62 protein-coding genes and 1 pseudogene are annotated in these 48525 nt (G+C 35.9%); 5 read left to right on the forward strand and 58 right to left on the reverse strand.

The window, feature by feature from the left end:
* Window positions 1-31: 31 nt before the first annotated feature.
* The 51 genes and pseudogenes from JCM6256_RS04010 to JCM6256_RS04270 form a co-directional block, all read right to left on the reverse strand.
* The gene (locus tag JCM6256_RS04010) at window positions 32-559 is read right to left on the reverse strand and encodes an adenine phosphoribosyltransferase (RefSeq protein WP_025080511.1); all 528 of its coding nucleotides are present in this window, start codon (window positions 557-559) and stop codon (window positions 32-34) included.
* A 98-nt stretch (window positions 560-657) separates the two neighbouring features.
* A pseudogene (recJ, locus tag JCM6256_RS09670) lies at window positions 658-2927 on the reverse strand (single-stranded-DNA-specific exonuclease RecJ).
* The gene (locus JCM6256_RS04020; RefSeq protein WP_025080512.1) at window positions 2927-3622 is read right to left on the reverse strand and encodes a class A sortase; all 696 of its coding nucleotides are present in this window, start codon (window positions 3620-3622) and stop codon (window positions 2927-2929) included. The pseudogene recJ and the gene JCM6256_RS04020 overlap by 1 nt, the downstream one beginning before the upstream one ends.
* A 254-nt stretch (window positions 3623-3876) precedes the next feature.
* Window positions 3877-4194 (reverse strand): SH3 domain-containing protein, encoded by a 318-nt coding sequence (locus tag JCM6256_RS10745; RefSeq protein ID WP_238318569.1) that lies wholly within the window; start codon window positions 4192-4194, stop codon window positions 3877-3879.
* Window positions 4158-4739: a GH25 family lysozyme gene (locus tag JCM6256_RS10750; protein WP_238318570.1), complete on the reverse strand. Its 582-nt coding sequence runs from the start codon at window positions 4737-4739 to the stop codon at window positions 4158-4160. The genes JCM6256_RS10745 and JCM6256_RS10750 overlap by 37 nt, the downstream gene beginning before the upstream one ends.
* On the reverse strand, window positions 4714-5157 hold the full coding sequence (locus tag JCM6256_RS04030; RefSeq protein WP_025080513.1) for a phage holin family protein: 444 nt from the start codon (window positions 5155-5157) through the stop codon (window positions 4714-4716). The genes JCM6256_RS10750 and JCM6256_RS04030 overlap by 26 nt, the downstream gene beginning before the upstream one ends.
* A gap of 13 nt (window positions 5158-5170) precedes the next feature.
* Window positions 5171-5737, reverse strand: a complete 567-nt coding sequence (locus JCM6256_RS04035) for a hypothetical protein (protein ID WP_025080514.1) — start codon at window positions 5735-5737, stop codon at window positions 5171-5173.
* 12 nt (window positions 5738-5749) lie between these two features.
* Window positions 5750-7330, reverse strand: a complete 1581-nt coding sequence (locus tag JCM6256_RS10335; protein ID WP_025080515.1) for a pyocin knob domain-containing protein — start codon at window positions 7328-7330, stop codon at window positions 5750-5752.
* Between the two features lie 12 nt (window positions 7331-7342).
* On the reverse strand, window positions 7343-8011 hold the full coding sequence (locus JCM6256_RS04045; protein ID WP_035438263.1) for a putative phage tail protein: 669 nt from the start codon (window positions 8009-8011) through the stop codon (window positions 7343-7345).
* Complete coding sequence (locus tag JCM6256_RS04050; protein WP_025080517.1) at window positions 8004-9152, reverse strand: baseplate J/gp47 family protein; 1149 nt, start codon at window positions 9150-9152, stop codon at window positions 8004-8006. The genes JCM6256_RS04045 and JCM6256_RS04050 overlap by 8 nt, the downstream gene beginning before the upstream one ends.
* Window positions 9142-9630: a DUF2634 domain-containing protein gene (locus JCM6256_RS04055; RefSeq protein WP_338035066.1), complete on the reverse strand. Its 489-nt coding sequence runs from the start codon at window positions 9628-9630 to the stop codon at window positions 9142-9144. The genes JCM6256_RS04050 and JCM6256_RS04055 overlap by 11 nt, the downstream gene beginning before the upstream one ends.
* 20 nt (window positions 9631-9650) lie before the next feature.
* Window positions 9651-10055 (reverse strand): DUF2577 family protein, encoded by a 405-nt coding sequence (locus JCM6256_RS04060; protein WP_025080519.1) that lies wholly within the window; start codon window positions 10053-10055, stop codon window positions 9651-9653.
* A complete protein-coding gene (locus JCM6256_RS04065; RefSeq protein ID WP_025080520.1) occupies window positions 10034-11107 on the reverse strand; it encodes an XkdQ/YqbQ family protein in 1074 nt (357 codons plus the stop codon). The genes JCM6256_RS04060 and JCM6256_RS04065 overlap by 22 nt, the downstream gene beginning before the upstream one ends.
* Window positions 11104-11793, reverse strand: coding sequence for a hypothetical protein (locus JCM6256_RS04070; protein ID WP_025080521.1), 690 nt, complete (start codon window positions 11791-11793; stop codon window positions 11104-11106). The genes JCM6256_RS04065 and JCM6256_RS04070 overlap by 4 nt, the downstream gene beginning before the upstream one ends.
* 18 nt (window positions 11794-11811) lie before the next feature.
* Window positions 11812-14811, reverse strand: a complete 3000-nt coding sequence (locus tag JCM6256_RS10685) for a tape measure protein (protein WP_201778990.1) — start codon at window positions 14809-14811, stop codon at window positions 11812-11814.
* Between the two features lie 250 nt (window positions 14812-15061).
* On the reverse strand, window positions 15062-15481 hold the full coding sequence (locus JCM6256_RS04085; protein ID WP_025080522.1) for a phage tail assembly chaperone: 420 nt from the start codon (window positions 15479-15481) through the stop codon (window positions 15062-15064).
* 17 nt (window positions 15482-15498) lie between these two features.
* Entirely contained in the window at window positions 15499-15999 is a 501-nt protein-coding gene (locus JCM6256_RS04090) for a phage tail tube protein (protein ID WP_025080523.1), read from the reverse strand.
* A 12-nt stretch (window positions 16000-16011) separates the two neighbouring features.
* The gene (locus tag JCM6256_RS04095) at window positions 16012-17352 is read right to left on the reverse strand and encodes a phage tail sheath family protein (RefSeq protein WP_236694732.1); all 1341 of its coding nucleotides are present in this window, start codon (window positions 17350-17352) and stop codon (window positions 16012-16014) included.
* Window positions 17352-17531, reverse strand: a complete 180-nt coding sequence (locus tag JCM6256_RS04100; RefSeq protein WP_025080525.1) for a hypothetical protein — start codon at window positions 17529-17531, stop codon at window positions 17352-17354. Before JCM6256_RS04100 ends, JCM6256_RS04095 begins: the two co-directional genes overlap by 1 nt.
* Window positions 17500-17925: a phage tail terminator family protein gene (locus JCM6256_RS04105; RefSeq protein WP_025080526.1), complete on the reverse strand. Its 426-nt coding sequence runs from the start codon at window positions 17923-17925 to the stop codon at window positions 17500-17502. The genes JCM6256_RS04100 and JCM6256_RS04105 overlap by 32 nt, the downstream gene beginning before the upstream one ends.
* Window positions 17925-18326, reverse strand: coding sequence for an HK97 gp10 family phage protein (locus tag JCM6256_RS04110; protein WP_025080527.1), 402 nt, complete (start codon window positions 18324-18326; stop codon window positions 17925-17927). The genes JCM6256_RS04105 and JCM6256_RS04110 overlap by 1 nt, the downstream gene beginning before the upstream one ends.
* A complete protein-coding gene (locus tag JCM6256_RS04115; RefSeq protein WP_025080528.1) occupies window positions 18326-18688 on the reverse strand; it encodes a hypothetical protein in 363 nt (120 codons plus the stop codon). Before JCM6256_RS04115 ends, JCM6256_RS04110 begins: the two co-directional genes overlap by 1 nt.
* Window positions 18685-19080: a head-tail connector protein gene (locus JCM6256_RS04120; RefSeq protein ID WP_025080529.1), complete on the reverse strand. Its 396-nt coding sequence runs from the start codon at window positions 19078-19080 to the stop codon at window positions 18685-18687. The genes JCM6256_RS04115 and JCM6256_RS04120 overlap by 4 nt, the downstream gene beginning before the upstream one ends.
* A gap of 15 nt (window positions 19081-19095) precedes the next feature.
* A complete protein-coding gene (locus tag JCM6256_RS09695; RefSeq protein ID WP_035438266.1) occupies window positions 19096-19302 on the reverse strand; it encodes a hypothetical protein in 207 nt (68 codons plus the stop codon).
* Window positions 19280-20284 carry a hypothetical protein gene (locus tag JCM6256_RS04130; RefSeq protein ID WP_025080530.1) on the reverse strand — a complete coding sequence of 335 codons (1005 nt, stop codon included), beginning with the start codon at window positions 20282-20284 and terminating at the stop codon, window positions 19280-19282. Before JCM6256_RS04130 ends, JCM6256_RS09695 begins: the two co-directional genes overlap by 23 nt.
* Window positions 20284-20832 (reverse strand): phage scaffolding protein, encoded by a 549-nt coding sequence (locus tag JCM6256_RS04135; RefSeq protein WP_025080531.1) that lies wholly within the window; start codon window positions 20830-20832, stop codon window positions 20284-20286. Before JCM6256_RS04135 ends, JCM6256_RS04130 begins: the two co-directional genes overlap by 1 nt.
* 120 nt (window positions 20833-20952) lie before the next feature.
* Window positions 20953-21117, reverse strand: a complete 165-nt coding sequence (locus JCM6256_RS10565; protein WP_155833153.1) for a hypothetical protein — start codon at window positions 21115-21117, stop codon at window positions 20953-20955.
* Entirely contained in the window at window positions 21104-22684 is a 1581-nt protein-coding gene (locus tag JCM6256_RS04145; protein ID WP_025080532.1) for a minor capsid protein, read from the reverse strand. Before JCM6256_RS04145 ends, JCM6256_RS10565 begins: the two co-directional genes overlap by 14 nt.
* The gene (locus tag JCM6256_RS04150) at window positions 22677-24119 is read right to left on the reverse strand and encodes a phage portal protein (RefSeq protein ID WP_025080533.1); all 1443 of its coding nucleotides are present in this window, start codon (window positions 24117-24119) and stop codon (window positions 22677-22679) included. Before JCM6256_RS04150 ends, JCM6256_RS04145 begins: the two co-directional genes overlap by 8 nt.
* On the reverse strand, window positions 24110-25339 hold the full coding sequence (locus JCM6256_RS04155) for a PBSX family phage terminase large subunit (RefSeq protein WP_025080534.1): 1230 nt from the start codon (window positions 25337-25339) through the stop codon (window positions 24110-24112). Before JCM6256_RS04155 ends, JCM6256_RS04150 begins: the two co-directional genes overlap by 10 nt.
* Window positions 25326-25844: a terminase small subunit gene (locus JCM6256_RS04160; protein ID WP_338035067.1), complete on the reverse strand. Its 519-nt coding sequence runs from the start codon at window positions 25842-25844 to the stop codon at window positions 25326-25328. The genes JCM6256_RS04155 and JCM6256_RS04160 overlap by 14 nt, the downstream gene beginning before the upstream one ends.
* A gap of 1066 nt (window positions 25845-26910) precedes the next feature.
* A complete protein-coding gene (locus JCM6256_RS04170; protein ID WP_025080537.1) occupies window positions 26911-27114 on the reverse strand; it encodes a hypothetical protein in 204 nt (67 codons plus the stop codon).
* Window positions 27104-27211 carry a hypothetical protein gene (locus JCM6256_RS10570; protein ID WP_155833154.1) on the reverse strand — a complete coding sequence of 36 codons (108 nt, stop codon included), beginning with the start codon at window positions 27209-27211 and terminating at the stop codon, window positions 27104-27106. Before JCM6256_RS10570 ends, JCM6256_RS04170 begins: the two co-directional genes overlap by 11 nt.
* The gene (locus tag JCM6256_RS10810; protein ID WP_155833155.1) at window positions 27208-27315 is read right to left on the reverse strand and encodes a RusA family crossover junction endodeoxyribonuclease; all 108 of its coding nucleotides are present in this window, start codon (window positions 27313-27315) and stop codon (window positions 27208-27210) included. Before JCM6256_RS10810 ends, JCM6256_RS10570 begins: the two co-directional genes overlap by 4 nt.
* The gene (locus JCM6256_RS09700) at window positions 27309-27656 is read right to left on the reverse strand and encodes a RusA family crossover junction endodeoxyribonuclease (RefSeq protein ID WP_051545870.1); all 348 of its coding nucleotides are present in this window, start codon (window positions 27654-27656) and stop codon (window positions 27309-27311) included. The genes JCM6256_RS10810 and JCM6256_RS09700 overlap by 7 nt, the downstream gene beginning before the upstream one ends.
* A 451-nt stretch (window positions 27657-28107) precedes the next feature.
* Window positions 28108-28551: an ArpU family phage packaging/lysis transcriptional regulator gene (locus tag JCM6256_RS04190; RefSeq protein WP_025080538.1), complete on the reverse strand. Its 444-nt coding sequence runs from the start codon at window positions 28549-28551 to the stop codon at window positions 28108-28110.
* Window positions 28552-28671: 120 nt separating this feature from the next.
* The gene (locus tag JCM6256_RS04200) at window positions 28672-29007 is read right to left on the reverse strand and encodes a hypothetical protein (protein ID WP_025080539.1); all 336 of its coding nucleotides are present in this window, start codon (window positions 29005-29007) and stop codon (window positions 28672-28674) included.
* A gap of 150 nt (window positions 29008-29157) precedes the next feature.
* Window positions 29158-29400: a hypothetical protein gene (locus JCM6256_RS04205; protein ID WP_025080540.1), complete on the reverse strand. Its 243-nt coding sequence runs from the start codon at window positions 29398-29400 to the stop codon at window positions 29158-29160.
* Window positions 29401-29409: 9 nt separating this feature from the next.
* The gene (ssb, locus tag JCM6256_RS04210; RefSeq protein ID WP_025080541.1) at window positions 29410-29853 is read right to left on the reverse strand and encodes a single-stranded DNA-binding protein; all 444 of its coding nucleotides are present in this window, start codon (window positions 29851-29853) and stop codon (window positions 29410-29412) included.
* 12 nt (window positions 29854-29865) lie between these two features.
* Window positions 29866-30348 (reverse strand): nucleotide modification associated domain-containing protein, encoded by a 483-nt coding sequence (locus JCM6256_RS10505; protein ID WP_025080542.1) that lies wholly within the window; start codon window positions 30346-30348, stop codon window positions 29866-29868.
* Entirely contained in the window at window positions 30349-30600 is a 252-nt protein-coding gene (locus tag JCM6256_RS04220) for a hypothetical protein (RefSeq protein WP_155833156.1), read from the reverse strand. It lies immediately after the preceding gene.
* Window positions 30587-30907 carry a hypothetical protein gene (locus JCM6256_RS04225; protein WP_025080544.1) on the reverse strand — a complete coding sequence of 107 codons (321 nt, stop codon included), beginning with the start codon at window positions 30905-30907 and terminating at the stop codon, window positions 30587-30589. Before JCM6256_RS04225 ends, JCM6256_RS04220 begins: the two co-directional genes overlap by 14 nt.
* A 12-nt stretch (window positions 30908-30919) precedes the next feature.
* Entirely contained in the window at window positions 30920-31540 is a 621-nt protein-coding gene (locus JCM6256_RS09710) for a DnaA ATPase domain-containing protein (protein WP_238318571.1), read from the reverse strand.
* Window positions 31541-31675: 135 nt separating this feature from the next.
* On the reverse strand, window positions 31676-32062 hold the full coding sequence (locus tag JCM6256_RS04235) for an ERF family protein (protein WP_025080545.1): 387 nt from the start codon (window positions 32060-32062) through the stop codon (window positions 31676-31678).
* Window positions 32063-32142: 80 nt separating this feature from the next.
* The gene (locus JCM6256_RS04240) at window positions 32143-32619 is read right to left on the reverse strand and encodes a siphovirus Gp157 family protein (RefSeq protein ID WP_025080546.1); all 477 of its coding nucleotides are present in this window, start codon (window positions 32617-32619) and stop codon (window positions 32143-32145) included.
* An 82-nt stretch (window positions 32620-32701) separates the two neighbouring features.
* Entirely contained in the window at window positions 32702-32857 is a 156-nt protein-coding gene (locus JCM6256_RS04245) for a hypothetical protein (RefSeq protein WP_155833157.1), read from the reverse strand.
* 50 nt (window positions 32858-32907) lie between these two features.
* The gene (locus JCM6256_RS10580) at window positions 32908-33084 is read right to left on the reverse strand and encodes a hypothetical protein (RefSeq protein ID WP_155833158.1); all 177 of its coding nucleotides are present in this window, start codon (window positions 33082-33084) and stop codon (window positions 32908-32910) included.
* The gene (locus JCM6256_RS10585; protein WP_155833159.1) at window positions 33081-33239 is read right to left on the reverse strand and encodes a hypothetical protein; all 159 of its coding nucleotides are present in this window, start codon (window positions 33237-33239) and stop codon (window positions 33081-33083) included. The genes JCM6256_RS10580 and JCM6256_RS10585 overlap by 4 nt, the downstream gene beginning before the upstream one ends.
* Before the next feature lie 2 nt (window positions 33240-33241).
* The gene (locus JCM6256_RS10640; protein ID WP_162149730.1) at window positions 33242-33433 is read right to left on the reverse strand and encodes a helix-turn-helix domain-containing protein; all 192 of its coding nucleotides are present in this window, start codon (window positions 33431-33433) and stop codon (window positions 33242-33244) included.
* A 261-nt stretch (window positions 33434-33694) separates the two neighbouring features.
* Window positions 33695-34489 carry a phage antirepressor gene (locus JCM6256_RS04265; protein ID WP_025080549.1) on the reverse strand — a complete coding sequence of 265 codons (795 nt, stop codon included), beginning with the start codon at window positions 34487-34489 and terminating at the stop codon, window positions 33695-33697.
* Window positions 34490-34578: 89 nt separating this feature from the next.
* Window positions 34579-34803 (reverse strand): helix-turn-helix transcriptional regulator, encoded by a 225-nt coding sequence (locus JCM6256_RS04270; RefSeq protein WP_025080550.1) that lies wholly within the window; start codon window positions 34801-34803, stop codon window positions 34579-34581.
* A gap of 141 nt (window positions 34804-34944) precedes the next feature.
* Between JCM6256_RS04270 and JCM6256_RS04275 the strand changes: the two genes are divergently transcribed.
* The 5 genes from JCM6256_RS04275 to JCM6256_RS04295 all read left to right on the forward strand — a co-directional run bounded on the left by JCM6256_RS04275 (window position 34945) and on the right by JCM6256_RS04295 (window position 38632).
* Window positions 34945-35289, forward strand: coding sequence for a helix-turn-helix domain-containing protein (locus tag JCM6256_RS04275; protein ID WP_025080551.1), 345 nt, complete (start codon window positions 34945-34947; stop codon window positions 35287-35289).
* Window position 35290: 1 nt separating this feature from the next.
* Window positions 35291-35713, forward strand: a complete 423-nt coding sequence (locus JCM6256_RS04280; RefSeq protein ID WP_025080552.1) for an ImmA/IrrE family metallo-endopeptidase — start codon at window positions 35291-35293, stop codon at window positions 35711-35713.
* Window positions 35714-35722: 9 nt separating this feature from the next.
* Window positions 35723-36421 carry a hypothetical protein gene (locus JCM6256_RS10340; RefSeq protein ID WP_025080553.1) on the forward strand — a complete coding sequence of 233 codons (699 nt, stop codon included), beginning with the start codon at window positions 35723-35725 and terminating at the stop codon, window positions 36419-36421.
* 70 nt (window positions 36422-36491) lie between these two features.
* Complete coding sequence (locus tag JCM6256_RS10345; protein ID WP_025080554.1) at window positions 36492-37298, forward strand: Ltp family lipoprotein; 807 nt, start codon at window positions 36492-36494, stop codon at window positions 37296-37298.
* A 131-nt stretch (window positions 37299-37429) separates the two neighbouring features.
* Window positions 37430-38632 carry a tyrosine-type recombinase/integrase gene (locus JCM6256_RS04295; protein WP_025080555.1) on the forward strand — a complete coding sequence of 401 codons (1203 nt, stop codon included), beginning with the start codon at window positions 37430-37432 and terminating at the stop codon, window positions 38630-38632.
* Between the two features lie 89 nt (window positions 38633-38721).
* Here JCM6256_RS04295 and lepA read toward each other — a convergent pair whose 3' ends face one another.
* The 7 genes from lepA to abc-f all read right to left on the reverse strand — a co-directional run bounded on the left by lepA (window position 38722) and on the right by abc-f (window position 48466).
* Window positions 38722-40560, reverse strand: coding sequence for a translation elongation factor 4 (lepA, locus tag JCM6256_RS04300; RefSeq protein ID WP_025080556.1), 1839 nt, complete (start codon window positions 40558-40560; stop codon window positions 38722-38724).
* Between the two features lie 103 nt (window positions 40561-40663).
* On the reverse strand, window positions 40664-41887 hold the full coding sequence (locus JCM6256_RS09725) for an ammonium transporter (protein WP_035438270.1): 1224 nt from the start codon (window positions 41885-41887) through the stop codon (window positions 40664-40666).
* A 197-nt stretch (window positions 41888-42084) separates the two neighbouring features.
* Entirely contained in the window at window positions 42085-43236 is a 1152-nt protein-coding gene (gene dnaJ, locus JCM6256_RS04310; RefSeq protein WP_025080557.1) for a molecular chaperone DnaJ, read from the reverse strand.
* 83 nt (window positions 43237-43319) lie between these two features.
* Window positions 43320-45173, reverse strand: a complete 1854-nt coding sequence (gene dnaK / locus JCM6256_RS04315) for a molecular chaperone DnaK (protein WP_025080558.1) — start codon at window positions 45171-45173, stop codon at window positions 43320-43322.
* Between the two features lie 25 nt (window positions 45174-45198).
* On the reverse strand, window positions 45199-45789 hold the full coding sequence (gene grpE, locus JCM6256_RS04320) for a nucleotide exchange factor GrpE (protein WP_025080559.1): 591 nt from the start codon (window positions 45787-45789) through the stop codon (window positions 45199-45201).
* 12 nt (window positions 45790-45801) lie between these two features.
* Window positions 45802-46848 (reverse strand): heat-inducible transcriptional repressor HrcA, encoded by a 1047-nt coding sequence (hrcA, locus tag JCM6256_RS04325; RefSeq protein ID WP_025080560.1) that lies wholly within the window; start codon window positions 46846-46848, stop codon window positions 45802-45804.
* 115 nt (window positions 46849-46963) lie between these two features.
* Window positions 46964-48466: a ribosomal protection-like ABC-F family protein gene (gene abc-f, locus JCM6256_RS09730; RefSeq protein ID WP_035438271.1), complete on the reverse strand. Its 1503-nt coding sequence runs from the start codon at window positions 48464-48466 to the stop codon at window positions 46964-46966.
* Between the last annotated feature and the right edge of the window lie 59 nt (window positions 48467-48525).

A 48525-nucleotide genomic window follows, 5' to 3' on the forward strand; every position in this document is an offset into this window, starting at 1 on the left:
TTTAATAATATGCTATTATTTAGCTTTTATATTAAGCACCATGGTACTTAACAAGTGAGTAAATATCAGTATCAGGGAATTGTTCACGGCCCTTTAAGTCAACCAATTCAATGTAAAATGCCGCACCAACAACAACGCCGCCAAGCTTTTCAATTAATTGCTTAGTAGCATGAAGAGTACCAGCAGTAGCCATCAAATCATCACAGATAACTACCTTTTGGCCTGGCTTAATTGCATCTTTATGCATTTCCAAAACATTTGAGCCGTATTCCAAATCGTAAGAAGCACTTTCAACTTCTCTTGGCAATTTATGAGGCTTACGAGCAGGAACAAAGCCGAGGCCAAGTTCAGTAGCAACAGGGCAACCTACGATAAATCCTCTGGCTTCTGGTCCCACAATAACTTCAGCACCACGACTCTTAGCATATTCTGCTAAGTCGTGAGTTGCTGCTCTGTATAAATCGCCATCTTGCAAAATTGGCGTAATATCTCTGAAGATAATGCCTTTATTAGGAAAATCCTTAACATTTGCAATATGCTTACTAAAATCAATTGCCATAAGAAGAAAAACCTCCATAAATATTGTGTGTCTATATATCGAACACTTGACTTGTCTATTTTAACAAAGTTTCGCTTCAAAAAACAGACATTTTACTTCTATTTCATGAGATTATTAACATATGTCAATAGTTTTTGAGATGACATATGACGCAATTGACTAACAAAGTCAATTTGAGATTTTGTCGCCATCAAGTACTTAGACGCCGATAATGGTTGCTTTTTAGGATTCTTTTCACCAACTAATTTTCCATTATCTAATTTTATAAAACCAAGCTCAAAGAAAACTCTCAAAATGAATAGTACACTATCATAATCCAGTCCTAAATATGGTGCAACCGTACGATAATCGTCAGGCGTTAAAGTTGGATGTTTATAGATATACTTTAATACATTGCTAAAATAATTTTTATTAGGCAAACTTTCAACTGGTAATTGATCAATCAAAAAACGTAAATAAAGTTGTTGATAATTGTTTTCTAAGGCTTGATCAAGTTCAATTTGGTTATGTGGTACATCCAATAAAACAGCAGTTTCGCCACTTTCTTGATAATCACTAACCAAACTTAATTTATCTTCATCAATTCCTAAACTATTTTTCGCATAAGCCATATTTTTAGGATCGAATAACAAATATCTGTCCGCAAAGCCCATCACATAATTTTCAGCTCGCAAATCAATTACAGGGGTAGGCACCGCAAGTTTTGGTGCAGCAAAATCCAACCCCTCCATAATTCCTTGTAAGGTTGTTTTATTACGGAAATTATTAACCGATAATTGCACAAATATTTTTGTAATAAATGGCAAAAGATTGTTATTCAAAAATTCCTTGTTGAACCCAACTACCGGAAGTGAACCACCATCTTTATTCACTGTAAATTTAACATGATTCTTTTCCTTACCCATTTTAAAGAAATGAGTAATATTCCCATTAGAAATACTAAAAATTGGCAATGGATCACCTGTGCCAAATGGTCCCACCTGATTAATTTCGGCCATAGTTTGCGGATTTAACTTATTAAGCTGTAATTCCATATCATAATCTTTACTTTCAAGACTGCCTTCAACATGGAAATCTTTTTCAAAGGTATTCCGCAATTCGTTTATTTTATTTTCTTCAAGCGATAATCCGCAGGCAAAATCATGTCCGCCAAATTTAGTTAAAAGCTGATCTTTAAGAGGACTTAAAGCATCAAATAAATTGAAGCCAGAAATGGAACGACCTGAACCTTTAATCTCTCCTGCAGCATTTTTGGTTAAAACGATTGTTGGTTTATGCGTTTTTTCAACCACTTTATTAGCAACTAAACCAAGCACGCCTTCATGAAATTCAGGATCATAAATGACTAATGTATTTGCTTTTTGCCAACTATTTTCTTTAATTTGGCGCATGCATTTTTCATAAACTTCACTGGTTAATTCTTTACGTTCATCATTTAATTCTTCAATTCTATCAGCAATCTTCTGCGCTTCAATGTCGTCATCGCTAAGAAGAAGTTCAACCGCCATATTCGCATTATCTAAACGGCCTACAGCATTAAGACGTGGCGCAATATTGAAGCTACATCGCCTTCATTGATATCACCAAGATTGAGACCAGCATTTTTAATCAACGCGCGCAAACCAGGACGTTCAGTTTGATTAAGCATTTCTAATCCGCGCTTAACAATAATATGTCCTTCACCGGTTACCTTAACCATATCGCCAATAGTGCCGATCATTGCCAAATCAAGCAATTCGGGCATTGTATCCTGCATCAACGAGCGGCAAATTGTATACGCAACGCCGGCCCCACAATAATCATCAAAAGGATACTTTTGGCCAGGATAATTACAATGAACTAAGGCATAGGGCTTAGGAACATTTTCTTGGAAAGTATGGTGATCAGTTAAGATGACATCAACGCCATGGTCTTGAGCATACTTAATTTCTTCAACACCAGTTACGCCATTATCAACGGTAATAATTAATTTGGTGCCATTTTCAACAATTTCTTTATAACGATCAAGGTTGGGACCATAACCATCTTTAAAGCGATCAGGTATAAAATAATGAACATCTGCACCCAAAATGCTCAACGTTTCTGTCATGATAGTTGTTGCCGTAATTCCGTCGGCATCATAATCACCATAAATAGTGATTTTTTCACCTTTATCAATCGCCTTATTAATCCGTTCAACAGCTTTATCCATATCATGCATCAAAGAAGGATCAGCTAAATTTTCTTCGCTTGCATTAAACCAAAAATCTAATTTTTCGTCAGTATTAATTCCTCTTAAAGAAAACAACTTAGCCGTAATGGGGCTAAGTTGATATTTCTCAATTAAGTCGGAATTAAGTTCTTCTGCAGTTCTTTGTTTCCATTTCATTATTTTAGATTAAACACCTTTAAATTGTTTTTCGTTGCCTTTTCAGTCTTAATTAAATTACCTCTAACGGCCCAACGGTTAACTCCACCATCCGCACAAGTAATTAAAGTTACAATTGGCTTTTTAGTATTGTCAACCAAGTAAACTGCGTAAGGATTTACCTTTTTCTTCATATAGATTTTATATACAAAAACCTTCTTAAGATTGGTTAGGTAAACATTTTGACCCTTTTTTGTATCCTCAAGTGGTGAGAACAAAATTCCTTTTGCCGTCATATAGTGACCAGCAAGAGGATAATTTCCCTGCCCCATCACTTGATCTTCACGCATTGTACCGCCACCTGTAGTCATGGCATCATCGGACATCCCTAAGCAAATTGGTAAACGCATATTAACGTCAGGAATTGCTAAGGCACCGATTGCATGGGCATTATTCTTACGTGCCGATTTAGCAACCTGACTAAAGTCCACTTCTTTTACTTTATTAAAGTCAAACATCCCCTTCTTTTTCTGGTTTTGTTCAACTTTCTTTTTAGTCAAAGAAGTCATGGTACTTGTTTGATTACGGCTAATCATTTGATTTCTAATTTGTTTATTAAAAATCAAAGCCAACCCAACAAGTAACAAAATAATTGCTACAACTCGGATAACGATTGTTTTAACATCACGTTTTTTATTCTTATTTTTTTCGGCCATAATTACTTGCCTTAATGTCTATATAAATTGCGTTTTTCATCATTCTTCTTAGTCCTTTATTACTAGCTTTTAGCTTTTACAAGTTAGCATAATTAATCATAATTAGCTACTTTTTTACGTAAATTTTACGTAGATTGTGTTAATTATTTGTATTAGAAAGAAGGCGTAAAACTCTTCGAATAGACATTATACCACAAACAAAAAAGAACCACTCCATAGGTCTTATCCTACAGAGTGGCTTTCTTTTTTACAAATTATTTTAGTTTACCTAGTAATTTTCCATATTTATCTTTAGCAACGATATATCCATACTTACCATTACTTCGTGGCTGTCTTAACCATAAACGAAGTGGGCCTTGCAAAGTGGCATCATACTGAATAATACTGCCTTTTGGTAGTTTTGCAATAGCTGGTGAGTCAATATGCGGACTTTCGTGCAGCTTTAAAGCTTGACCAAGAATAAACGTACCTTGTTTCTTTTTCCAAGCGGCTTTGTTTTTTGATTTAGCTACAGGTTTCTTATTCGATCCTTTAGCTAATTTCTTCCAGCCTTCTTTAGTTGTATTGGCCACATTTCTGTCCATATTATCACCAGTAAACTGCCAAATAGTATAAGTTGACCACGGCTGGTATTTAGCTTCATATTAGGGATGCTCCAACTCTTCCAGTTCATAGAAGGATAAGATGCAATCCAAAGACCACAATCTTTACTGCAGTTTGCAACCTGATTTAAAGATGAAGCTTGCACATAAATTAGTGGCCAAACACCAGATAACTTATAAAACGCATCTACAAACTTACGCACATAGTTGCTATCACCCCAACTAGAATTTTGGTAACTTTCCCAGTCAACAGCAGGCACGGCTTCACCAAGATAGCCTTTGATATTTTTATAGAAGTATTGCGCTTCTTTTTCAGGATTGCCGCCCCCGATATAGTGATAAACACCAAGCAACTTACCAGCTTTTTTAGCTGCTTGATAATCTTGATCACAAAACGGATTAATATAATTTGTCCCTTGGGTAGCTTTCACCATGATTACATCAACCCCACTTAGAGTTGCGTATGAGCGTGGTGAGCCAGAGTAAACATCAACCATTTTTAACATTTTGATCATCTTCTTTCCTATTAATAGTGTCATCTAATTTTTTATTACTGGTAGACCATTGCGCCTTTACAAATTTAATAATTGGTTCCGGCAGCCACCAACCAACCTCAGTCCAGGTTTCAATCACCCAAACTAAGTATTGATAAATAAAAGCAATTAAAAATGCCGTTGCTGCAGTTTGTGCCCCAATTGTAAATAAATATGGGTAGCCAACCGCTACAACCGCATAAGTAACCGCGTTTCTTAATACTGATTGTGGTTTAAACCAGTTTTTTCTCTCATCCGTCTTAATCACCCAGGGCTTAATTAAATCTAAAATTAGATCTAGTAAAACCACAATCGTAAAAGCCCAAAACCACTTATCGTCAATCAAGTGGGTGTATTGTTCTAGTAGCTCATTATGGTAGCTACTTGCAACTTCAATCATGTTTGCTACGCTCCTAATATTGTGGGTTCTTGAAGAATTGTATATAGCAGTTATTTTGTAAATCACTACATTGCCATTTGTTTTCACTACTAATGTAATTCATTCTAATCATTTTAAAGTGGCCATGAATATATAGAGCTGCTATTCCTCTATTGTTTGTATTAGGATATACGATCATTCTTTTATTCAAATCATTATTGCCATTTTTAGCTGCAGTTAAAATATCTATTAATTTTGAACATGATGCACTACCAAATTGAGTGCATTCAGGACTAACAGAAAAATAATAATCTCTATAAATCTTATCAACTTCAGTACGATCTAAATAAATTGTTTTTGCGCTGCTAACATAAAAAGGATAGCCACTTTCAGCAATAATATCTGAAGAGCGAAGCGCACTCCATTCTTCTGGAGTAATTTGGTCAGATACTGTTTTTGAGTGATATCCATTTGGATAATATTTCAAATAAATTAATTTAGCAGAATCACTACTTCTTTTTGTTGCATAATACATAGCTGCAATTTCAGTGCTATTTGCGTATGCGCTTTTTAGCGCTTTACCATCTCTATAAATTGCCATAGAAACACCTCATTATAATAAAATTCCTGTTAGTGTGTCTGGATGATTTGCACTATATTGCCTTGCATCACTATCATTGTCAAAGATCTGAATAGTTGCTACATTTCCATTGGAATCTGGGAAAGTGTTATTCACTTTTTTTACCCCAACATTTATAGTTGCATTCCCATTACTATCAGGACTAACGCCATTAACTTTCTTGACACTATTAGTGCTTACATTTCCATTTGAATCTGGTTCGTTTCCATCAACAGTTTTAACCTTCACTGCTTTTGATAATTCTTTTTTAGTAGCTAAGCCGCTTAAATCAGGATCAGGAACTATCAAAGGCAAAGTGCCATCTTCAGTAGGCAAAATCTGGGCACCACCATTAACAGTAGCGCTTTTGACTTTGCCTACATTTTCAAGAAGGTTATTAACGTCAGTCTTATTATAAGTTTCAGTTTTTGCATAAACTCCAGACGCAGAAGCAAGTTGAACCCATGGTTTCCAATTGTTATCTGTTTTAAATCTATAATATGGTGCTTCGTTATTGTCAGGATAGTAAATTTGAACAAGTCTACTATTCACCCCATTTAAAACATTCAATACGCCCCCATTACTAGTAGGATAATTTAGCTCAGCAGTTGGGGTTTCAATTCTGTAAACACCCGTAGTAGTTAATGTATTAGCATCTATGCCTACTTTATTCTGTGATTCAGTAGTACCGCTTAAAGTATTTACTCTAGTAGTTAACGCATCGACTGTAGCTTTATCAGCTTTACCGCCTACCGTTTTAATTAAATCTACTAATTTAATAGCAGTCCAATCATCATTAAAAATATCGATGGTATAAGTGCCGTCTGCATTCTTTTTAGCACTCCATGTTTTATCTTCTGCTTCACTTGTACCATTAACAAACTGCTTTCTGAATTTAATTTTCGTTAAATCCGTTAATGATTCAACTTCTGATCTAGTAGGATAATTGCTCAAATCTGGATTAGGAACCGTTAAAGCTAAATTACCTTCATCATCTGGTAAGACTTTTTCGCTACCGTTTACTGTTGCTGATTTAGCACGAGTATTTTCTAAATCTTCCAACCTAGTATTTGATTCTTCAACATGTCGATTAAAGACATCATAAGGTACACTAGTTCCATCTAAGATTTCAACTGTAACGCTTTGCACACGACCAACAACTACATACATTTGTAAATTAAATCTGTACAAAACTTGATCAGAATAATCAGGCATAAATTCTGCCTCTTGAGCCGTAGCTAAAGCGTAAAGAAAATCATGATCTTTTCCTTCTTCTTTGACATAAAGCCCCACATTACGAATTGGATATGAATTAGTTAAATCCTTGTTAGTAAATCGTAATGAAACACTTAAAATTGCATTATCTGTTTGGGTAGGTTCAGCATCTAAAATTGTGCCATTTTGCATAATGGATGGTAATTCTGTTAATGCTTGTAATTCAGTAATAGTTTTTCCACTTAAATCTTCACTTGAAGTAACAGCTCTAGTAATTTGAAATTTTGCTTTACCAGCATTTGCTTTTTTTGCTAGTTCAAGCCCAGCGTCAGTTAAAATTGTTTTATTATATTTTGACATGCTCTTTTTCTCCTATTTTAAAAATTGATCTTTATCAGCTAAAATCTTTGCATCTGTTATGTGATAGAAGCCAACACCTTTATAAATTTCTTCACGAGTCACAATATCAAAGTTGAGTTGATCCGTATTAGCCATACTAGTAGCATCACTATCTACTGTATGAAAAATTCCATAGTTTAAGGTGTTTTCAATTTCAGCTTTCGATAAAGCAATCATGATTTCATAAATCATATTGGCCGGAATACAAATATTTAGTAAGTATTGCAATTGCCGTACATTAGATAAGTTAATATCTTCACTTTTAGCATCAACTTGAACATATCGCTTGCCATGATCAATTTTGGCTTCAGCTTTTAAATTCATGAAGTTCATTAGATAGTTAAGATATCGGACAGTTAAAGGCTTAGGTGGCAATAGATGCATTAAAACATTGTTTTGCCTAATCTCTAAACTATCTTCAGGATCTGGTACAATCCCAACTTGATCTTCAAAAACAGAAACACCTTGTAAATCCGTTTTAATTACAAACTGATTGAGCAAAGTTCTATTTCTTTCAAAATCAAAATCGCTTAGTGACACGCCTTGTGCTGCAAGGATCTTTTCCATTTCATATACGCCTTGATAATAATCAGGCATATATTCAAAAATAAATTTTTTATCTAAAATATGTCTTTTATCCATCTAGTGTCACCTCGCCCAGCATTGGGAGTTGTGACAGATTGTTATTAAAAATCAAATTTATATCTTCATCTTCATCATTCAAATAAGGCAAGGTCGCATTTGCTACACCACTTACGTTCATAATTCGAGATAAAATTTGTGAGCGATAGATGGCTTGTGCATATCCTCGACCAAGTACGGGATCAATTTGTGCCCAATCATCACGCAATCTAGAAAAATAAGATTCTAGTGTTTTCTTGATGTTTTCCATCACACCTACTATAGAAGCTTGTGGTTCAAGTTTGACTCTAGTTCGCACATTAACAATCAAAGCTTCGGGAGCTACGACTGTTACTCTATGATCAATTGGAGCTAAACCATAGCCTTCTGTAGTTTTCTCTTCAGGATCTAGTGCTTCTTTAACTTGATGACATAAGTCTTTACTTGCCGGCTTTAAATCGTTGTTTAAAATAACCACTTTAACGGTTCCAGGGCCTGCCCATGTTGGATAAATTTGAGCAGCACCAATAGTATCAATTTCACTACACATATCTAAATAGTCCGCAACATTACCACCGTATGCGATCCAATTTTGAGAGCCTAGCAATCTTGCTCTTAAGTGATCATCTGTTTCAGCATTTCTAGCAGGCACAGTAACTTCTATAATCTCAGCCCAGTTTACACGGTCATTAGGAGTAACTGGTAAGATTTGCCCGATATAGCTGTTAGCACCCGTACCAGAAACTTCAGCTTGCATGGTTACCGTAGAATCATCATTAAGCTTCACAACTTTGTAGAAGTTAGGAATATCACCTATACTGGCAAAACGATCTCCTAGCGCCACATTATCAATGGGCTGATGATCAAAGCCTTCAATTACAGCTTTAACTTCGGCATAAGTAGCTGGATAGCGACTTGTACCGTGTTCAACTGCTCGATAGTCTAAAAATTCTCCTGTAGCCGTTCTGATATAAGTTTGTTTGATGATCATTGCCATGTTCAAAGACTGTTGAGCGAGTAGCATGGCTGCTGGAGCAATCGCATCATATACGATAGAGCCTTCACGCTTATCAATATCATCTGGAACTTCATCAAGCATTTCATCTTTCCAGTAATTAAAATTGCGTTCTTCAAACGTTCTAGCTAATTCTTCAGGATTCATTGCTTAAACCGACCTCCTCTTTTATCGGAATATCACCATACACTGTATGGCATACACCCCTTACCATTAATGTATCTGTTTCTATCAAATCGATAGTTTGTATATCTACTTCAGTAACACGATCATCGTCTATAAGTGCTTCGATAATCATTCTTTCGCATTCTGTTTTGGCGTAAGAAATATTTTTACCGATTAGTTCAGGCAAATCATTACCATACTGATCAGAATAGATTGGATATATAAAGCGCTCTGTTCTAAGGATTTTATCGACAGCTTGTTCCATAGCAGCTAAGCCATCAAACTTGTTTCTGATTCTGCCATGATAGACCTGAAAGGTTAGTGTAGGATCATCTTCAACTTGACCATTATCGATTTGAGCTTCTTCTTCATCGATTTCTAGGATAGACTCTTCGCCTTCAAATCCTGTTTCGTCAAAATCAAGCTCATCATCTTCTTCTGTAAAAAGTTCATCATTCAAAGCAAACACCATCCTTTCTTTTAAAAGCCGTATCCATCTTTATCAGTTCGTTCAAACAGATAAAATCTCTGTCCGCCATCGCATCGTACAAGAGTTACTTTGTCATCTTTTTCAAGTTCATTGTTGATTTCTAAATAAAAATCTTTTTTAGGAAAATCAATATCAGACTTAGAAAAGGAAGCACTTCCGCTATGTCCATGAAACTGAAAGCCACTTAATGAGCCTTTAGACTTAAGCTTTCCTTGAAGTTTTATCTTGCCGATATGTCTACCTAGCTCAATAAAATCTTCAGTAATTACCATGTCATTAGCTATTTGCACTTTAAGCGGATCAGTTGATTTAACAACGCCATATACTATGTCAGCATAATCAGATGGTTTGCCACCTCGTGATTTTAAAAGCTTTAAGATTTGCTCTCCTGCCATTGCTTGCCTACTTTCATTTCTAACTTAACCATGTAATCCGTTCCAAATTCATGCGTAGCTTTAAGAATCGGACAATCTGAAAGCTTCTTTTTCATATCTTTCAAATAAACCGTAACTGCATTACCAGCTACTAAACTTAAATCTCCTTTAGTAGTAATACTTAGTTTTTTATTTGCCACATTTTTTTGTTTAAGCACGCTCTTAGCTTGTGCCATCATTTGAGCTTGTGTGGCTTTAGACTTTTTGGGCTTTACAATTTGCAACTTTCCCCACTGCTCAACGCTTTTTCCTTGAGCGCTAGTAGAACTGAAGCTTGTATTACTTGGAGTTTCTTTATCCGAGTTTCCTTTAGCTGTGGCACTTGAAGTTTGAGACTTTTTCTTATCCTTCTGAACAACTTTTACCACGTTGGCTGTATTTTCAATATCCACGGAATAGGTGAAATCCGTTACTACTGTTCGAGTATCAACAACGATTTTTAACTTCTTATAAGGGGCACGCCTTAGCTCAACCTTGTCATAATTTGCAGCAACAAAATACATATGGTCAGTAGATTGATAAGTTTTATTAATTGCTGTTTTTAGCATGTCAAAGTAAGTTTTACCATCACATATTTCGGCCGCTACTTTATGAGTTGGTGCATTTTTAACGCTATGTGATAGCCCTGCTCGCTTACATACTTCATTAAATCGGTCAGCCACTGTATTTGTCTTAAATACAATGGAGTCCTCATTCTTTAAGTATCTAAGTTTGTCATAACAAGTTACGCTAATAGTTCGATCACCTGTAAACTCATACTTAAATACGTAACCATAAAAAACCTTTTCTTTATTCCATCGGAAAGTTATGATGTCTCCCGTATAAGGGATGACCAGTTGATCAAGTGGTTCAATTAAATCAAAAGTAAGTTCACCTGCACTTAGATTCATGTCAGTAGTCCAAACAATATTCTTGACATTGTTCTTTAAATCATATCCCGTGCCTTTAGGATTTTTAGTAGAATTGCGAAAAAGATTAGAACGCCTGAAAAGATGAAAAGTAGTAACTGTCATGCTCTTTTCACCTCCGACATCTTAACCCAACCTCTAGCAACTCCATTAATACCAACGCAAACTGGATATTCACGTCCTGGAGCTATATATATGACCTCACGCTCAGCGTTCTTTTCATACATTCCTGCCCCTTGACCATAGCTGTCTGCATGAAGCCTACCAGAAACTTTCACTTTAGAACCAATGCTGATTTTTTTAGCTGGCGTTGATCTTTTCTTAGTTTTCTTTTTAGTCTTTTTTTTTAGTTTTTTTTGATTTTTTTTATAAGAAAATTTTCGATATTGTTTTAGTTCTAGAGTATAGATGTATTCAGAAGTATTTCCATTTCGCATTGAGTATGTAAACTTAGCAATTGTCATTAAAAGACTGATTTTAGTACCTGAAATCACTACTCGCACTTTATGTTGTTCTTCTTGAATGTCTTTAATATCTTCAATGTAATCTTCAGGGCTTTGCAAATCATCTGTACTGACGTAATGTCCATCAAATTCTGGGAAAAATGATTCGATAGTTAAACTTGTTAGTTTCAAATGTCCAACGGTATTAACTTCGCCCAAGTTGATAACAGTTTCGGACTTATCATCAGTTTCATAGCTCAATTCTACTTGCGCTGGATTAACTGGTAGCTCGATTTGTGTACCACTAGTTTGATCAGTTATATAAATTGCATAACCATTCATTGGCATTTTTAATCACCTACTTACTTAAACTAAGGACTTATCATCTGCATGGATGATTTCCAATTCCAATTCTCGAAGAATTGCCTTCACGTCAGTTTTGGCATCGCCCGTGCTATTAACGACAATAGCGCCTTGAGATATGGTAACTTTCCGGTTATCGATATTACTTGTTCCATTCTGATAATTACTGGTAGTCACTGTATTAGGGGTAATTGTATTAGATGAAATTGCATTCGAGTTTTGTCCCCAATTGTAGCCATTACCTCTATTAGCACCGATATTTGGTGTAGCTGATGCAACCAATCCTGTTCCAGCTTTAGCTAGTAAATTAGCTGTGCCATTCATACCGATGGCCATACCTTCACCCATGTAAGTACCGATTTCAGCAAAAAGCTTAGATGGTGAGTGAACTTGCGCTTTAGCTCTAGCTGCTCGGTTTGCTTGTGCTACTAAAGCATCAGCAGCTGCAGCTACTGCTCCAATTTGGGATCTAATACCTGAAGCCAAGCCTTGACCAATTGCAGCACCTACACTGTACATCGCACTAGCTCCAGCTCTACCAGCAGCCACCGCTTGATTAATAGCACCACGCACTGCACTAGCTAAAGCAGCTCCTCCAGCTCTAGCTGCAGCTGCAGCTCTTGCCATTCCTGATCGAACCGCTGCCACAACGCCACTCATATTTGGTCTGCCAACTTTAGGTGCTGGGATCTTACCCAATTTTGGTAGCTTAGGCTTAGGAACTACCGGTCTACCAACTTTAGGTGCTGGTATTTTTTTTAGCTTTGGTGACTTTGGTGTAGGAATCTTTGGTTTGCCTACCTTTGGGGCTTTAATTGTTTTAAGTTTTGGTGATGAAGGTGTTGGAATTTTTGGCTTGCCAACTTTAGGAGCTTTAATTGTAGGAAGCTTTGGAGATTTTGGTATGTCATACTTAACAGCAACTTTTTGAATAACCTTTTGCCCTGAAAATTGCTTATTAGGGCTTGATGTATCAACTTGCATTTTAGCTTTAAAGCCTTTTTGATTGTCCAAAGCATGGATTTGTTTGTTAATGCTAGAAACATCAAATTGAGTGTCAATTTTAACTTTTTGACCTTTGCCCAAGTTTGCTAATTGTGAGTTAGCTTTAGCTATATCTACTTGTGGGCTGATCTTTGTGTTATTAACTTTGTCGGCAGCTTGTTGTGCAGAATCTCCCATTTGATAGAACTGTTTCACCATGTTCGCAGTAACACCATTACCAACTGCATTACCAATATTGCCTACAGCATTCTTCAAATTACCGAACGCATTAGCTGCATCTTGAATATCACGCTTTGCTCCAGAAAAATTGCCAGTCATTGCATCGCCCAAAGCGTGCATACTTTGTACAATTCCCTTTACAGCAAATCCTACCGCTGAAGCTATGGAGATAAGACTTGTAAATGCATCGACAATCACACCAATTCCCAAAGCAACGCCCATCAAAGCAGCTCCGCCTATAGTACCTAGTGCTTGGCCTATTCCTGACAAGACAGGAGCTAACGGAGCGGCCGCAGCTTGTAATTGACTAAAGGCAGTGGCTAGTGGCTGTAATCCTTGTGAAATTGCTGAAAATACTGTTGAAACAGTAGCAGCAATATTCTCAAAGATAGGCCCAATAAGTGCGATAGCACCATCTATGAGTGTGCTTATTAACGGAGCAATTGTAGTGATGACAGTAGATATCGTATTAATCACATTCTGGATAACTGGCATCACCATTTGGAAAGCTTGCCCTAATGCACTTCCAATAGATGAAAATACTGGCATCAATGAATTTAAAGCGTTAAAAATAGCTGATATCACTGTATCAATTACTGGCAAGATGGCGTTAAGACCATTACCAAGAGCTTGGCCAATATTTCCGAAAAGGTTCCCACCGCCTATCTCATTAAGTTGACTAAAGCTGTCTTTGATCGTTGATACTATGTTTTGAATAGTGCTTCCGATGTTACTAAAGGCACCCGTACTGGAGAAGCCTTTAAACATCTGATCCCAACCTTTACTTACTGTTGAAAACAGTGGCGTAAGATCAGTAATTGTCTTTTTTACACCATCAAAGATTGCGTCAATGTCAATCTTTTTCATGGCACCAACTAGCTTGTCAGTAATTCCATCTAAGTTTAAATCACCTAAATGATCCGTAAGTTTAGAAACCCAGTCAATACCTACTTTTCCGACCTTATCAAAAGCTGGTTGCAATTTATTGGCTAAGGTTTCTTTCAAACCATCCATCGCTTGACCAACAGTTTTATATTGAGTGGCCATTTTACTGAAATTAGCGTTATTACCAGTTTTAGTAATCGCATCAAAGAAATCTTGAGTCTCTACCTTGCTATCTTGAACATCTTTAATCAGTTGTTGTGTACTTTTGCCCATTGACTTAGCAACGGCTGCTATACCAGCTGGAGTCTGCTCAAGCATCAATTTAAAGTCTTGCCATTGAACTTTAGGCTTAGCGGCCATCTGAGTAGCTTGCTCACTCAAGGTCTTCATAGCTTGTTGAGGATTAGTTGCGGCTGCAGCCAAACCACCAAAACCTTTAACTAGCTGAGCAGTATTTTTAGTACCAACTGCTTCAAGTTGACTGTAAGTGTTACTCATATCTGAAGAACTATAGATTGTTTGCTCAGCAAACCTCTGCATTGAAGTTTTAGCAGCTTGAATCTGAGCTGGGCTTTTGCCTAGTTGTCTCATGTTACCTTCAAAAGTCTGCCATGATGTTGATGATTCATTCAGTTCGCTAACCATAGACCTAATTCCGGATGCTGCTAATCCCATCCCCTTGCTAATCGCATTACCTATGAGTTGGCCACCCACTATGCTCTTCATAAGGCCTGTAGTTTTTCCAGTTAAACTACCCATATCATTGTTGGTGCCACTTAATCTGCTTTTTAATTTTGAAAAACCAGATTGTGTCTGTGACAGCCCAGATGAAAGTTTATTTAATGCACTACTAAAAGCATCGTTAATTCTAATCGTTGCACTTATTTCAGGCATACTCTACCTCCTTCCATTCGTTTAGATACAAAAAAAGAAGGCACAAGTCTTCATACTAAAAACTAGTACTGCGACTTGGCCTTCCTTTCTAATTCTTTTTGTTGATGTTTTTCGTTTTTTTGTCTTACTTCTATTGAAGCTATAACTATGTCTTGCTCTCTTCGAGAAAGCTTAGCCCACTCAGCAGGTGTCCAGTGGTATTCATTTAAAACGTAATGATATATTGCAAAGTCACCTACTGAGTCTTCAATTAGTTTTTTACTGTTTCGATAACATCCTGATTGCTTTCATCCAAACCGGATAATTTCATAACTGCATTTACTAAAGCGGCAAACTCACCAGCAGTAAGCATATGAGTTAAAGTGCCGTAAGGGTCACCAATCGTACCATATGCTTTTTGTAATTCAGCACTGTTAAGATTTGGTGTTACTACACTTTCGGTAACATACAAGCTAGTTAATTTTTCTTGATCAAGTCTAGAATCATAAATTCTAGTTTTTTCGTTAAAAATTTTAGTTGTAGCTTCTTTTTGTAATTCAAGAGTTTGACCAGCCATCAAAGACTTAATCTTAAATGGCGCCTTAAATCTTTTGAATTTAATCTCTTCAGTTTTAATAGCCTCTTCCGTTGTAGCAGATGGTAAAAAATCTTTAACGTTTGGTTCTTCCATAATAAATACCTCTCAAATTAGTAAGTTTGCAAGTAACTTCTGTTAATTGCATCTACACCATCAAATGGTTTGATAAGAGTTACACCTTCAAATGTAAAATCACATTCGTTAGTCATAACATTGTCCTTAGCTTCAATATCAGCAATTGGAATTTCATCAAGGTTCACATAATCAAGTTGGATGATTTGTTTTCCTGCTGCAGAAGTTGGATCATCCACAGTGAATGTAAGAGAGAAGTACAAATCTCCTTTTTCTTGTGTAAATGGAATACCCTTTTTAATCCACTTAGAGTCAATTGTGTATTCACCTAAAGTACCAGTACCTTCAGCACTAGTAGTCTTCTTCATAGTCCAATTATTGCCTAAAACTTGAACATCTTCCTTATGCTTTTTAATGGTAGCTTTAAACTTTTTACATTGAATAACTGGGATAATTTCTCCGTTGATATTAACTACAACTTGTGCAGATTTTGAATTAATGGTATCTCTACCAGATAAAAATTTTTCTACATTTTCCATTAATTATTCCTCCTAACGTACAGTAATAGTTACGTAAAGTTTTTCCATTGCATCGACAGGTTGGACAGCCAAATTCATAACTACCGCATCGCTATCATTACCTGGTAAAATTTCCAAATCACCAGGTTCAAAGTTTTGAATGATGTTTTGGCTTTGCAATTTTTCCAAATATGATGTGCGATCAGCCTTAAATAAGCCACGGCCATTGTCATTATTAGGAACTCTACCTAAAAAACTACTTTCAAAGACTTGTTGAGTATTAATGCAAATTTCATCAAGAACTCTAATAATTTTGTTCTTAGAGAATGATTTAGGCTTATCAGCATTAAACTTAGTTAAAGTATCCAAGTCTTGTTCAATTACAACTCTATTGTGACTACGAGTAGTAAATACAATTTCGCCAGCTGTTAAAGCATTAACAGTCTCATCGTTATTAAGTCTAGGCTTTGAATCAATTGCATCATCAATGTCTTTGTACGTTAATGCTGTAGCTGCATCTGCACTAGCAGACATACCAGCAAAGCGAGCAGTAGCAGTTGGTACATCAATTACTTCACCAGTATTTAAAACATAGCCATTTTTAACACCAGATAAGCCTTCATAGTTGTAAGCCATATCTTTAGAATTAGGAACAACGCCACGAACCTTAATACCAATATTTTCACGCAACCGCTTAATTTGTTCTGCGAATAATTGATGAATATTACTTTCTTCATCCCAACCAGCAGTAGTAGCAACTGTATAATATTCGCTTTCCAATGCTTCATTCATCTTATCTACTACATTATTAGTACCATCAGTACCACCAGTTAATGTAAAAGTATTTGAGCCTACTATATCTTTCTTAGTAGCTAATTGCTTAAAAGTAACGTAGTAATTGTCTTCTACATCTTCAATGCTTGCTACTTTTTGCTGATCTACCATTTTTGTACCAAAAATAGTGGTTACGGTTAAAGAAGAGTTATCTGCTGCAGGATCAATAGAAACTTTAATGTTATTACCTACTGTACCTTCGTATTTCGCCATAATTTCTACTGGCAATTCATCTCCAGTAGCTTTGGCTTTTACACCGCCTTGAGTAGTATTTACAAGTAAAACAGTTTCTGCGCCTTTAAGTGCTTCCTTAACTGGTGCCATGATTGGATCACTGAGTTTGTGACCTGTTTCTGCTTCAAAATCTGAATTGTTATCTAAAGTGATAACGCCATTCTTACCCCAACCAAGAGGTTTATTTTGAAACATCAAAAGTCGACCAATAGCACTAGTGAGGGTAGGCTTACCGTTTCCTTTAACATTAATATAAACACCAGGTCTTACTTTGTTTTGTGCTTTCCAAGTTCCACCAGCCATCATTAAAATCCTTTCTTAAATTCTTCAATTGCTTTTTTAGCTTCAGGAATTGTGTATTCCTTTCCGTCTTTCAAAACAATATTCATAATGTCTTTTTCTGTTGTAGTAAAATTACCAGCCATTAAACCTACCTTAGTAAACTTAGGTTCTTTATTGCTGGTCTTGTTTCTTACTTCTCTCATTTATATCTAAGCTCCTTTGCATAGACACATCATCCACTCTGTACATGTTGAGCAATATATCAAAGCTCACTGTCAAAGTTTCTTCTTTTTGATCCAGATTAAACTCACGATTCCGGATAGTCGCATAAGTCCCCAATCTCACGAAATTATCTGCTAGTAGATCATGAACGTGATCCATATCAGCATTAGGACAATCGGGATTAGCAAAATAAACAACTTGATAAGATACAGTACGATCTTGAATAGCAAATAAGCGACTATTAATGCTCGTCATAGTTCTAACAATATAGAAACTAGGAACATCAAAGCCGCTAGACTGATTTTCTGTATAAATTGTTATATCCGGAAAGATTTCAGCTAATCTGTTTGCAATTCGTTCTGTTGTATTTTCCATTAGCTTAAAATATCTCTAAAAGCCCACAAGCCTGGGGTAATTAGCTCTGGTAGTTGGCTATTTACCTGATCTAGTGATTCTTTCATAAAGAATTGTCCTGGCACCCATCCTGTATGTTCACAGGTTTTGTGGCCATTTTCAACATACGAAGCATACTCCGCACCGTTTGTTAACTCAATTGACCAGGAACCACCAATGAAGCCAGCATCTTGAACACGCCAGCATCGTCTTAAGTGACCAGTATCTTCTGGAGTATTTGCTTTGAACTGTCTGATTGCTTGCTTACCTATACGTTTCACACTTCTAGTCAGTTCTTTTTTCAATTCTCCTGTGTCAATTCTTCTTTTCACACGATTAGCCCATGCTTGAAATTGCTCATCATCCACTCTACCGATGGCCATTATGCTTTCTCCATTCGTTCCATTGCTAGTTCTTGATGGCTGTAATAGCCTGAGTAACTTTTGGAAGCATTTTTATACTTAACTGAGTTGCCATTTTGATCAGTAATGTAAATAACAGCACCAGCAGGGATGCTGATACCATTTCTAATCAACAACTTAGCATCATATTTGTCTGTTCCGTAAAAATTTTGAACACTTGTTGATTGTCCCTTAAGGATAACTTTACAAGGTTCATCTTCTACGATTGTTGCAGGCTCATTATTAGTTACCGCACCATGCTTAACAGGCTCTGTTCCCGTAATTGTAGCTTTATCTTTCCATAAAATCGGAACTACCCTTTTAAGTCTTTTAAATAGGCTCATTCTGGTAACCTCCGGAAATTATTTAAGATATTAGTGTAATTGTCCGTAATGAAATTAACACTCTGCAATTCGCTATAAATACTTGTTACAGATTTAAAAGTAACTGAGGTATCTCCTTCGGATAATGATTGAACATTACCTGTTTGATCATTATCTGGAGTTAACCAACCATGAGTATCAATTACTTGAATAGTCAAAGAAACTATTGTGTAATCTAGCTCTTCAGGCAACTCATCGACAGGGATGTTAGTGTAATTAGCTACATCTTGAATAGCTTTCGATAGGACGTACTTCAACACTTTCGTATAATGATCTTCATCATCACCATCCGGCATTGCTACTAATTCTGTCAGCTCCTTAAGCAAATCATCGTAGCGCTTATGCACTAGCATAGTTATCACCTCTTATTACTTTACCAATGCTAAAAGATCATCTTTCAAGGTTTTGCCTGTATAATCAATACCTTTAGCATCTAAGTAAGCTTTGATTTCAGAAATTTTGCTATCCTTAGTTGGTTTAGGCAATTCTTCTACCTTAGAATTCTCTTCAGTAGATTCATCAGCCTTTTCTACATTAAGAGAAGTTTCTTCCTTATCCTTCGGATTTACTCGCATCTCCATTACCGCCTGCTGGTGGATTTTCATTGGAGTCTTCTTTCTTTTTGCCAAACTTTGATGAGTCAGCTAAGTCTTTAACACCAGTAGCATCACCAATAACTACTTCATAACCTTTAGTCTTATTGCTTAACATTAAAACGTCATCATAAGATTGTTCGTAGTACAAGTAATTACCAGAACTTGCAGCAGTAGGAGCATCGAAACCTACAAAAGAGTACTTTTCAGGAGCAATTTGAACACCGTTGTAAATCAAGAACATTTCAATTTGCTTAGCATCTGCTTTAAGAGCTGATCCTGTAGTAAAGTCAAATGCAGTTTGCATTAAATCTGAAGGAACCATCTTAACAGTTACTTCATCAAGTGAGTGAACAGTACGAGTGATGTTAGATGGATCAGAAACAACAATCGCACGGTTCATAGCATCTGCACGCTTTAAGATTGAATTTGTCTTAGGAGTTACATACAAGATACGTCCTTGAGCCGGAATACGAGCTTCATCGAAGTTGCTCATCATTTCATCAAATAACTTAAGAATATTACTTTCATCAAGTGATTCAGTATGAACACCATCGGTACCATCATATTTAACTTTTTGTTTATACAACTTAGAGAACATTTCACGATCCTTTTCAGGCATCTTAGAATCTAAGTTAAATTGACGTGTAATGTTAGCAATAGATACAACTGTATTAGTTTCATCAATATCTGATGGATCTACTAAAGTTGACCAGTAACGTTCATTAGTTAATTCATAGCTATCCCAATCATTTGAGTAGTTAGCTTCTGGAACTGTAATAGCTCTACGAGTACGGTCTTTACGACCTGCAGTAATCGTTAAGCGTGGTACCTTAATATGCTTTGCACCATCGAATTGAACCATTGAGTTAGATGGTGAATTCCATAAGTCCGCACTGTATAAGTTACCGTCATAAAAAGATTGTTGTACCGCTTGTTGGTACGCTTCAGCATAATTAATCATTAGTTGGCTCCTCCTTTAAAAACATCGACCATTTCTTGAATTTCGTTAGTACCAGAAGGCTTTCCGCTATTAGGTTCATAATCCTGTTTTTTACCTTCATCAATTAAGTAAGGTGCTTGTTCCTTAACTCGATTGAATTGATCATCAAAATTATCTAAAGAACCGTCATCTTTAAGCTTGATATTATCTAAGTTCATCAATGACTTAAAAGCGGTATTGTTGCGAACATGGTTCTTAGTAAGAGCTTGATCAATAGCGCTATTAAGCTTAACTTTGCCTAGTTCTTCAGTAAGGTTTTCCTTGGCTTGTTTGTACTTGCCTTGAAGGTCAGCTAATTGATTAGATAGTTCTTCGCTATCCTTAGCATTTTTCTTCAATGAAGTAATATCTTTATCTCTTTCAGCTAATTGGGCCTTGAGAGATTCATTCTCCTTTACTGTTTCAGCATTATTAGACTTCGCTTTATTGATATCTTCTCCGTTAAGATTCATAACAGATTTAATCTGTTCTTCTGATAGACCTAACTCTTTTAATTGATCTCTTTTCATAATTCCAATATCCTCTCTGTCTCTAACGTACTTTTTACGTGCTTACACCACAACGAGACCTGCGAACAGTTTTACGTCTTAACGCATAAATTGGACAAAATAAAAGAGAATCGCAAATTTTTAACGATTCTCTTTACTATCAATATCTTTAATTAGGCTTTTACTCAGTTTTATTTTTTCTTTCAGCTCTTGATGGGATTTTGTTTTAAAACTACTAATTGGTATATTTTTTATAAGGTTATGAAGATTATCAAGATTTACTGGCACCTTTTCATTTTTCTTCATCTTCGACCACTTCCAAGAAGATTTTATCATCTTTCATATAACAATTAGTAACAATAAACTTAGTGTTTCTCTTAAACAAAACTTCATTTTCACCATTAGGGCTATACTTTCCTAAATCACTACCAGAATGACTTTTGCGAATTATGATTCTAACATTGTCATCATCATTATATACGCTATGCTTGCTACTGGAAAAATAACTTTTTTCTTGGATGTATCCGTTAGTCAATGCTTGCTTAACGAAATTTTCTTCATCATCTGGGTACATAAATAATATTGATCTTTGTAACGGTTCATCATCTGAATAAGTAGGAAGTTTTTCCAAAGCACTGTCTAAGTTATTGATCAAAGTTTTTTCACGATTAGTTAATTTTAAACCTCTTCTTAAATTATCATTCAAAGCATAAGCAACAGGAGAAGTGTAGTCCCTTATTGCTCGAACCTCATTCAAATTTAGCGTGTTTGATTTAAGCAACTTTGTAAAACTTTCAAGCCTTAGTGGTTTCACATTATGAGCTTGTTTGAATTCTTTCAAAGTCATTGCGTGAGTATTATTAGCATGAGCCCACTCTTTGTAAGTTTGATTCTTTACTAATCTTCCCTTGCCAGTAATTGGATCACGCTCCCAACGAGAAATAATATCCGGTAATGTTTCATCATAAGGAATAGTTGTGCACCTGCAATAAGGATGAATTAGAGGATAGTTTAAGCCTTCCACTCTATCCTTAACTTTAAACACTTTTTCATCTAAATGAGCACATTGATCACAAGTATGACTCTCAAGAGTTGCTAAATACTGATATTTCTCAATTTTGCTATCTTCATAAAACTGAGCAGTAGCAGTTTCTGTCGCATGTCCCATTTCAGTAATAACGAGTCTGTGAACATTTTTTTGTTCAAAGTTCGTAAAACGATCACGAATATCTTTTTCAATTCTGGAATAAGAATATCCCATCAATGTTCCTCTAAGCAGTGTATCAGTAAGCACATCAGGCAAAACTTTTGTATAGTTATTCCAAACTCTATTACTAAAGTTACTCCCTTGCCACGGTTGATACACAATATTCTTGAGCTGCTGCTCACTAAAGTTAGCGAAATTAATATCAAATCCACCAATTGCCAAATATCTAATGTATTGATCCATTGTATAAGTGTCTTGATACTGCTTAGCTAACCTTAGAGCAAATCTATTCTCTTCTTTATCAGCATACTTAATAGCAAATTGAGAAAACTGATCATATAATTTCTGAAGCCTTGCAATACGACTTTTATAATATGATGAATTAAGTTCACGATCATAGCCACCGGCTCTTGCTTTGGCTTCAAATTCCTGAAGAGTCATATCCCATTTACTGGTATCGATTGACTTTAAATATTTTGCAGCATTTTCAATATTCTCATTATTCGCCTTAGCATAAAGAGATATATACTTATAAGCTTCTTTTTCAAATTCAGTTTCTAGTTGCTTAAGACGTGATCTCATGGCCATCTCATAGTCAGCACTATACTCAATTTGTTTCTTCTTTTCATAAAGAACTCGTTGACGCCAGTACTTTTGACTATTCATTGCTTATTTCCTCAGTATTCTCATCATCCTGCTCGTCTTTATCAGGATTAGTAGGTTTAAAGTCTGAACCGAAACCATCACTTTCTTCAGCATCTTGCTTTTGATATTCAAGTTCTTGTTGGTAATCTTCAACGATTGGATTAGCCTTAGCGATTGCTTCCCTACTTGACCAGTTAGCGACAGTTGCAACGGTTTGAGCTTGTGTTAAATCATCTTCTGTACGAGTACGAGTCCAAGTTTGAACAATGTGCCTACCTTCAGAATCAGACAGGCCATAGAATCTCATAATGGCTCTCACTAGTTCACTAACAGATCTCTTGAAGTAGGTAATCGTATTACTTGCTTTGAGTTCCAAATGAGAATAGAGCATTTTAATAGCAACTCCTGAAGCATTTGTATCAGCAAAGTTAGCTGGATCAATACCTTGACCTTGTAAAAAGATATTACTCTTAGTTAAGGTAAGTATTTTATCTCTTGCTTCTGTTGGTATTTCAATTTGCAGCGTTTCTACACCAGATTGATCACCGTTACCAGAATTATTGATTTTAATAGCTTTATTTTCATTAAGATCGTGCATAAACTTCTTTAAATCCGCACCACCATAGTTCTTTAAGACAAGAACAACAGATTGGATATCATCAACATCATTGAGAAAGCCATTATATACATCATCATAAGCATCAATTAGGCCTTTAATTTTGTGTAATTCAGGTAATCTTTGCTTATTTTTAGGAAATTCGATAAATGGAACTCTACCGAAATCGTGTTTAAAAATATTGCTCCGACCAGTTTCATAACCTGCAGTAGCATCTCTTTCAGAAATACAGTTAAAAGGCTCAAGCGTTAAAGGGTTAGTTGTAACTTCCTTAAAGAAATAGCCGAATTTATCATCCCAATACTCATGGACTCTAAAATATTTGCCTGTATCTGGATCTAGTTGCTTGTAGGCTCTTAATACGGCTAGTAATTTATGATCCAGTGAAGTAGACCAAATAGGTGTTACTTGATCTGGTGGAACAATTCCATAACGCAATATATTATTAGTTTTATCTTTCCAGTATGTTAACCATCCTCTACCAGCGTTAGAAGCATCAACAACTAGATCATTGATAGTTAAAGCAAAGTCATCACCTAAAGCATCTATAATCTTTTGATTGTCATTTTTATTGCCTACATCAATTTGAGGAGGATTAGTGGCAATATAACCTGCTTCTTGATCTACCAATAACTGATAGAAATTGTGACTAATTCTATTGTCAGCATGTCTTAGCGGTTCATCTTTCCCGTGCTTATTAACCTTAGATTCGCCATTGTTTCGACTAGTTATATCATTCTTGTTGTTGTAATACTTCTTTGATTTCTCATATCTATTTATGAAATCTGATTGATTGTTATTGTATTGCTTAATCAATTCTTGCATCTGCTTTAATTCCAAGGGATGTAACCTCCTTTAGCATTACGTGAATAAATACCATAGCGAATAGCATCAAGCCGGTCGTTATGTCTTGTTTCATTTTCTTTGAGCGGCTCTCCTGTTTTTTCGTCCCAAGCATACTGATAGATTTCTTCCATTACTCCTTTAGAACAACTTTTAGCAATAAAAAAACGTCCCTGAGCCATAAGGCTTGAGACGTATTCGATACCTGGTAGAACATTCTTGTTAGCATTAAGAGCATTAATACCGTTAGACTGAAACTCATTAAGGTTATCTGGTCTGGCGCTATCGCAGTAAAACACTAGATTTCTGCCGTACTCATTCTGCAGATTCTTAGCTATGTTTACCCAGTACTTAATAAACTTATGCTTCTTAGTAAAATCTTTGAGTATGTATGTGTTACCATCATCATCTTCGCCCATCAAAATAATTGGATTAGGGTGTTCAAACCCCCAGTCGACACCTACGAAGTAATGAAGGCCAGTTGGTATCTTGTCATCATCAATAACCATTGTGTCTTGATTAAAGTCTTGATAAACAATACCGTCACCGGTCACCCACTGACCACGGATAGCACGATCATAGAACATCCCTTTTGGAGTAGAAGCCTTAAGAGACTTAACATACCCAGGATCTAAAAAGGTATTATCGTCAATCGTAAATGTATAAGAGACAATACCAGCTTCAGGATCTTTATTATCAATAAAGTCCGTCTTTAGCCAGTGAGTGGGAATATCCGGGTTAGTATCACAGATAATGTGTGAGTCTTCCATAGAACAGCGGTTACGAATTTCATTAAAAACTTCTTGATTAGCAAGCGTAGCTTCATTGATATAAGCACCGTATGAAGTGAACCCACGGGCACCAGCTAAACCGGCAATTGAGCCAGTATAGACAGGTACTACATCCACACCAAACAAATGGTAATGATTGTGCTTGTCAGGTCTTAAATCAATCCCGAATTGTCTAGAAATTTCAGCGATCACGTTGTTATAGATAGAACCAGAACTAGCTCCCGCAAGAATGAATTGAGGGTGGTTATCACCTAATTCTTTTGCTAATTTTGCTACTCTTCTTAGCTCATATAAGAATAAGTAATTGTCAATATGGGTCTTACCAGAACGAACAGCACCAGTAAGAATCATGATCTTAAATGGCTTAGTAAGATAAGTATTGAGCACCTTAGCCTGTTTAGGAGTTAAAACATCAGTTAGAGCCATGTTTCAAGTCCTCCTTAGCTAATTTATCCATCATCTTATCAAGTAATAATTCAATATCCTGCCCATTGTCTTCCATCGCCTTAGCCTTTGCTTCACTAACTCGGGTATCAGCAAGCAATTTACGAAGTTTAACCTTTTCAATTGGATCAACTGAAGGATATCTCTTAAGCAGTTCCTTACCAGCATTAACTTTATCTTTTAACGAAGGTTTTTTACTAATTTTAAAAGCTTCTTCAGCAGTTGAAACAACAACTTCTTCTTCTACTTCATCACGAATGATACGAGTATAGAACTCAAGAACTTCTTTGGCATCTGCAATTTTATGACTCTCAATTTCTTTCATTTTGTCGGTGATATAGGATTTGATGTTAGGTTTTGTTAGGTTTTCAGCACCAGTAAATCTAGCTGTTTTGTTAGAGTATCCAGCTTTAGTTGCTGCCTCAGTTGCATTGCCCGACTTAATATACTCGTCACAAAAAAGCTTTTGCTTTGCCGTTAACTTCAAATCTATCTCACCACCTACTTTTTAATGCAAAATGAAAAAGCCGGCTTATGCCAACTTAAATTCATTAATTTTCTCTTAATTGTTTAGATATTACTAATATTGCTCTTTTTGTAAGTTTATATCTATGAACTACACCGGGGCTCTAATCCGGCAATTGCCGAGATGAGATTTGAACTCATACCATCAACCTTATGAGAGTTGTAAGCGACCATCGCTTTGCTCGGCGATAAAAGTACTGAGCAGTTAACAAGAACCCATATTGAATTTAAATTTTTACGAAGTGATACTCAGTACTAATAAATGCTACTTCGCTAGGAATTTAAGCATTACTCCCTAGCGAATGATCTTTAAATTTAAAGTTGGACGACCAGCCAACTAACCCAATTAACAGAGACGACGAATTATCAATCAATCAAACAAACATACAGAATTTATTATAACAATTGCCATCTCTGTTAATGACAAGACAGGACTTACACCTGTACCACCGTAACTATCAAGTCGGACGTGTCTTTTTACCCTTACAGGTTTTCATGTCAATTTTTTTAAGATATATACATTGCTCGCTCCCGACTGTACTCTTTTAAACAGTTGTCCGAACCGTGGACACACGATTTTTAACCGTGGATCATGGCAAGCGATAGCTATCGAGGGGATCGAACCCTCAACAGCCCAAGTTACTAATATTCTTGGAGGAATTATTTAATGAACTTCCAAAATCGGTACTTTAGGTTATCGAAAATCCGCACTCCTTAAATTTTCGACAATACCATTTTTACATGTGGGTGGGTCTGATGTCAGCCCGATTTAGGCTCGATTTGGGCCCGATCAAAGTCCGATGAAGGCCCGCTAATTTAAAAATGTGCTTCCTAGATACAACAGAAACCATGTAAACAATATTTCTGTTAAAACAAACATTATTAAATAGGAGTATCCTTGCCATCTCGTTTTCTTATTTTTAAAAGTTCGAAATTTTTCAGCCTTGTTGCTGCACCAACCCGCACTAAAAATGAGAAATATAGCCCACACCAGATATACTGCTAAAAATATTACATCTGTAAGGGAATTAATCATTCTCTTCCCTCGGAACATACTCTATTTCTATGCGGTGCCATTTAACGCCTCTGTATTTTGACTCTGTTTTCCTGATTTGGAGTATTTCACTGTAATCCCCTTCTTCAAGAAAGCTATATACATCTTTTCTCACATTACTTAACTTAGGATCAGAAATAATATGAATGATCGTATCTACTTTTTCTTTAACTTTCATCCGGCCGTTCCTCCTTCCATACAGGCTCTAGGCTTCCGTCTTCATTAATGTAATACCATTTACCTTTTGAATACTTAATCGGCTTTCTGTCACTCATAATTCTTCCACCTCGACTATTACACGGGGTTCTTCTCCATAAATTTTATTAGTAAAGCCCGCTACCACTTGCTTATCATCTTGATAAAATCCAGGAACTACCACTTCTCTTTTATGAGTAGCTTTATTAGTTTTGAATAAGGATTAAGACCATCAAGGACAACTTTTTCAATATTATCTTTATCAGGCTTCTTAGTTGGGTATTCCAACCCTTCTAAGCAAGCCTTCTTTCTTTTCTTGGAGTAAGACTTCGGAACGTCAAAAACCGCCGTAATGTTAATTTTTAGGGGCTTATCCAGCATTTTCGCTTCTTTAGTCGCAATATCTCTTACAATAGCTTCATACATTTTGGTTTTTCTTGGAGTATAAAGGGATAACAGCCCTCTACTTTTTCTCGGCCTCTCTTTACCAAATGGCTTCCCTGGAATAATAAACTTATACTTCACTTAAGTACTTCTTTCTCTTTGTTGCTATATACCCTCAGTTCCGGAAGTTTCGTTTTAAGCCGATAACCCCAAACTGGTAATCTATCAGCGAACTCGCAGAGTGCCTTTTGTCTTCTGATTTTATAAGGGGACTCAGAAAGATCCAATCGTTCTCTTATCTGCCAAGGCTCTAATTCTTTGATATAAAGGTCAACAAGAATACTGCGACTATAAATCCTCTTGTTTGCATTTTCACGGCAATTTATTTAACGACGCTTGCCAACGTCACTACGGCTGATACGGGACTTCAACCCGCCTGCGTGTACTGCAGTTCAGATGTGTCAATTTACAAGACGATAACCACACGAGATCAGCCGGTTGTCTTAGGTATTTTTTCGACAATACTATAATACAATAATTATTTGTTATTGAATTACTCTAATAATGCTCATAAATTATTGTAAAGTTGCTCTTAGCTAAAATCCGTAAGACTAATAATTGGTTGGCAATGGTGAACTTTTTGCCAGTAATCAAACGAATTAGCAAAGTCAAACATAGCCCGTCTTCTTAAGTATGAAAATTTATATTGTTCGCTGTAAACCATCGCTTGAACATCTTGCCATGACTTTCTTTTAACAAAAAGTTCTATAAGAATTATTTGTGAGGAATGTGAGCAATGATGAATCGCATCATAAACAGCTTCTACCATAGCTTCAGCATCAATACCATTAATGAGCTTATCCTCATTTGAATTCCCAAAATTAGAGCTACCAGGAGCCGCTGATAATTTAGGAGAACTTAAATCAGTTAAATTTCTACCACTCATAAGTAACAACCTTGGTAAGTCTTTTTTGAAGAAACCAGAAACATTTTCTAGTGTTCTTTTTTTATTAACTTCAGGAAAAAGTAAACTCATCTATATCACTCCATAAATTTTCTTAGTGCTTCAGTAGCTGCAGTCGCCACCTTATCTATATCAATATCTTCTAACTTGTAACTCACTATGATCCCTCCAAGACTCATATAATTACCTCCGTTAAGCTTTAAGCAGGAATCTTAAATCTGCTAACTCTTGAGATCCTAGCGATTCCTTACTAATGCCTCCAAACTTGCTATCAAGTTTACCTAAAGCATCTCTAATCTCCTCGGATTTTTTAAGACGTGCTATTTTTTGTTCATCAGTTAATCTGCGACTATGGAGAATAAGAGGATTATTTAAATTAGATTTCTTAAAACCTAATTCTGCCCACTTGTGCTTTGAGTAAAACTTGCTTACATCTTCGTCCGTTCCATAGGGCTCGCCATTAAAAGATCTAACGATGTAGTACCGACCATTAGGGCTTTTAAGTATTTTCTTTTTCTTACTAAGCATCCCGGAAACATAACTATCCCCTTTACACAAGAAATGTGATAGCTAACCGCCCTGCTGTAAGTTCTAGTTTTGCCTTGTGGCCCACCTGGCAGCAATCGTTCAACAACTATATCGTATCTTGCTTTATAGTTAATCATTACCATCACCTCGCTATATCCGCTTAATTCCTTGACCTGCAATGCTTAATAAGGCGGATACTTCTTTTACTTCCTTACAGTCCAAAGCTCCTCGTTGAAAGGTATAAAGAATCTGCCTTGACTTTAAATCAATATCGAATCCAAATTTACCGCTGCAACAAACAACTTTTACCGTTCTGCCGGATCTACTTGATGCTGTCACTACATCATCAAGCCCTAAAATTTCAACGCAATCTTGTATGTAATTTCTATTCATCTGTTACTCCTAAAACGGTAAATCATCATCACTGATATCAATACTGTCACCGGTATTTCCAGCGAATGGATCACTATTACTATTACCGCTATTACTATTTTGACCGCTGTCGGAATTACGGTTTTCTCGGTCTTTACGAGATTCAAGTAATGAGAAATTATCAACAACTACTTCAGTCACATAAACTCGCTTACCGTCTTTATCATCGTATGAACGAGTTTGAATACGTCCATCGACCCCAACCAGTGAGCCTTTATTTGTAAAATTAGCAAAGTTTTCAGCGGCTTTTCTCCAAATAACACAACTTATAAAGTCCGCTCCTCTTTCGCCCTGAGCATTAGTAAATTGACGATCTACAGCTAATGTAAAAGTAGCTACGCTAATTCCACTACCTGTTTTTCTTAACTCCGGATCACGTGATAAGCGTCCAGTTAATACAGTTCTATTAATCATTAATAAGCTCCTTTAAGTACTTAAGGCTAGGATTGAATATCCCGCCATATCTAATAAAGTGTCCTGTAAGCTTTCGTCATTCTCTTTAAGCTCATCCTTACCAATAAGACTGCAGATACGATTAAACTTGTCAGAAAGCCTAATAGCTATTACTGTGTTGCCGAATTGATCAACAGACTTAGTAAAGCTGTCGCCATAAGCTTCATTCTTTTCTAAAAGAACGTCAGCAAGATGATCTGTGTATCGCTTGAAAGAATTACTACTTTGAATTTTATTAGTAGCTTCATATTCTTTGACTAAATCTGATATTTGATCTTTTTTCGCTTTTATTTCATCGGGTAAAGCACTATCGAAATGTCCAAAATAATAAACATTCCAATCAAAGTTATCTGTAGACCAATCTTTCCACATAATTTCTGTTTCATCATCAGACTTATCAATGTATAAACGATCATCAATTTTCTTTAATCTTTTTTCTAATTCTTCAATAGTCATTTATTCGCTCTCTCCTTGTTCAAATTTTTCAATAGGTGCAATTACACTCTTGATCAAATTCAAGCCATATTTGCCAGGAAAAGTAAGCATAGGAGCAAACTGTAAGCACCATCCAAGATCATTCTCTTCGTGTAATTGGCATAAAATTCGGTCAGCATATTCAATTACAATTCCAGCATTAAGCTTTTTAACGTTGTAATGCTTATCGATTCTTTGAAGTTCTCGCTTTAATTCAAGTTCATTCTTGTTCATTTTCATTACTCATTTCTTTATCGTTTTTGTCATTAGATTCTTCGGTATTTACCGCCTCTGTTACATCTTCAGCAGCAGAAACACTTTCACCGTTAAAAATCTTGTCGGCTACCTTCTCAATAGTTTTATAGGCCTTAGCTGATTGCAAAACACCTTTAACAAGAAGAGATCTAGTTCTCTTATCCATATTGAACTTTAAATCTTCAAAATTATATTTTTTAAAAGCTAAAGCTAAGTTTTCCAAATCACACAGATATTTCTTAACTGCTTCTTCATGAATTGCTTTTTCAAATCCCGATTTTTCCATATTGCCCTCTTTCTAATACCTCTTGTCTTTAATTCCTGAAAAGTCTAGTTGGTGTCCCTTGCTTCCAGCTAAAAGACGGCTGATAAGCTTAGGATTGTAAGACTTTTTCAACTGCTCCATTGTTAAATTGGTTGTAATAATGATTCTTTTTTGCCTATTAGTGATCTGATAAAGCACACGTTGAATGAAGTTACTTGCTTCGCTCTTAGAAGCGTTCATTGCTGATTCGCTTCCTAAATCATCAATTACCAATAGATCAACTTTTGATAGCTGCCTAACAGCATATTTTTCCGTCCATTTAGCAGTTGGATCATCAAATGAATCTCTAATCGCTAAGAATAAACTGTTTACATTGATGAATAAACAAGTTTGAGGCGGATCACTATACTTATTAACAGCGTTCAACATTGCCATTGCTAAGTGAGTTTTACCCTCACCTGGAGTTCCATACATTAGCGTATTGAATTTAGTAGTTTTATCTTTGAAGTATTCACCGGCTATGCTTCTAGCTAAAGCCTTCATTTGGGCTTCTTTTGAGCCTTCAGGCGCTTTGAAATTATCAAATGTATGACTAAACTCACTAGGATCATCAACAAGGCTATTGCGCCTTAAATTACCTCTAACAATGTTCATTGTGTTAGCAATATCTAGTTGCTTTTTCTCTTGATTTACTTCCTCTCTTGTGCAAAGAGTACAAAATGGATCACAATTGCCTATTTTTACAAGATTAACGTGATGAATTGGACATTTTTCATCAGTTTTATAGTCTTAATCGCTACCACTACCAACCATTTGACCAGTAAACTTTTCTTTGCCATCAGTAATGGTGAAAGTTTCTTGGATGTCGTAAGTAGTTAAGATTTGTTTGTAGTTTCGGCCTTTATAGTTCTTATTAATTTCTTGAACATCCCTATTGAGAATGGAAGTAGATTCCGGAATGATGATTAATGAATATTTAACAAGAGCTGCTTTAACCGCTGCTTTGATTGCTGATTCCGACTGAAACTTATAATTTTGGCTTTCATTAGTACCATCTTTTTCAATAGCCTTGATTTCGCTCATTGCTTTAGAAAGTTTTTGAGCTAAAGGCATATCTTCTTTAGTTTCTGAAGTTTTTTCTACTTTTTTAGTTTCTTTTGCCTTTTCTTCTGCCATATTTAATCGTCCTCAATTCTGTAAAGTAATACTCTATTTTCGTTTAATCTTTATGTCTGCCCCGTATCATAGGAATACTCCTATAAAATTGAGGTTTTTCTATTAGGCTTTAAATGTGCACCGTTCACTTCAATTCCGGCTTTAAGGTCTTTATAAAGTAATTTCTTATCAATTTTTTCGATTGTCTCTTCATGCTTGTAAGACTCAGGCAATAAGCTGGAATCCTCAATAACGGTAGTAGCTTTATAATTCCGTGGTCTTAAAATATGATTTTCTGTCTTAATCTGCTTAGCACCTGAATCATCGATAGTCTGCGTTATATATTCCATAATTCGATCATTCTGATTAGTAAGGCGTTTCTTTTCATTTTGAAGAGTCTTAATCTTATCTGTGATCCAATCGATGTTACTTGAGTTGCTATCGTACCAACCGGCTAAACCATCCAGCTTATCGTTACGAGTTAATTCCAAACTGTCTAAAGTATCTTTTAATACTTCTGGATCGATGTCCTTATCTTTGAGTTCTTCAATTTTGCTGTTAATTTCAAATAAATTCATGATAAAATACTCCTTGGATTTAATTTTTAATAATCATTATTCAAGTTAATCAGGTCGCAACTGATTAACTTTTTTGTTTCATCTAGTAAACCGTCAACGAAGTTGGGCTCCCACTTAGTGTTTCTAAGATCGATACTAATGGCATTAGAACAGCTAAGAAGACTAGATTTGATTCTTTCATATCGATTGGTTCGTCGACTTGCCACATGGTGTTCAAAAATTTGTTCCATAATTTCATCTCCAAAAACTCCTAAAATCTCCCAAAACTCGGAAAAGTCTCGGTAACTACTATCCAAAAATCAATTTAATTGCCAAGTTGGAAAGGAATATTCCTATTTGAGAAACAACCGTTCCAATTCCACACGCAATAGTTATTAATAGAATTGCCATACATAGCCATTCGCTGGTTATCGTTAACTGTTTATCAAATTTGCCATAATTTAAGGCTTTCTCTAGTCGTTTCATTGTTCTTCATCTCCCCACCCCGCGTTAATACACTCCTCTAAATCATCTAAATCAATGTTCCCTACTAATGCCTTAAAGAAACGATCCATCTTTTCGGCATCATCAGTATGGTAAAGCTGCCATAATTCGCTAAAAACCATATCTTCATCTAACATTTCTAAACAACCTCCTTAGCAGTAATTCCTGAGTTGATAAACTCATCTAAATCTTGCTTTCTGAAATATTTAAGAGTTCCGTTCGTTGTTGTAGCTAACCTTCCAGCTTTAACAAGTCGATCTATTGTAGAAGGACTTTTTCCGATGTAAGCTGCAGCTTGACGCCGATTAAATGCCTTTTGTTGTACAAACATCCGAATCCACTCTTGTAGCTCTCGCTTTGATACGCCAGCTTTTTTAGAATTTTCTTCCATATACACTTCACGTGCTACGGAAGCTATGTAGCTTTTAAAAACCTCTTGGTTGATGAGTTCCATTTAAAACATCTCTTTTCTTATAAAATTGATTTGTTCCGTACTTGGACTGGTAAAAAGAATCAATTTAAGAAGTAATTCTTTTTCATCAAGGCTTTTAGCTTTGCGATACCATTTCGTTAATGCTAAAAGACTTATTTTTTATCCTTCTTCAACTAACTCATGCTCCTTCAAGAACTTGTTGATAAAGTATTGCTGTCCTTTACCTGTCACCTTCGGTGTCTTACTAATTGAAGTAGAACCATTCGCATGATTGATTGTTGTTTCTTTAATCTTGAACAGTCCCAAGTTCATAGCTCTTTGAGTAGGCATATTCCAATCGCTGCCCTTCCGGTTGATCAGGTAGCCGTGTTCACGCATCCAACGGAATAACCGTGTTGCTCCAATATCAACACCGTTACCTCTTAAGATCTTTGCTAACTCGCCAATAAGGATTGTTGTTCTACTCGTTGTAACTGAGTCGGCAAATAATGCTTTAGGCTTCATTTCTTGGATTTTGATGTCTTTTTGTCTCAGCTGGTCTGCTGCTTGTTGAAGCAAACTTGCTAAACCATCCTTGTTGTTTACAACATCGAAAGCTTTTTCATCAGTCATGTAAGCACCGTTCTTACGAATTGATGGAAGAACTTCTGATGTAACCCAACGTTTAAACTTTTTAGCGTTTGGCATTTTGCTACTAAAGACAAGCGAGTAAACACCGGATTCAGCGATTAAATCAACACTTTTATACCCCGTCGCATTTTGCGACAATTGTGAAGCATTCACAATCTCACTTTTTTTATCTTCTTCGTCAACGTGCTTTCTTAAAGCATCCCTTGTATTTGAATAACCGAGAATTTGAGCGACATCCTTGCCAATGAAGTAAGGTTCACCGTTAATTCTTAAAGTTCTAACTTTTTGATCTTCAAAGTTAAAAAGTTGAATTTGATTTTCCATTTCTTTTCCTTTCACTGCGCGTAATCCTTCGCGTAATTTTCTTCAACTTTATAATTCATTCATTTTGTGTACTCCCCACTTTTTAATACTTAAGCTGGCGTTTTATTATCACAATTCGTGATTTTACCAGCAAAAAAAATGGACTCCACACTTTGCTTATAAAACTTAGCAATTTTTATTTTAGTTGAATCACTACCCGATCTATGCCCCTTCTCTAAAGAAGAAAGCATAGATTGACTAATTCCGATTTCTTTTGCTGCTTCCTCTTGACTCAAGCCACGATCGATACGTAACTTAATTAATATTTTGTTCATCTTCCCACCTCCCTTATCACGATCTGTGATTATATAATATATCACGTTTCGTGATCTGTCAACACTATTTGTGATATTTCATTAAAATAAATTACTATTCGTGATATGATTATTACAAATAGTGATACAGGAGGCGCTAAAATGGCTTCATTAGGACAGAATATTTCAGAATTAAGAAAAAAGCACGGTTTATCTCAAGCGCAATTAGCTGATAAATTAGGAATAGGTACAAGTACTCTAGGGATGTATGAAACTAATAAGCGTGAACCTAGCTATCAAACTTTATTAGCTATCGCAGATTTCTTTAATAAATCTATAGATGAGCTTTTAGGTAGAGATGAAGCTAAATCCAAAGACGTACCTTTAAATTATGGTGATTTAGGTCTTCCCTATAAAGGCGCTATATCGGAGGATTTAAATGATACTTTTAGACTATTAGCTAAACAATACGCCGAAAAACATAATTTACCTAAAAGGGATGCATAAAATGTATCAAACAGTAGAGCAGAAAATAAAAGCACGAAACAGAGTAATCAGGTGGCTAATGAATTATGGGTTAGATCATCAATTTGGTGTTACATTCTCCTACACCGCTGAAGACGATGATCCTTCTGAATCCTTTCCTGAATACAGTACTGCTGTAATTAATGCAAATTGGAAAAATATCGATGAGATACCTTTTATCATCGGTCACGAACTTGGGCATTTAATTCTAGGTCATTCTAGAAAAGACTTTGATCAAAGTCCCGCAAAAAGAATTCGTATGGAACGTAAAGCAAACGAGTTCAGCCTTTTTCTTCTAACCGAATATTGCGATATTCATGATATTTACTTTTATAACTGGCTCACTTTTGCTCAATCTTTTGGAATTCCTAAGGATTGTTATTATTTACTAGAAGAACAGGCATAGGAGCTTCACATGGGATTATTAAGTAAGATATTAAACATAGTTAATAACTCAAAGCCTCTCTCTAATCAGCAGAATGATATTGAGAACAAACAAATGTGGCAAGAATTTAATAAATTAGAAGAAATGCGTCCTGATTTTTATGAAATAATAGGTCGTCCTACTGATTTTCCTAAATATACAGACAGATATGAAACGAATACAAATTTCACTATGCGTGAATTATTACTGTTGGTCTGGTATGGGAAAGTTAAAAAAGGACGTCTCATTAATACAAGAATTCCAAAATATTTCTTTTATGATTACAATTTGAATGGTGTCGCAGTAACTCATAAATTCATAAAACAAAATTTACTTATTGAGCACAATGATAGATATGTTCTATCAGATGAAGCTAAAAGAATAGTAGATTTTTACAATGAATTATGGGAAATACATACAACAAAAGAGTTTCCCACCTGCTTAGATGAGGATTTTGAAACTTGGGAACATGGAAAGGCACTGATACCTTTTTATGAGAAAGAAATTATTTATTTAAAAAAAGATATTATTTATGTTCAAGCTGATATTGAGTTTTCTCAAAAATATCCAGATTTTCCTTTATCTGCGCAGAATTTAGACCAAATAATAAATTTTAAAAAAGAGGATATAGAAAGAGACAAGAAACGAATCGCTATTTGCCAAGATAGAATTAAAGCTTTAAGCGATTAATTTAGTCCAATAAATGAAGACTTAAAAAGCTGAGTTGTTCAACGGCATAATTTTAGTTAAGGAGAAAATTATGGGCCTAAAAAAAGTAACGCTAACTAGTGCTATTGCGTTATTAAGCATTGGATTAGCTGGATGTAGTAGTTCTACTACTTCAAAACCTAAAAATATTAGTTTTAGTCAACTTTCTAGTAATAAATCTCGAAAGAAAGTAATAAATAATGACTTAGCTAAAAACCTTAAAAAAGAGCAAAAAAAGGCTAAGGATGGTAATGAAGACTACAATTACTCACTATATGTTTACAAAATTCAAACTTGGCAAGATCAAACCATAGCTGTAAATGTAGATAGAGCTAATTACCTAGAGCTTTCTACTAAAGAAAAAATTGCTGTTGGTCAAAGTATTAACGATTTAGTGAAAAAAGTTTTTAAAGAAAACTATGTTAAAGCTAAGAGTAGTTTCTTTATCTCTATTTACGATGAAGACGGAAATGTTTTAATTCCTGCTTATAATTATCAAACTTTCAAATTTAAATATAAGCAGGATCAAGAAGAAGCAGATAAGCCTGATATTCCTACAGAATATGAAAATGCTTTAGTAAAAGCTCAATCATATTCAGACAATATGTTTATGTCTAAACAAAAAATTTATCACCAATTAACTTCTCAATACGGAGAAGGATTTTCTAAAAAAGCTGCTAAATATGCTATCGATCATGTTAAAGCTGATTGGAATAAAAATGCTTTAAAGAAAGCAGAAAGCTATCAAAAAGATCAGCATTTATCCAAAGAAAGAATAAGACATCAACTTACTTCAGCTTATGGAGAGCAATTTACTGAGGCGCAAGCTGATTATGCTATCTCGCATTTAGCAGAATAGTAGTTAGGCTACCTAGCGTAGCCTTTTGTTTAACGCTCGCTGAGAACATACGTTTAAACGAATACAAAATAAAAAGGCTCGCCTGTCATTCAACAAGCGAGCTAATAAAAACTAGAAAGGAGGTGAACTATATGCCTAGAAGAAAAGATCCCGAGATCACCTCTTATACTCTGAAAGATGGAAAAACCTACTTCAGATTAAAGACTTATGTCGGAACTGATCCAGAAACAGGAAAGGCCGTTAAAGTTACTAGAAGTAAGCTTAAATCTCGTAAAGAAGCCGAAGCTTTGCGCAATCAGTTAAAAGCCCAAGGCGCTACTGCCGTTAAGAATGGTTTAGATATCAATAATAAACGAAAAACTGTAAGAGACGTTTACAAGGTTTGGATTGAAGTTGTTTCTTTAGACGTCCGCCCCTCTACGATTGGTAGATTGAAAGATACTTGGAAAAACCATACCGAACCCGAATTTGGAGATAACTTCATTGACAATATCTCCCCTGATCACATTCAAATATATGCTAATAATTTAGCCGAAAAGTACATAACCTATAAAAACATAGTAAATCAACTCCATAGGTTGATAAGGTATGCTATTTTTCGCCACTGGTGTAATCGTGACCCTTTTGATTTCGTGCTCATTCCTAAAAAGTCTAAACAAAAAAAGAAAGATACTTCTCATAATTTTTATGAAAAAGATGAACTAAAACACTTTTTAGAAGTTGCTAAGGACTACAATCCTATGAAGTATACTTACTTTTTAACGGTCGCTTCGCTAGGTTGCAGACGAAGTGAAGCTCTAGCCCTCAAGTGGACTGATATCGATTTTGATAATAGAGCAGTAAGAATTGAGCGCACAGTTTCTAAAGATGAACACAGACATAAACATATCGATGATGTTAAGAATGGAATCCATCATACTGTTCCGATGTCAGATAATTTATTTATGGTTCTAAAAGATTATCGAAAGCATGTTCAAGAAATTGGTGATACGTGCCAATGGGTATTCCATCAACAAGATTACAGCTACTATTGGCCCCAACAAACCGATATTTGGATTAAATACTTGTATAAGTTTGACAGAAAGCGCGTAGCTAAGTGGAATAAAGAGCATCCAAACGAAAAGCCGAAGCAGCCTTTACGCAAAATAACCCCTCACGGTCTACGGCATACTCTAGCTACTCTTCTTTATGATGGTAACTCAAGAATTAAGCCAAAAGACGTTCAATATATTTTAGGACACCGAACGTCAAAAACTGCTATGGAAATTTACACCCACGTAACTCAGCAGCAGAAGAAAGATATTAGAAGTTCGATCAATAATTTGGACTTTTAAAGTGCCTTTTACGTTAATTTTACGTAGATTTTTAAAATGGTATAAAAAAAGCACCGACAATCGTTGGTGCTTAAGGTTTTTAGCCATTTTTATTTACCTTTAATGTCATCGTCATTCATCTTAAGGACCGCCATGAAGGCATCTTGTGGTACATCTACCTTACCAACAGCCTTCATTCTCTTCTTACCACGCTTCTGCTTTTCAAGAAGCTTAGCACGACGGTCTGGGTCACCTGTATGAATCTTCCAAGTAACATCTTTACGATATGGTTTAATAGTTGCACGAGAAATAATCTTGGCACCAATTGCACCTTGAATATCAACTTCAAAGTTTTGACGTGGAATAAGCTTCTTAAGCATTGAAGTCATTTGACGTGCACGATCTTGGGCTTCTGATCTGTGAGCAATGAAGCTCAAAGCATCGATAGGTTCTTTATTAAGCAAGATATCGATCTTAACCAAATCAGTAGCACGATAACCTGTAATTTCGTAGTCAAGGGATGCATAACCTTTAGTTGATGATTTCAAATCGTCAAAGAAGTCAAAAATGATTTCAGCTAAAGGCATGTTGTAAATAACGTTAACTCGATATTTATCAAGGTAATCCATAGTGACAAACTCACCACGTTTTCTTTGACAAAGTTCCATTACAGGACCAACAAAATCATTTGGCACCATAATTTCTGCCTTAACGTAAGGTTCTTGAACTTCCTTATATTCACCGGCATCTGGCAAGTCAGATGGGTTATCGATAACCTTAGTTGAACCATCATTCATAATCGCATGGTAATCAACTGATGGTGCGGTCATGATCAAATCAAGATTAAATTCTTGCTCAAGACGTTCTTGAACAACATCCATATGAAGAAGGCCAAGGAAACCACAACGGAAACCAAATCCTAATGCTGTTGAAGTTTCAGGTTCAAATTCCAAAGCAGCATCGTTTAATTGAAGTTTTTGTAATGCTTCCTTTAAATCATCATAATCACGGTTATCAACTGGATACATACCTGAGTAAACCATTGGTGGAATTTGACGATAGCCAGGAAGTGGTTCAGCCGTTGGATTTTCAGCATCAGTAATAGTATCACCAACACGAGTTTCACGAACTGACTTAATATTAGCAGTCATGTAACCTACGTCACCGGCAACCAAAATATCCTTCTTAACTGGATGAGGACTTGAGACACCTACTTCGGTAACTTCATATTCCTTACCAGTATTCATAATTTTGATCTTATCGCCTGGCTTTACAGTTCCCTCTTCAACTCTGACTGAAAGAACAACTCCACGATAGTCATCATATTTTGAATCAAAAATTAATGCCTTGAGTGGAGCTTCCAAATCACCATCAGGAGCTGGAATATCTTGAACAATCTTCTCAAGCATATCTTGAATACCAACACCTGTTTTACCTGAAACAAGTGCAGCTTCAGAGGCATCAAGTCCAAGCATTTCTTCGATTTCTTCTTTGGCATTATCTGGATCTGCAGATGGCAAATCAATTTTATTAATGACTGGCAAAATTTCCAAATCATCATCAATAGCCAAGTAAGTATTAGCCAAAGTTTGTGCTTGGACACCTTGAGATGCATCTACAACCAAAAGCGCACCTTCACACGCAGCAAGAGAACGTGATACTTCATAAGAAAAATCGACGTGTCCTGGTGTATCGATTAAGTGGAAAATGTAGTCTTCACCATCTTTAGCATGATATTTAACTTCAACTGAGTTCATCTTGATAGTAATTCCACGTTGTCTTTCAAGTGGCATATCATCAAGCATTTGATTCTTAAGTTGACGTTCTGAAACAGTATCTGTCAATTCAAGAATTCTATCAGCAATGGTAGATTTACCATGGTCGATGTGAGCTACGATTGAAAAATTTCGAATATGTTTTTGATAATCTTTTAATTTATTAATATCCATAAAAGTGTTCACCCTTTACTATCTTTATTATTATAGCAAAGCTAACTACTTAGATAAAATATTAGAATAAAAAATCAGGACCTTATTTGTCCTGATTTCTTTTTTAATAACTAACTTTTTCATCATGTTCTGCAAGATCCAATCCTTGCATTTCTTCTTCTGGGCTAACACGAATTGCCATGAAGAAATTAAGAATTTTAACTATTAGCAAAGTTAAAATTGTTACAAAAATAATAGTAATTAAAGTACCTCCAGATTGTACTAAGAATAAGTGCCAGCCACCATTATAGAATAGGCCATTTTCTGGAATATCGGCATTTACTGACTTACTGGCAAATAATCCTGTTAAAATTGATCCCATAATTCCGGAGACGCCGTGACAACCAAAAGCATCCAACGGATCATCTAATTTAATTTTGTTTTTAGCGAAATTAATAAATAGATAACTGGCACATGTGCAGATTACCCCAATAAAGAAAGCCCCTGCGCCTGAAACATATCCAGCAGCTGGAGTAATTCCAACTAAGCCACAAAGCGTACCTGTACAAATTCCAATTAATGAAGGTTTGCCACGAAACTTTAATTCAAGAACTAGCCAAGTTAACATTGATGCTCCAGTTGCAATCGTTGTTGTTAAAAATGCCTGCAAGGCAACCTTGTTAATCGCAAAAGCTGAACCAACGTTAAAGCCATACCATCCAATCCATAGAATACTAGTACCTAATAAAACCCACGATAGACTATAATGCTCAGAAGTAACGTTTTCTTTAAGACGCGGGCCAACCGCAATTGAAAGAAGCAAAGCGGTAATTCCGGCATTAATATGGACAACTGTCCCACCAGCAAAATCAATCATTCCCATTTTAGCTAAAATACCGTCTGGGCTCCAAACCATGTGGACCATTGGATAGTAAACTAAAACTGACCAGATAACCAAAAATGAAAGGAGATATCTAAATTTCATTCTTCCTACCACAGCTCCAACAAATAAAGCCGGAGTAATAATTGAAAACATCATTTGAAAAAGTAAATAACTCGCATTAGTAATACCTAAGTCTTTAGAATACATTGCTGTTAAATCAACTTTAGATAGGAAAAAACTACGGTCAAAACCAAAAACTCCAAACACATTTTTTCCAAAAGCAATATTATAGCCAAATGCCGCAAATAAAATAATTGCTATTCCAGTAATCACAAAAACTGAAGCCATTGTGTTGACTACATTCTTTTTACTAACTAATCCGCCATAAAAAAATGCTAAACCCGGCGTCATGAAAAATACTAAAATTGTTGAAATCATTAGAAAAACTGTGTTTGCTTGGTTCATGGTTTTACCTCCTCTTTAATTGGTATAATAACTATACCAATTTGATAAAAGTGTCTATTGCAGTTGAAATATAAGTCTTGTATTTGATTACCAATTATACATGCAAATAAATATTTGTCTAGTGGTTTATTATAATTTAATTAAAAAAAGCAATGCTTCAAATGAAACATTGCTTTCTATCAATTAGAAATATCCGCTTATTCGCCGTTCAATTTATCTTTAAGTCTTTCAAAGAATCCTTTACCTTGTGGAGTGATTGATTCACCACTAGCCTTAACATAGTCAACTAAAGCTTGCTTTTGCTTTTCGTTAACTTTATTAGGAATTTTAACTTCAACAGTGGTAATTTGATCACCATTTCCGCCACCACGAAGATATGGTACACCTTCACCCTTAATAGTGAATTTCTTATTAGGCTGAGTACCTGCAGGAATCTTCAAATCCGTTTCACCATGAACGGTCTTAACTTTGATTTCGTCACCCAAAGTTGCCTGAGCAAATGAAATTGGAACAGTTGTATAAATAGTGTTGCCACGTCTTTCAAAGTCCTTAGATGGCTTGATACGATAACTAATATACAAATCACCGTAAGGTCCACCGTTCTTACCAGCTTCGCCTTGGCCTTCATAACGAAGTTGTTGGCCATTGTCAATACCAGCTGGAATATCAACTTCAATTGTATTCTTGCCTTCAACAGTTCCAGCACCATGACAGGTCTTACATGGATGTTCAATAATTACGCCTTTACCATGACATTTATCACAAACAGTTTGTCTTTGGATCACACCAAAAGCAGATTGTTGAGTAATTGTCATATAACCTGAACCATGACACTTATCACAGGTAATTGGATGAGTACCTTTTTCAGCACCTGTTCCGTGACAAGTAGAACAAGTTTCACTACGATTATATGAAACTTGCGTCTTCTTACCAGTAATGGCATCCATAAAGTCAATCGTCAAAGTATAATCTAAATCTTGACCACGTTGTGGGGCAGTTGGATCAACTCTTTGACGTTGACCGCCACCGCCAAAAATGTCATTAAAGATATCACCAAAATCGCTAAAGCCACCAAAACCTTGAGCTCCAGCACCACCGAAACCTTGGCCGCCAAAACCGCCTTGACCATTTACACCTGCAGCGCCGAATTGGTCATATTGTGCACGTTTTTGCTTATCATGCAAAACTTCATAAGCTTCATTAACTTGCTTATACTTTTCTTCAGCACCTGGCTCATGGTTTAAGTCTGGGTGGTATTTTTTGGCTAATTTACGATATGCTTTACTTATTTCTTGTTCACTAGCGTTGCGATCAACACCAAGAACCTTATAGTAGTCTTCTTGTGCCAAAATCTAAACTCCTCACATTCAAAAGAAAAGAACTACCCTTAAGCAGTTCTTTTCTTAATAGGTTATTTAAATTATAAACCCTTTTACTTATCTGGGTCTACCTTATGGAAGCTACCATCTTGGGTACCACCATTGTTACCATTTGGATTGCCACCTTGAGGGCCAGCTTGTGGACCTGCTTGACCAGCAGCACCTTGAGCTCCACCATTCTTTTGGTAAAGCTTAACTGCTAAATCTTGAGCAGCCTTGGATAAAGCGTCCTTCTTTTCCTTCATTTCATCCAAGTTGTTATCCTTTTGAGCCTTCTTCAAGTCTTCAAGAGCATCTTCAACTGGCTTACGGTCACTGTCAGCAAGCTTATCCTTAGTTTCCTTCAAAGTCTTTTCAGTAGTAAAGATCAATTGATCAACTTCGTTGCGAAGGTCTGCTTCTTCCTTACGCTTCTTATCTTCTTCAGCGTGTTCTTCAGCATCCTTTTGCATCTTTTGGATTTCTTCGTCTGAAAGACCGGATGAACTCTTAATAGTAATCTTTTGTTCCTTACCAGTACCCATATCCTTAGCAGATACATTTACAATACCGTTCTTGTCGATATCGAAAGTAACTTGAATTTGAGGAACACCACGTGGTGCAGGTGGAATATCAGTCAATTCAAAGCGACCAAGAGTCTTATCATCTGCGGCCATTGGACGTTCACCTTGCAATACGTGAACATCTACAGCTGGTTGGTTATCAGCAGCAGTTGAGAAGATTTGACTCTTTGAAGTTGGGATAGTAGTGTTTCTATCAATTAACTTAGTGAACACACCACCCATGGTTTCAATACCAAGTGACAATGGAGTAACATCAAGCAAAACGATATCCTTAACATCACCTGAAATAACACCACCTTGGATAGCTGCACCTAAAGCAACAGCTTCGTCAGGGTTGATTGAGTGGTCAGGTTCCTTGCCAGACCATTCCTTAACAGCCTTTTGAACTGCAGGAATACGAGTTGAACCACCGTTTAAGATAACCTTGTCGATGTCGTTAACAGTTAAACCAGCATCTGATAATGCGTTGTCAAAGGCAACCTTAGTCTTTTGTACCAAATCATCAGTTAATTCATCAAACTTGGCACGAGTTAAGTCAGCTTCAAGGTGAAGTGGACCTGCTTCGCCAGCAGAAATGAATGGAAGTGAAATGTGGGTTGATGATACACCTGACAAGTCCTTCTTAGCCTTTTCTGCGGCATCCTTTAAACGTTGCATTGCCATCTTGTCTTTAGATAAGTCAACACCGTTTTCATCCTTAAAGTTCTTTACAAGCCAATCAATGATACGATTATCAAAGTCGTCACCACCAAGGTGAGTATCACCGTTAGTTGATAATACTTGGAAGACACCGTCACCTAATTGAAGTACGGAAACATCGAAAGTACCACCACCAAGGTCGTATACTAAGACTTTTTCATCATTGTCATCTTTATCCAAACCATATGCCAAAGCTGAAGCAGTTGGTTCGTTAATGATTCTTTGAACATTCAAGCCAGCAATCTTACCAGCATCCTTAGTAGCTTGACGTTGAGCATCGTTGAAGTATGCAGGAACAGTAATAACTGCATCATTAACTTCTTCACCCAAGTAATCTTCTGAGAACTTCTTGATGTATTGCAAGATAAATGCTGAAATTTCTTGAGGAGTGTATTCCTTGTCGCCAACCTTTACCTTGTAACCTTCTTCACCCATGTGACGCTTAATTGAAACAATAGTGTTAGGGTTAGTAATAGCTTGACGCTTAGCAACAGCACCAACTTGCATTTCGCCATCTTTGAATGCAACTACTGAAGGAGTAGTTCTGTCACCTTCAGGGTTAGTAATAATCTTTGGTTCTTTACCTTCAAGAACTGCAACTGCTGAGTTAGTAGTTCCGAGGTCAATACCGATAACTTTTGACATTAAGTAAACTTCCTCTCTAAAGATTTTATTGTGCAACTACAACCATTGCTGGTCTAAGTGTACGATCTTTATATTTATATCCTTTTTGTAAAACCTGAGCAACGTGGTCTTTTTGATCATCATTTTCTGCTGCAACTGTTTGAACAGCTTGATGCAATGTCGGATCAAATTTTTCGCCATCAGCTTTGATTTCTTCGATGCCGTTATCTTTCAAACTCTTAACAAGTGAATCAAGGGTCATTTGAACACCTTTCTTCAATTGTTTAGAAGCATCATCATCAGCCTCAACGCTTAACGCACGTTCCAAATTGTCTAATGCAGGCAAAATGTCTCTGGCCAAATCTTGTGATTGATACTTGATAAGTTGAGCTCGTTCTTTAGAATAGCGGTTTTGCATATTCTGAATTTCTGCTTCGCTACGCAAGTAACGATCTTCAAGATCTTTATTTTTCTTTTGCAATTCAGCAATCTCGTCTTTCAACTTCTTGCTGTCATCTGTAACTGCTTCCGCTTTTTTATCTTCAGCTTGCTTAGGCTTTTTTTCCTTTACTTTAGCCTTAGGAGCAGTATCTTTTTCATCCAAGTTCTTTTCGCTTGGAAATTCTTCCTTACTCACGGCTATCCTCCTTTATTGGAATCTGCCATAGTAATCTAGCAACTTCTTGGCTAACTCATTTCTGAAATATTCTAGCAAGCCAATCATTTGCGAATATGGCATATTGGTTGGACCTAATAAGGCAATTGTGCCTTTACCATGTTCACCAACACTATATTCCGCGGTTAATAAACTATAATTCTTGAGCAGTTCATTTGGAAGCTCTGAACCAAGTCTTACTTGAATTGGAAACTTACTATCATTAGTAGGCGAATAATTCATTAAACTTGAAATCACATCATTTTGATCAACTAATTCATACAATGAACGCAGATCTTTGACATTTTGTTCTGAGCTGTTGTTTAACAAATTGATTTGTCCATCAACATACATCTGCTCACTAGCGGCATCTTTCAATACATCTTCTACCAAGCTTAAAAGCTCAGTTGCATGATCTCCGCCAAGTTCATGAGATGATAAACTTTGAAGAAGAGTTGGCGTAATTTGCTTTAAACTCTTCCCTACCAATTTATCATTAATCATCCGTACTGCTTTTTCAATTTCATCCCCATGAATATTATGAGGCAAAGCATATACTTGATTTTGTACGTTGCCATCACTAGTAACTAAAATTGCCATCACCTGACGGTTAGATAAAGGAACGATTCTAAAGCCTGTTACAGTAACACTGTGGCTTTCTGGTCCCTCTGCAAAAGCAGTATAGTTAGTCAAATCTGACAAAATCTTAGCTGCTTCTTGAACAATTTCATTTACTTGATGGAAAGGCTTATCTAATTGATAAACAATTTTGTTATAAACTGTTTCAGGCAATTGAAGTGGCTCAACTAGATTATCAAGATAGTAACGATATCCATCTGTTGAAGGAATACGTCCACTTGATGAGTGAGTCTTTTCAATTAAGCCCTTATCTTCAAGAACTGCCATTTCGTTTCGAATTGTTGCACTCGAAACCTTTATTGGTAATTGCTTCATCACAGTCTTTGAACCAACGGGTTCTTGCGTTTGTGTGAAGTCTTTAATAATCGTTTTTAGTATTAGTTCTTGACGTTCGGTCAACATAAATATCGCCCTCACTTTTAGCACTCATATCTCTCAGGTGCTAACAAATACTATTATACTAAAAATTAGCAGGATTGCAACCTGAGTGCTAATTTATTTTCAACTTTTTTCAAGTTTAATTAGTTAAACTTATCCTTTGATCTGCAACTTGCTCAATAAAGTACTTATCATGCTCAACCAAAAGCATTGCTGGCTTAACATTTCTAAGTAATTTAATAAGTTGATCTTGATTAAAAACGTCTAAATAATTGGCAGGCTCATCCCACAAATATAAATCTGCTGGTTCTACTAAAGACTTGGCCAAAGCGACACGCTTTTGCTGGCCCATACTCATTTCTTCAATTTTTGTAGAAAAACTATCACGCGGAAAACCCATTTTCTTTAAATTGTTAAGAAGTTCTTCATATGAAATCTTTTGATTTTTTGCAAATTCTTTTAACGTTCCCGTATATTCAGTGAAATCCTGTGGCAAGTAAGAAATCTGCAAGCCAGTTGTTAAAGCATATTTTCCTTGATAGCTTGCTTCTTGCGCCTGCCCTAATAATAGTTTCAAAAAGGTTGTTTTACCCGAACCGTTTTTGCCTTCAAGAGAAATTACGCCATGATTCTTAATAACTAAATTTAGGTCCTTAAAGAGTTGTTTATCTTGAATCTTCAAATTTAAGTGCTGAGTTTCAAGCAAAGTATGATGATAATTTGGTTGGAAATTTATGCTTAGATCAGGGGCATTCTCAATGTTAGTCATCAAGCCTTTCTTATTATTGATGGCTTTATCCATTCTTCGCTCAACATTTTTTGAGCGTTTCATTATTTTGGCAGCCTTATGACCTAAAAATCCTTTATCTAAATCTGGAATAAGTTCTGTCTTTTTGTGATTTTTGGCATTTTTCTTACTTTCGGACTTATTAGAAAACCCTTGAATTCTAACGCGACTCTGATTTAAAGTGCTAATCTCGCTTTTCAACTTAGCATTTTTCTCACGATTAAATTCATCACGTTTACTCTTTGTATCTTCATAAGCAGCGTAACTGCCCTGATATAAATGAATTTCAGTATTTTCAATTGCCAAAATATGGTCAGTTACCTGATTCAAAAAATCACGATCATGGCTGACTACAATATAACCGTTATCATGCTTTTGAAGATATTCTGCAATATGCCTACGAGCATCTTCATCTAAGTGATTAGTAGGCTCATCAATCAATGGAAAACTATCTTTATTAGTAAAAGATAAAGCAAGCAAAACTTTAGTCTGTTCACCGCCACTTAAAGTATCAAATGGCTGCCACAATAAATTAGGATCAGCATGCATCAAATTAAGTTCACGCTCAAGCTCCCATTGTTCAAAATCAACTTGCCCTTGCAATTCATATAAAGTAATATTTTCAGGATCATTTATTTCAACTGGAAAATATGAAAAACTCAATTTAGTTTGGATTTGACCTAAACCATGAAGCTTATTTCTCAACAAATTAAGAAAAGTGGTTTTTCCCCGACCATTCCGTCCAACTAAACCTAATTTCCATGAACTATCCAAATTTAAATTTAAGTTGTCAAAAATATTGCTGCTAGCATCATCATATCTAAAAGAAAGGTTTGTAATTTTAATATTGCTCATACAATCACCTCACGAAAAAGAGCCTACACTTTTAGCAAGCATAGACTCTCTTCTTTTCT

Origin of the sequence: Lactobacillus hamsteri DSM 5661 = JCM 6256 (genome assembly GCF_000615445.1) — a bacterium.
In the GTDB taxonomy this organism is placed as follows: domain Bacteria; phylum Bacillota; class Bacilli; order Lactobacillales; family Lactobacillaceae; genus Lactobacillus; species Lactobacillus hamsteri.

What these genes read in the sequence shown, in the direction of transcription:
- JCM6256_RS04100 (WP_025080525.1), bottom strand. Translation starts at nt 17,531, where the DNA reads ATGAGAGAAGTAAGAAACAAGACCAGCAATAAAGAACCTAAGTTTACT.
- JCM6256_RS10505 (WP_025080542.1), bottom strand. Translation starts at nt 30,348, where the DNA reads ATGACTATTGAAGAATTAGAAAAAAGATTAAAGAAAATTGATGATCGT.
- JCM6256_RS10335 (WP_025080515.1), bottom strand. Translation starts at nt 7,330, where the DNA reads ATGTCAAAATATAATAAAACAATTTTAACTGACGCTGGGCTTGAACTA.
- JCM6256_RS04115 (WP_025080528.1), bottom strand. Translation starts at nt 18,688, where the DNA reads ATGAGCCTATTTAAAAGACTTAAAAGGGTAGTTCCGATTTTATGGAAA.
- JCM6256_RS04205 (WP_025080540.1), bottom strand. Translation starts at nt 29,400, where the DNA reads ATGAATAGAAATTACATACAAGATTGCGTTGAAATTTTAGGGCTTGAT.
- JCM6256_RS04105 (WP_025080526.1), bottom strand. Translation starts at nt 17,925, where the DNA reads ATGGAAAATACAACAGAACGAATTGCAAACAGATTAGCTGAAATCTTT.
- JCM6256_RS10750 (WP_238318570.1), bottom strand. Translation starts at nt 4,739, where the DNA reads ATGATCAAAATGTTAAAAATGGTTGATGTTTACTCTGGCTCACCACGC.
- JCM6256_RS04170 (WP_025080537.1), bottom strand. Translation starts at nt 27,114, where the DNA reads ATGAAAGTTAAAGAAAAAGTAGATACGATCATTCATATTATTTCTGAT.
- JCM6256_RS04200 (WP_025080539.1), bottom strand. Translation starts at nt 29,007, where the DNA reads ATGCTTAGTAAGAAAAAGAAAATACTTAAAAGCCCTAATGGTCGGTAC.
- JCM6256_RS04060 (WP_025080519.1), bottom strand. Translation starts at nt 10,055, where the DNA reads ATGGCAGGAGAGCAAATCTTAAAGCTTTTAAAATCACGAGGTGGCAAA.
- JCM6256_RS04235 (WP_025080545.1), bottom strand. Translation starts at nt 32,062, where the DNA reads ATGGCAGAAGAAAAGGCAAAAGAAACTAAAAAAGTAGAAAAAACTTCA.
- dnaK (WP_025080558.1), bottom strand. Translation starts at nt 45,173, where the DNA reads ATGTCAAAAGTTATCGGTATTGACCTCGGAACTACTAACTCAGCAGTT.
- JCM6256_RS04245 (WP_155833157.1), bottom strand. Translation starts at nt 32,857, where the DNA reads ATGAAATTATGGAACAAATTTTTGAACACCATGTGGCAAGTCGACGAA.
- JCM6256_RS04190 (WP_025080538.1), bottom strand. Translation starts at nt 28,551, where the DNA reads ATGAGTTTACTTTTTCCTGAAGTTAATAAAAAAAGAACACTAGAAAAT.
- JCM6256_RS10640 (WP_162149730.1), bottom strand. Translation starts at nt 33,433, where the DNA reads ATGTTTGTACAACAAAAGGCATTTAATCGGCGTCAAGCTGCAGCTTAC.
- abc-f (WP_035438271.1), bottom strand. Translation starts at nt 48,466, where the DNA reads ATGAGCAATATTAAAATTACAAACCTTTCTTTTAGATATGATGATGCT.
- JCM6256_RS04225 (WP_025080544.1), bottom strand. Translation starts at nt 30,907, where the DNA reads ATGGAAAAATCGGGATTTGAAAAAGCAATTCATGAAGAAGCAGTTAAG.
- JCM6256_RS04220 (WP_155833156.1), bottom strand. Translation starts at nt 30,600, where the DNA reads ATGAACAAGAATGAACTTGAATTAAAGCGAGAACTTCAAAGAATCGAT.
- JCM6256_RS09725 (WP_035438270.1), bottom strand. Translation starts at nt 41,887, where the DNA reads ATGAACCAAGCAAACACAGTTTTTCTAATGATTTCAACAATTTTAGTA.
- JCM6256_RS04030 (WP_025080513.1), bottom strand. Translation starts at nt 5,157, where the DNA reads ATGATTGAAGTTGCAAGTAGCTACCATAATGAGCTACTAGAACAATAC.
- hrcA (WP_025080560.1), bottom strand. Translation starts at nt 46,848, where the DNA reads ATGTTGACCGAACGTCAAGAACTAATACTAAAAACGATTATTAAAGAC.
- JCM6256_RS04135 (WP_025080531.1), bottom strand. Translation starts at nt 20,832, where the DNA reads ATGAAAAGAGATCAATTAAAAGAGTTAGGTCTATCAGAAGAACAGATT.
- JCM6256_RS10585 (WP_155833159.1), bottom strand. Translation starts at nt 33,239, where the DNA reads ATGTTAGATGAAGATATGGTTTTTAGCGAATTATGGCAGCTTTACCAT.
- JCM6256_RS04050 (WP_025080517.1), bottom strand. Translation starts at nt 9,152, where the DNA reads ATGAATCCTGAAGAATTAGCTAGAACGTTTGAAGAACGCAATTTTAAT.
- JCM6256_RS09710 (WP_238318571.1), bottom strand. Translation starts at nt 31,540, where the DNA reads ATGAACATTGTTAGAGGTAATTTAAGGCGCAATAGCCTTGTTGATGAT.
- JCM6256_RS04280 (WP_025080552.1), top strand. Translation starts at nt 35,291, where the DNA reads ATGTATCAAACAGTAGAGCAGAAAATAAAAGCACGAAACAGAGTAATC.
- JCM6256_RS04065 (WP_025080520.1), bottom strand. Translation starts at nt 11,107, where the DNA reads ATGACAGTTACTACTTTTCATCTTTTCAGGCGTTCTAATCTTTTTCGC.
- JCM6256_RS04070 (WP_025080521.1), bottom strand. Translation starts at nt 11,793, where the DNA reads ATGCCAATGAATGGTTATGCAATTTATATAACTGATCAAACTAGTGGT.
- JCM6256_RS04265 (WP_025080549.1), bottom strand. Translation starts at nt 34,489, where the DNA reads ATGGAAAATCAAATTCAACTTTTTAACTTTGAAGATCAAAAAGTTAGA.
- ssb (WP_025080541.1), bottom strand. Translation starts at nt 29,853, where the DNA reads ATGATTAATAGAACTGTATTAACTGGACGCTTATCACGTGATCCGGAG.
- JCM6256_RS04095 (WP_236694732.1), bottom strand. Translation starts at nt 17,352, where the DNA reads ATGATGGCTGGTGGAACTTGGAAAGCACAAAACAAAGTAAGACCTGGT.
- JCM6256_RS04295 (WP_025080555.1), top strand. Translation starts at nt 37,430, where the DNA reads ATGCCTAGAAGAAAAGATCCCGAGATCACCTCTTATACTCTGAAAGAT.
- JCM6256_RS04145 (WP_025080532.1), bottom strand. Translation starts at nt 22,684, where the DNA reads ATGAATAGTCAAAAGTACTGGCGTCAACGAGTTCTTTATGAAAAGAAG.
- JCM6256_RS04130 (WP_025080530.1), bottom strand. Translation starts at nt 20,284, where the DNA reads ATGATTAATTATGCTGAAGCGTACCAACAAGCGGTACAACAATCTTTT.
- JCM6256_RS04035 (WP_025080514.1), bottom strand. Translation starts at nt 5,737, where the DNA reads ATGGCAATTTATAGAGATGGTAAAGCGCTAAAAAGCGCATACGCAAAT.
- JCM6256_RS04275 (WP_025080551.1), top strand. Translation starts at nt 34,945, where the DNA reads ATGGCTTCATTAGGACAGAATATTTCAGAATTAAGAAAAAAGCACGGT.
- JCM6256_RS04110 (WP_025080527.1), bottom strand. Translation starts at nt 18,326, where the DNA reads ATGGCCATCGGTAGAGTGGATGATGAGCAATTTCAAGCATGGGCTAAT.
- JCM6256_RS04010 (WP_025080511.1), bottom strand. Translation starts at nt 559, where the DNA reads ATGGCAATTGATTTTAGTAAGCATATTGCAAATGTTAAGGATTTTCCT.
- JCM6256_RS10340 (WP_025080553.1), top strand. Translation starts at nt 35,723, where the DNA reads ATGGGATTATTAAGTAAGATATTAAACATAGTTAATAACTCAAAGCCT.
- JCM6256_RS10345 (WP_025080554.1), top strand. Translation starts at nt 36,492, where the DNA reads ATGGGCCTAAAAAAAGTAACGCTAACTAGTGCTATTGCGTTATTAAGC.
- JCM6256_RS04045 (WP_035438263.1), bottom strand. Translation starts at nt 8,011, where the DNA reads ATGGATAAAAGACATATTTTAGATAAAAAATTTATTTTTGAATATATG.
- JCM6256_RS10570 (WP_155833154.1), bottom strand. Translation starts at nt 27,211, where the DNA reads ATGAGTGACAGAAAGCCGATTAAGTATTCAAAAGGTAAATGGTATTAC.
- JCM6256_RS04155 (WP_025080534.1), bottom strand. Translation starts at nt 25,339, where the DNA reads ATGGCTCTAACTGATGTTTTAACTCCTAAACAGGCTAAGGTGCTCAAT.
- JCM6256_RS04020 (WP_025080512.1), bottom strand. Translation starts at nt 3,622, where the DNA reads ATGGCCGAAAAAAATAAGAATAAAAAACGTGATGTTAAAACAATCGTT.
- lepA (WP_025080556.1), bottom strand. Translation starts at nt 40,560, where the DNA reads ATGGATATTAATAAATTAAAAGATTATCAAAAACATATTCGAAATTTT.
- JCM6256_RS10685 (WP_201778990.1), bottom strand. Translation starts at nt 14,811, where the DNA reads ATGCCTGAAATAAGTGCAACGATTAGAATTAACGATGCTTTTAGTAGT.
- JCM6256_RS10580 (WP_155833158.1), bottom strand. Translation starts at nt 33,084, where the DNA reads ATGAAACGACTAGAGAAAGCCTTAAATTATGGCAAATTTGATAAACAG.
- JCM6256_RS10565 (WP_155833153.1), bottom strand. Translation starts at nt 21,117, where the DNA reads ATGAAGAAAAATGAAAAGGTGCCAGTAAATCTTGATAATCTTCATAAC.
- JCM6256_RS09695 (WP_035438266.1), bottom strand. Translation starts at nt 19,302, where the DNA reads ATGCGAGTAAATCCGAAGGATAAGGAAGAAACTTCTCTTAATGTAGAA.
- JCM6256_RS04240 (WP_025080546.1), bottom strand. Translation starts at nt 32,619, where the DNA reads ATGAATTTATTTGAAATTAACAGCAAAATTGAAGAACTCAAAGATAAG.
- JCM6256_RS04270 (WP_025080550.1), bottom strand. Translation starts at nt 34,803, where the DNA reads ATGAACAAAATATTAATTAAGTTACGTATCGATCGTGGCTTGAGTCAA.
- JCM6256_RS04085 (WP_025080522.1), bottom strand. Translation starts at nt 15,481, where the DNA reads ATGGAAGAACCAAACGTTAAAGATTTTTTACCATCTGCTACAACGGAA.
- JCM6256_RS04120 (WP_025080529.1), bottom strand. Translation starts at nt 19,080, where the DNA reads ATGCTAGTGCATAAGCGCTACGATGATTTGCTTAAGGAGCTGACAGAA.
- JCM6256_RS04090 (WP_025080523.1), bottom strand. Translation starts at nt 15,999, where the DNA reads ATGGAAAATGTAGAAAAATTTTTATCTGGTAGAGATACCATTAATTCA.